This is a genomic window from Actinomyces gaoshouyii, assembly GCF_002072175.1.
GTDB classification, from domain to species: domain Bacteria; phylum Actinomycetota; class Actinomycetes; order Actinomycetales; family Actinomycetaceae; genus Actinomyces; species Actinomyces gaoshouyii.
In genome coordinates this window covers 1-52,727 of sequence record NZ_MVIV01000013.1, presented here as the reverse complement: position 1 = coordinate 52,727, position 52,727 = coordinate 1, and the positions used below count along the sequence as shown (strand labels likewise).

47 protein-coding genes and 3 tRNA genes are annotated in these 52,727 nt (G+C 71.6%); 12 read left to right on the top strand and 38 right to left on the bottom strand.

Annotated elements, in window-relative coordinates:
- Nucleotides 1–116: 116 nt before the first annotated feature.
- The 4 genes from B1H50_RS09265 to B1H50_RS09250 form a co-directional block, all read right to left on the bottom strand.
- The gene (locus tag B1H50_RS09265) at nucleotides 117–1,196 is read right to left on the bottom strand and encodes a sensor histidine kinase (RefSeq protein ID WP_080463490.1); all 1,080 of its coding nucleotides are present in this window, start codon (nucleotides 1,194–1,196) and stop codon (nucleotides 117–119) included.
- A 24-nt stretch (nucleotides 1,197–1,220) separates the two neighbouring features.
- Complete coding sequence (locus tag B1H50_RS09260; RefSeq protein WP_080463489.1) at nucleotides 1,221–1,886, bottom strand: response regulator transcription factor; 666 nt, start codon at nucleotides 1,884–1,886, stop codon at nucleotides 1,221–1,223.
- A gap of 182 nt (nucleotides 1,887–2,068) precedes the next feature.
- On the bottom strand, nucleotides 2,069–3,280 hold the full coding sequence (locus B1H50_RS09255) for an adenylate/guanylate cyclase domain-containing protein (protein WP_080463488.1): 1,212 nt from the start codon (nucleotides 3,278–3,280) through the stop codon (nucleotides 2,069–2,071).
- A gap of 109 nt (nucleotides 3,281–3,389) precedes the next feature.
- Nucleotides 3,390–4,307: a biotin--[acetyl-CoA-carboxylase] ligase gene (locus B1H50_RS09250; protein WP_080463487.1), complete on the bottom strand. Its 918-nt coding sequence runs from the start codon at nucleotides 4,305–4,307 to the stop codon at nucleotides 3,390–3,392.
- Between the two features lie 75 nt (nucleotides 4,308–4,382).
- Here B1H50_RS09250 and B1H50_RS09245 point away from each other — a divergent pair, with 75 nt between their 5' ends.
- The gene (locus B1H50_RS09245) at nucleotides 4,383–5,066 is read left to right on the top strand and encodes a Maf family protein (RefSeq protein WP_080463486.1); all 684 of its coding nucleotides are present in this window, start codon (nucleotides 4,383–4,385) and stop codon (nucleotides 5,064–5,066) included.
- Nucleotides 5,067–5,098: 32 nt separating this feature from the next.
- Here the strand turns inward: B1H50_RS09245 and B1H50_RS09240 are convergent, their stop codons facing one another.
- The 6 genes from B1H50_RS09240 to B1H50_RS09215 form a co-directional block, all read right to left on the bottom strand.
- Nucleotides 5,099–5,683, bottom strand: a complete 585-nt coding sequence (locus B1H50_RS09240; RefSeq protein ID WP_229657862.1) for a MarR family winged helix-turn-helix transcriptional regulator — start codon at nucleotides 5,681–5,683, stop codon at nucleotides 5,099–5,101.
- 157 nt (nucleotides 5,684–5,840) lie between these two features.
- On the bottom strand, nucleotides 5,841–6,638 hold the full coding sequence (locus B1H50_RS09840) for a MaoC/PaaZ C-terminal domain-containing protein (RefSeq protein ID WP_080463485.1): 798 nt from the start codon (nucleotides 6,636–6,638) through the stop codon (nucleotides 5,841–5,843).
- A gap of 26 nt (nucleotides 6,639–6,664) precedes the next feature.
- Complete coding sequence (gene rpmG, locus B1H50_RS09230; protein ID WP_017179009.1) at nucleotides 6,665–6,835, bottom strand: 50S ribosomal protein L33; 171 nt, start codon at nucleotides 6,833–6,835, stop codon at nucleotides 6,665–6,667.
- 60 nt (nucleotides 6,836–6,895) lie between these two features.
- Nucleotides 6,896–6,969, bottom strand: a tRNA-Met gene (locus tag B1H50_RS09225).
- 41 nt (nucleotides 6,970–7,010) lie between these two features.
- Nucleotides 7,011–7,082, bottom strand: a tRNA-Thr gene (locus B1H50_RS09220).
- Between the two features lie 121 nt (nucleotides 7,083–7,203).
- A tRNA-Tyr gene (locus tag B1H50_RS09215) sits at nucleotides 7,204–7,287 on the bottom strand.
- Between the two features lie 235 nt (nucleotides 7,288–7,522).
- On the opposite strand from B1H50_RS09215, the gene B1H50_RS09210 reads away from it, so the two are divergent.
- Nucleotides 7,523–8,020 carry a YajQ family cyclic di-GMP-binding protein gene (locus B1H50_RS09210; RefSeq protein ID WP_080463484.1) on the top strand — a complete coding sequence of 166 codons (498 nt, stop codon included), beginning with the start codon at nucleotides 7,523–7,525 and terminating at the stop codon, nucleotides 8,018–8,020.
- A 96-nt stretch (nucleotides 8,021–8,116) separates the two neighbouring features.
- Here B1H50_RS09210 and htpX read toward each other — a convergent pair whose 3' ends face one another.
- From htpX to B1H50_RS09195, 3 genes are all read right to left on the bottom strand, one after another.
- Nucleotides 8,117–8,992, bottom strand: a complete 876-nt coding sequence (gene htpX / locus B1H50_RS09205) for a zinc metalloprotease HtpX (protein ID WP_080463483.1) — start codon at nucleotides 8,990–8,992, stop codon at nucleotides 8,117–8,119.
- Nucleotides 8,993–9,245: 253 nt separating this feature from the next.
- Nucleotides 9,246–10,727 carry an FAD-dependent oxidoreductase gene (locus tag B1H50_RS09200; RefSeq protein WP_080463482.1) on the bottom strand — a complete coding sequence of 494 codons (1,482 nt, stop codon included), beginning with the start codon at nucleotides 10,725–10,727 and terminating at the stop codon, nucleotides 9,246–9,248.
- Between the two features lie 300 nt (nucleotides 10,728–11,027).
- On the bottom strand, nucleotides 11,028–11,765 hold the full coding sequence (locus tag B1H50_RS09195) for a metal ABC transporter ATP-binding protein (protein ID WP_080463481.1): 738 nt from the start codon (nucleotides 11,763–11,765) through the stop codon (nucleotides 11,028–11,030).
- 14 nt (nucleotides 11,766–11,779) lie between these two features.
- Between B1H50_RS09195 and B1H50_RS09190 the strand changes: the two genes are divergently transcribed.
- From B1H50_RS09190 to B1H50_RS09175, 4 genes are read left to right on the top strand one after another with little or no spacing between them, the layout of a single operon-like run.
- Nucleotides 11,780–12,685, top strand: a complete 906-nt coding sequence (locus B1H50_RS09190) for a metal ABC transporter permease (RefSeq protein ID WP_229657861.1) — start codon at nucleotides 11,780–11,782, stop codon at nucleotides 12,683–12,685.
- The gene (locus B1H50_RS09185) at nucleotides 12,682–13,989 is read left to right on the top strand and encodes a hypothetical protein (RefSeq protein WP_080463479.1); all 1,308 of its coding nucleotides are present in this window, start codon (nucleotides 12,682–12,684) and stop codon (nucleotides 13,987–13,989) included. Before B1H50_RS09190 ends, B1H50_RS09185 begins: the two co-directional genes overlap by 4 nt.
- A complete protein-coding gene (locus B1H50_RS09180) occupies nucleotides 13,986–14,900 on the top strand; it encodes a metal ABC transporter substrate-binding protein (protein WP_080463478.1) in 915 nt (304 codons plus the stop codon). The genes B1H50_RS09185 and B1H50_RS09180 overlap by 4 nt, the downstream gene beginning before the upstream one ends.
- 44 nt (nucleotides 14,901–14,944) lie before the next feature.
- A complete protein-coding gene (locus tag B1H50_RS09175) occupies nucleotides 14,945–16,273 on the top strand; it encodes a hypothetical protein (protein WP_188640676.1) in 1,329 nt (442 codons plus the stop codon).
- A gap of 103 nt (nucleotides 16,274–16,376) precedes the next feature.
- On the opposite strand, the gene B1H50_RS09170 is transcribed toward B1H50_RS09175, so the two are convergent.
- From B1H50_RS09170 to B1H50_RS09095, 16 genes are read right to left on the bottom strand one after another with little or no spacing between them, the layout of a single operon-like run.
- On the bottom strand, nucleotides 16,377–17,483 hold the full coding sequence (locus B1H50_RS09170) for a polyprenyl synthetase family protein (protein WP_095532534.1): 1,107 nt from the start codon (nucleotides 17,481–17,483) through the stop codon (nucleotides 16,377–16,379).
- The gene (gene nuoN / locus B1H50_RS09165; RefSeq protein ID WP_080463476.1) at nucleotides 17,480–19,072 is read right to left on the bottom strand and encodes an NADH-quinone oxidoreductase subunit NuoN; all 1,593 of its coding nucleotides are present in this window, start codon (nucleotides 19,070–19,072) and stop codon (nucleotides 17,480–17,482) included. The genes B1H50_RS09170 and nuoN overlap by 4 nt, the downstream gene beginning before the upstream one ends.
- Nucleotides 19,069–20,619, bottom strand: a complete 1,551-nt coding sequence (locus B1H50_RS09160) for a complex I subunit 4 family protein (RefSeq protein ID WP_080463475.1) — start codon at nucleotides 20,617–20,619, stop codon at nucleotides 19,069–19,071. The genes nuoN and B1H50_RS09160 overlap by 4 nt, the downstream gene beginning before the upstream one ends.
- A 14-nt stretch (nucleotides 20,620–20,633) precedes the next feature.
- The gene (nuoL, locus tag B1H50_RS09155; protein WP_080463492.1) at nucleotides 20,634–22,643 is read right to left on the bottom strand and encodes an NADH-quinone oxidoreductase subunit L; all 2,010 of its coding nucleotides are present in this window, start codon (nucleotides 22,641–22,643) and stop codon (nucleotides 20,634–20,636) included.
- A gap of 20 nt (nucleotides 22,644–22,663) precedes the next feature.
- Nucleotides 22,664–22,963, bottom strand: coding sequence for an NADH-quinone oxidoreductase subunit NuoK (gene nuoK, locus B1H50_RS09150; RefSeq protein WP_080463474.1), 300 nt, complete (start codon nucleotides 22,961–22,963; stop codon nucleotides 22,664–22,666).
- On the bottom strand, nucleotides 22,960–23,940 hold the full coding sequence (locus B1H50_RS09145; RefSeq protein WP_080463473.1) for an NADH-quinone oxidoreductase subunit J: 981 nt from the start codon (nucleotides 23,938–23,940) through the stop codon (nucleotides 22,960–22,962). Before B1H50_RS09145 ends, nuoK begins: the two co-directional genes overlap by 4 nt.
- The gene (nuoI, locus tag B1H50_RS09140) at nucleotides 23,937–24,623 is read right to left on the bottom strand and encodes an NADH-quinone oxidoreductase subunit NuoI (protein WP_080463472.1); all 687 of its coding nucleotides are present in this window, start codon (nucleotides 24,621–24,623) and stop codon (nucleotides 23,937–23,939) included. The genes B1H50_RS09145 and nuoI overlap by 4 nt, the downstream gene beginning before the upstream one ends.
- Nucleotides 24,616–26,034, bottom strand: coding sequence for an NADH-quinone oxidoreductase subunit NuoH (nuoH, locus tag B1H50_RS09135; protein WP_080463471.1), 1,419 nt, complete (start codon nucleotides 26,032–26,034; stop codon nucleotides 24,616–24,618). The genes nuoI and nuoH overlap by 8 nt, the downstream gene beginning before the upstream one ends.
- Nucleotides 26,031–28,784, bottom strand: coding sequence for an NADH-quinone oxidoreductase subunit G (locus B1H50_RS09130; protein WP_095532533.1), 2,754 nt, complete (start codon nucleotides 28,782–28,784; stop codon nucleotides 26,031–26,033). Before B1H50_RS09130 ends, nuoH begins: the two co-directional genes overlap by 4 nt.
- Nucleotides 28,785–28,787: 3 nt before the next feature.
- Entirely contained in the window at nucleotides 28,788–30,140 is a 1,353-nt protein-coding gene (nuoF, locus tag B1H50_RS09125; protein ID WP_080463469.1) for an NADH-quinone oxidoreductase subunit NuoF, read from the bottom strand.
- Nucleotides 30,137–30,874 carry an NADH-quinone oxidoreductase subunit NuoE gene (gene nuoE, locus B1H50_RS09120; RefSeq protein WP_080463468.1) on the bottom strand — a complete coding sequence of 246 codons (738 nt, stop codon included), beginning with the start codon at nucleotides 30,872–30,874 and terminating at the stop codon, nucleotides 30,137–30,139. The genes nuoF and nuoE overlap by 4 nt, the downstream gene beginning before the upstream one ends.
- Entirely contained in the window at nucleotides 30,874–32,262 is a 1,389-nt protein-coding gene (locus B1H50_RS09115; protein ID WP_080463467.1) for an NADH-quinone oxidoreductase subunit D, read from the bottom strand. The genes nuoE and B1H50_RS09115 overlap by 1 nt, the downstream gene beginning before the upstream one ends.
- Complete coding sequence (locus B1H50_RS09110) at nucleotides 32,262–33,041, bottom strand: NADH-quinone oxidoreductase subunit C (protein WP_080463466.1); 780 nt, start codon at nucleotides 33,039–33,041, stop codon at nucleotides 32,262–32,264. The genes B1H50_RS09115 and B1H50_RS09110 overlap by 1 nt, the downstream gene beginning before the upstream one ends.
- Nucleotides 33,038–33,658, bottom strand: a complete 621-nt coding sequence (locus B1H50_RS09105; protein ID WP_080463465.1) for an NADH-quinone oxidoreductase subunit B — start codon at nucleotides 33,656–33,658, stop codon at nucleotides 33,038–33,040. Before B1H50_RS09105 ends, B1H50_RS09110 begins: the two co-directional genes overlap by 4 nt.
- A gap of 31 nt (nucleotides 33,659–33,689) precedes the next feature.
- Complete coding sequence (gene ndhC / locus B1H50_RS09100; protein ID WP_080463464.1) at nucleotides 33,690–34,049, bottom strand: NADH-quinone oxidoreductase subunit A; 360 nt, start codon at nucleotides 34,047–34,049, stop codon at nucleotides 33,690–33,692.
- Nucleotides 34,046–35,377 carry a geranylgeranyl reductase family protein gene (locus tag B1H50_RS09095; protein ID WP_080463463.1) on the bottom strand — a complete coding sequence of 444 codons (1,332 nt, stop codon included), beginning with the start codon at nucleotides 35,375–35,377 and terminating at the stop codon, nucleotides 34,046–34,048. The genes ndhC and B1H50_RS09095 overlap by 4 nt, the downstream gene beginning before the upstream one ends.
- Before the next feature lie 349 nt (nucleotides 35,378–35,726).
- Between B1H50_RS09095 and B1H50_RS09090 the strand changes: the two genes are divergently transcribed.
- Both B1H50_RS09090 and B1H50_RS09085 read left to right on the top strand, forming a co-directional pair.
- Nucleotides 35,727–36,425 (top strand): demethylmenaquinone methyltransferase, encoded by a 699-nt coding sequence (locus B1H50_RS09090; RefSeq protein ID WP_080463462.1) that lies wholly within the window; start codon nucleotides 35,727–35,729, stop codon nucleotides 36,423–36,425.
- Nucleotides 36,422–37,837 (top strand): isochorismate synthase, encoded by a 1,416-nt coding sequence (locus tag B1H50_RS09085; RefSeq protein ID WP_080463461.1) that lies wholly within the window; start codon nucleotides 36,422–36,424, stop codon nucleotides 37,835–37,837. The genes B1H50_RS09090 and B1H50_RS09085 overlap by 4 nt, the downstream gene beginning before the upstream one ends.
- A gap of 27 nt (nucleotides 37,838–37,864) precedes the next feature.
- Here B1H50_RS09085 and B1H50_RS09080 read toward each other — a convergent pair whose 3' ends face one another.
- From B1H50_RS09080 to B1H50_RS09065, 4 genes are all read right to left on the bottom strand, one after another.
- A complete protein-coding gene (locus tag B1H50_RS09080; protein ID WP_080463460.1) occupies nucleotides 37,865–39,256 on the bottom strand; it encodes a S1C family serine protease in 1,392 nt (463 codons plus the stop codon).
- A 244-nt stretch (nucleotides 39,257–39,500) separates the two neighbouring features.
- A complete protein-coding gene (gene menD / locus B1H50_RS09075) occupies nucleotides 39,501–41,306 on the bottom strand; it encodes a 2-succinyl-5-enolpyruvyl-6-hydroxy-3-cyclohexene-1-carboxylic-acid synthase (protein WP_080463459.1) in 1,806 nt (601 codons plus the stop codon).
- A gap of 37 nt (nucleotides 41,307–41,343) precedes the next feature.
- Nucleotides 41,344–42,459, bottom strand: coding sequence for an o-succinylbenzoate synthase (locus B1H50_RS09070; protein ID WP_080463458.1), 1,116 nt, complete (start codon nucleotides 42,457–42,459; stop codon nucleotides 41,344–41,346).
- Between the two features lie 276 nt (nucleotides 42,460–42,735).
- Nucleotides 42,736–44,115 carry an arginine deiminase gene (locus B1H50_RS09065; protein WP_229657860.1) on the bottom strand — a complete coding sequence of 460 codons (1,380 nt, stop codon included), beginning with the start codon at nucleotides 44,113–44,115 and terminating at the stop codon, nucleotides 42,736–42,738.
- Between the two features lie 49 nt (nucleotides 44,116–44,164).
- Between B1H50_RS09065 and B1H50_RS09060 the strand changes: the two genes are divergently transcribed.
- Complete coding sequence (locus B1H50_RS09060; protein WP_080463457.1) at nucleotides 44,165–45,280, top strand: 1,4-dihydroxy-2-naphthoyl-CoA synthase; 1,116 nt, start codon at nucleotides 44,165–44,167, stop codon at nucleotides 45,278–45,280.
- A gap of 38 nt (nucleotides 45,281–45,318) precedes the next feature.
- Complete coding sequence (locus tag B1H50_RS09055; RefSeq protein ID WP_080463456.1) at nucleotides 45,319–45,894, top strand: YagU family protein; 576 nt, start codon at nucleotides 45,319–45,321, stop codon at nucleotides 45,892–45,894.
- Between the two features lie 76 nt (nucleotides 45,895–45,970).
- Here the strand turns inward: B1H50_RS09055 and B1H50_RS09050 are convergent, their stop codons facing one another.
- The 3 genes from B1H50_RS09050 to B1H50_RS09040 all read right to left on the bottom strand — a co-directional run bounded on the left by B1H50_RS09050 (nucleotide 45,971) and on the right by B1H50_RS09040 (nucleotide 49,182).
- On the bottom strand, nucleotides 45,971–46,840 hold the full coding sequence (locus tag B1H50_RS09050; RefSeq protein ID WP_080463455.1) for an anti-sigma factor: 870 nt from the start codon (nucleotides 46,838–46,840) through the stop codon (nucleotides 45,971–45,973).
- A complete protein-coding gene (locus tag B1H50_RS09045) occupies nucleotides 46,837–47,412 on the bottom strand; it encodes a sigma-70 family RNA polymerase sigma factor (protein ID WP_080463454.1) in 576 nt (191 codons plus the stop codon). Before B1H50_RS09045 ends, B1H50_RS09050 begins: the two co-directional genes overlap by 4 nt.
- 75 nt (nucleotides 47,413–47,487) lie before the next feature.
- Nucleotides 47,488–49,182: a cytochrome c biogenesis protein CcdA gene (locus B1H50_RS09040; RefSeq protein WP_080463453.1), complete on the bottom strand. Its 1,695-nt coding sequence runs from the start codon at nucleotides 49,180–49,182 to the stop codon at nucleotides 47,488–47,490.
- A gap of 201 nt (nucleotides 49,183–49,383) precedes the next feature.
- Here B1H50_RS09040 and B1H50_RS09035 point away from each other — a divergent pair, with 201 nt between their 5' ends.
- Nucleotides 49,384–49,593 (top strand): hypothetical protein, encoded by a 210-nt coding sequence (locus B1H50_RS09035; RefSeq protein ID WP_080463452.1) that lies wholly within the window; start codon nucleotides 49,384–49,386, stop codon nucleotides 49,591–49,593.
- A gap of 166 nt (nucleotides 49,594–49,759) precedes the next feature.
- Here B1H50_RS09035 and B1H50_RS09030 read toward each other — a convergent pair whose 3' ends face one another.
- Nucleotides 49,760–50,707 carry a 1,4-dihydroxy-2-naphthoate polyprenyltransferase gene (locus B1H50_RS09030; RefSeq protein ID WP_080463451.1) on the bottom strand — a complete coding sequence of 316 codons (948 nt, stop codon included), beginning with the start codon at nucleotides 50,705–50,707 and terminating at the stop codon, nucleotides 49,760–49,762.
- A 109-nt stretch (nucleotides 50,708–50,816) separates the two neighbouring features.
- Nucleotides 50,817–52,133: an AMP-binding enzyme gene (locus tag B1H50_RS09025; RefSeq protein WP_080463450.1), complete on the bottom strand. Its 1,317-nt coding sequence runs from the start codon at nucleotides 52,131–52,133 to the stop codon at nucleotides 50,817–50,819.
- Between the two features lie 82 nt (nucleotides 52,134–52,215).
- Here B1H50_RS09025 and B1H50_RS09020 point away from each other — a divergent pair, with 82 nt between their 5' ends.
- Nucleotides 52,216–52,599 (top strand): PLD nuclease N-terminal domain-containing protein, encoded by a 384-nt coding sequence (locus B1H50_RS09020; RefSeq protein ID WP_080463449.1) that lies wholly within the window; start codon nucleotides 52,216–52,218, stop codon nucleotides 52,597–52,599.
- Nucleotides 52,600–52,727 lie beyond the last annotated feature (128 nt).

Below are 52,727 nucleotides of genomic sequence, written 5' to 3'. Positions count from 1 at the left end.
GCGAGACCGGTCGAAAATAGGAGCGAGACCGGTCCGAGAACCGGTTTCGCTCCTATTTTCGACCGGTCTCGCTCACGGGGGGGGGGAGGGAGGAGGGTAATCGATGGACAGATGGGTCAGAAGCGGCGGCGGCGGCCGACGTTGACGATCGCCCCTTGCGGGAGGACGGTGTTCGGGTCGAGGGAGCGCGGCACGGCGGCCAGGAGCACTGAGAAGACCGGTGGACGGCGCGCGGTGAGCTCGATGCGGCCCCCGTCGGCCTCCACGAGGTCCTTGGCCAGCGCCAGCCCCACGCCGGTGGAGCCGTGCCCGGACACGGAGCGCTCGAAGATGTGCGGCGCGAGCTCGTCGTCGACCCCCTCGCCCTCGTCGGCGATGTCGATGAAAACGCCGTGCCCGCCGTTGGCGCTGCGCACGGAGACGGTCGTCGTCCCCGCCCCGTAGCGCAGGGAGTTCTCGATGACGGTGGCCAGGACCTGGGCGAGCGAGCCGGGGCTGGCGAGCACCGGCTGATCGACGTCGTCGGTCAGGACCAGCTCGCGCCCGGCCTCGGCGAAGGCCGGCCCCCATTCCTCGCACTGCTGCTCGAAGAGCTCCCCGAGGTGGAGGGCCTCCGTGGTTCCGCCACCGCTGCGGCGCGAGACCTTCAGGAGGTCGTCGACGACGCCTGTCAACCTCTCCACCTGCTCCAGGCAGGCGTGGGCGTCGGCGCGCACCTGCTCGTCGTCGGCGATGAGCTCGATCTCCTCCAAGCGCAGGCTGAGGGAGGTCAGTGGCGTGCGCAGCTGATGGGAGGCGTCGGAGGCGAACTGCCGCTCGGCCGCGAGCCTGCCGGCCACGCGCTCGGCGGAGCGCACGAGCTCGGCCTGGACGAGGTCGATCTCCTCGATCCCGGAGACCCGGATGCGGGGGCGCACCTGCCCGCTGCCCAACTGCTCGGCCTCGGCCGCCAGGTAGATGAGCGGGGCGGAGATGCGCCGCGAGACCTTCGAGGCGACGACGGACGCGGCGGCCAGGGCCACGATCGCCAGGGCGGTGCCCACCGTCACCACGGACAGGACCGTGCGCCAGCGCTCATGATCGTCCGACGCGGACCGCGCGGCGTAGAAGATCGTCGCCGCGCCCAGGGGCACCCCCAGGAGGATGACGGCGACGAGCACCGCCGCCATGGTCATCTGGAGGGTGCGGCGTCGCATCGGATCCCCTGGGCGGAAACGGCCTCAGGCCAGGCGGTAGCCCGCGCCCTCGGCGAGGAGGACGGCGGGGGCGTCGACGTCGTCGCCGAGCTTGCGGCGCAGCCAGGTGGCGTGCATGCCGAGCGTCGACTCCGAGCCGGTGGGGTCCTCGCCCCAGACCTCTCGCAGGATGTCGTCGCTGTCGACGACGGCGCCCGCGCCGCGCACGAGAACTCTCAGGAGCTCGAACTCGCGGACGGTCAGCTGCAGCTCACGACTGCCCACGAAGGCGCGGTGGGCGGCGACGTCCACGCGGATATCCCCGTGGGAGAGCTGGTCGACGGCGGCCTCGCCGGAGGCGCGGCGGACCTGGGCGCGCACGCGGGCGAGGAGCTCGGCGAGCCGGAAGGGCTTGGTGACGTAATCGTCCGCGCCGGCGTCGAGGCCGACGACGTGGTCGGTGTCCTCGCTGCGGGCGGTGAGCATGAGGATGGGGATGGTCAGGCCCTGCGCGCGCACGGTCCGCGCGACGTCGAGACCGTCCATGTCCGGCAGGCCGAGGTCGAGTACGAGGATGTCGGCCTCGCCGATCTCCTCCAGGGCGCCCTTGCCGGTGCCGTGGGCGCGGACCTCGTAGCCCTCGCGGCCGAAGGCGCGGGCGAGGGGCTCGGAGATGGCGGGGTCGTCCTCGACGAGAAGCACGATTGTCACGATCCAGATACTAGCCGAGTTGCCCGGGGGGTGGCAGTGGCTCCGTCGCCATCGTGAGCGGCGCGGGGATGCTCTCGCATGGTTTTCCGCGATATCGCGAGGAAATACCCACCCGAGCAGAACCTGGGGGCGGCCTGATCATCGCCGTCCCGGCCCGCCTAGTCCCGGACGGCCCGCGGCCCTCAGGCGCGCTCGAGCGACCAGGGGGTGACGTTGCCCATGCCCTTGGCAACGACGTCGTGGCACTGGCGCACTCGGTAGCGCAGGGCGACGGGGCTGGCCATGAGGGCGCGGGCAGTGGCCTGGTCCATGCGGATGCCCCCGGGTTCAGCGGTGTCGACCAGTCGGGAGGCGAGATTGACGGGCGGGCCGAAGACGTCGCCGGAGCGGGACACGACGCGGCCCTCGACGAGGCTGGCACGCACGAGGATCTCGTCGAGCTCCGACTGGAGCTCATCGACGAGGGAGGTGACGACATCGGCGGCGATGGTCAGGTCATCGGAGATGTACATGACGGCGTCCCCGATGGTCTTGACGACTCTCGCCCCCCGCGACGTGATGACGTCACGGGCCGTCGTCTCGAAGTCGTCGAGCATGGTGGACAGCTCCATGCGGCTCATCGTCTGGGCGCGCTGGGTGAAGGAGACGATGTCGACGAAGCCCAGGGATCTCACGAGCGGGTAGTAGTCGGGGCCCACGCGCTCGATGCCCCGCCGTGAGATCTCGGCGTCGGTGCGGTCCAGGAGCGAGGCCAGGTGGCGGCGCCACACGTAGATGAGCTGGTCGGTCAGGGGGGCAGTGATCTCGTTGATGTGGTCGAGGACGACGAGCCGGGCGGAGGTGTCGTCCAGGCCGAGGCGTTGGCCGACATCCGCCACGAGGGTCTCGAGCTGCCACAGGACGAGTCGGTCCATCGTGTACGACTGGGCTCGGAGCAGTTCGAGGATCGCCGAGGTCGATAGACCGCCGGGTCCGTCCGGACCGGGGCGGCGGTCCTCCTCGGAGTCGATGAGGTCGGCGATGGCCCGCAAGGCGTCGGCGTCCTGGCGGGTGAAGCGGACCTCGTCGTCATCCACGTCCGCGAAGCCCATGGCTCGCCAGAAGCTGCGTGCGAAGAGCGGGGAGACCTCGGCCGCGCCGGCGAGCCGGAGCAGCGTCAGGTCGGGCTCGCCCCCGAGCAGCAGGCGGGAATGGGCGACGGCCGTCGCGCGATCGGTGGTCGATCCGGCCGCGCCATCGGCAGGCCCCGCGCTCCGTTCATCCCCGTCCCCGGGTACGGGGACGGCCCCCTCCGGCTGATCGGGAAGGGACTCGCCGCCTGTTCGAGGACCGGGAGCGCGGTCCCCCGCCCCGAGCCCTTCTCCGTGCGCCGGCGGCGCCTCTGGCTGATCCATCAGGACAGGGTAGCGCAGATCACAGGATTTTGTCAGAAAGACATCAGATGTCCTGTCATCCTGAGGTGATCATGCGAGAAGGCGCGAGAACGTGCGGCCCGCGTTCAGATCACGTACGCCCGTCGGGCTCTGCGGCTCGAACGCTCGCATCCCCGGCCATGATGAGCCTCTCCGGGCCGCCGCCATCCGGCCGCAGTCGGAGCTCGGGCTCAAGGCCGACGGCCGTCCCGGAGACATCGCCGCCCGGGGTGCTCACGCGGACACGGGCCCCGAGGGTCGCGCAGGCCTCGCGCAGGTCCTGGCCGAGCGTACCGGTGGCGGTCAGCGCCCCATCAGGATCCCCGCCAGCAGCCTCCCACTCCCCCAGGAGCCGGAGCAGGCGCGGGGCGACGGCCTCCAGCACGGCCCCGGGGTCCGACCGGGGCCCGCCGGCGCCCAGGCTCCGCAGCGAGGCGGCCCAGGGCACGGGGAGCGCCTCCGGCGGTTGGCCGACGTTGACTCCGATGCCCAGGATGACGACGGGCGCCTCCTCACGACGGACGGGAGCCCCGGCCCCATCCCCGCCTCCGGGCGCGGGGATGAGCTCGGCGAGGATGCCCGCGATCTTGCGGGCGCGCCCCCAGCCGGGCACCTCGCCGTCAACGCCGACCTTCCCCTCGCCAGAGGGCTCGACGACGACATCGTTGGGCCATTTCGTGCGGGCGCGCCAGGGCAGGCCTTCCAGTGCGGGTGCGAGGGCGTCGCGCACGGCCAGGCCCGCCAGCAGAGGGAGCCAGCCGAGGCGATCGCCGGGTACGAGCGGCCGAAGGACGAAGGAGACGGTCAGGGCGACACCCGGCGGGGTCACCCAGTCGCGTCCGCTCCTGCCCCGCCCGGCGGTCTGGGCGAGGGCCCGCAGCGCGGATCCGTGGGGCCAGCGGTCAGCAGCAGCCGCATCGAGGCGCCCGGCGGGGGCGAGCTCCTGGCGCAGATCATCATTGGTCGAGCCTGTGGCGTCGACGGTCACCAGCCGGGTCGTGGTGCTCATAGGGCGAAGGGTACCCGCAGGCCCCGCAACCCGGGCCTGCCGGTCCCACCGCTGGTCGCTGGGTAGTCTGGGGCGGTGATCATTCTCGCCTCGAAGTCCACGGGCCGTCTGGCCACCCTCCGCGCCGCAGGTATCGAGCCCCGGGTCGAGGTCTCCTCGGTCGACGAGGGCTCGGTCCTCGCCGCTCTCGCCGAGCGGCACGCCGCCACTGGCGAGGAGGCCCCCTCCCCCGCTGAGCAGGTGCTCGCCTTAGCCCGGGCCAAGGCGCTCGACGTCGCCGATGCGCTGAGCGGCGATCCCGCCGACGGCGCAGGCGCAGGACCGGGACCGGCGGGATCCGGTGGGCGGGCCGGGGCGCCCATCGTCGTCGGATGCGACTCGATGCTGGAGATCGACGGCGCCGTCGTCGGCAAGCCCCGCATGCCCGAGGCGGCCCGCGAGCGCTGGCTGGCGATGCGGGGGCGCACGGGCGTACTGCGCACCGGGCACGCCCTGGTGCGCCTGACCGATGGGGCAAGAGCGGAGGGCGTCTCGTCGGCGATCGTCCACTTCGGCGAGCCCAGTGAGGCGGAGATCGACGCCTATATCGCCACCGGGGAGCCGCTGTGGTGCGCCGGGGCCTTCACGATCGACGGGCTGGGCGGCGCCTTCATCGAGGGGATCGAGGGCGACCCGCACGGCGTCGTCGGCATCTCGCTGCCCCTGCTGCGCGGGCTCCTGGCCGAGTTGGGAGTGACCTGGACGGATTTGTGGGGCTGAGCCGCCAGTCGGGGGCAGGGAGGCGGCCGACCTCAGCCGGAGGGGTTGAGTCGGGACATGATCTCGGCGAGCGCCTCCAGGTCCCCCCGCCCGAGGCGGTCGATGACGTGCCTGCGGACGCCGTCGAGGTGCAGGGGCGCCGCTGAGCGCAGAAAGGCGAGGCCGGGGTCGGTGAGCGCGCAATTGACGCCACGCTTGTCGGAGGGGCAGGAGCGCCGCTCCACGAACCCCTCCTTCTCCAGGCGGGTGACCGTGTGGGTGAGGCGGGAGCGGGAGTGCCCGATCATCTCGGCCAGGCTCGACATCCGCAGCTCCTTGCCGGCGGCCTCGTCGAGGCGCACGAGGATCTCGTACTCGTGCAGGGACAGGCCGACGCCCGTCTCGAGCTCGTGGTTGAGCACGCCGGTGACGGCGGTGGCGGTGTGGAGGAAGGCGCGCCAGGCGCGCATCTCGAGGGCATCGAGTCGGGGCGAACCCGCGGTTCCGCAGCCACCGGCCGCCCGTATGGGGGCCTCGTCCGCTGGGCCCTGCCCGCAGGAGGGGACTGTGGGAGCGGGGGTCCGACCGCAGGCGGGTCCATCCTGCTCCGCGAGTGCCTCTCCGTCCTTCCCGGGCATATCGTTCCTCTCCGCGCTGGTCCGAGACGTCGGACAGCGCCGCGCCGATGGTGATGCGGCCTCGCGATAATCGATCGACCTATGAGATGTCGTTAAGTATTGAACAATCGGGACGGGATTACCAGCGACCATGACAGGGCCCGCCTTTTCAACGGCGTCAGCCGAGACCCGTACTCCGGCGCCGCAGCACCCTTCTGGCACCCGCAGCCGACCAGCACGAGCCGTCATCGTCCACGATGAGGCCCGCCCCCGTGGGCCCGACGGCGAGCGCGGCCGGGAAGAGCAGATCGAGTCCCGCGGGTTCGGTGGGGGCAGGCGGAGCCACCCCGAGGCTCAGCGCGGCCAGCAGCAGGCCGTGGGCGACGACGTCAGCATCACCCGTCCCAAGGCCCGCCCGCCGGGCCGCGCCCGGGTGGAGGTGGATGGGGTTGTCATCGCCGGTCGCGCCCGCCCAGACGATCGCATCCTCTGCGCTGAGGTGGAGCCGGCGGCCGACGGCCGTGCCGCCTTCGCCGGCGGTGGCAGTGCCCGTGCTGCTCCGAGGAGCGCTGCGGGGGGCCGGGGAGAGGCGCCGGGCGAGGCCGTGATGGACCTGGAGGAGCGGGGCCCCGGCGAGCGGCGGGAGGCGCGCGGCGGCGTCGACAACCACTTCGGCGGTCACCTCGATGAGCTCCCAGCCCCCTCGGATGGTTCTTCGCGTGCGGGGCGGGGCAGGATGGGCGGCGCCTCCGGGTGCCGGAGTGATGCGGCAGCGCCGGTGGATGAGCCCCTCCCAGGGCACGATCATCCCGCGAATCAGGATCAGGGCGACCAGTGCCGGGGCGATGGCGCCGGCGCCTTGACGGGCGTCTGCCTCGGCGTCATCGACACCGGAGCGGGTCAGGATCCCCTCGATCACCTCCTGGGCATGGCGAAGCCCCACCAGCTCGGGGCTCGTGGGGCTCGACGCGCTCATGCCCGGATCGTATCCGGGCGCGGGGCTCAGCGGGTCTCGCGGTGCTCCGTGTGCTTGCCGCAGCGCGCGCAGAACTTGGAGATCGCGAGGCGATCGGGGGTGTTCCGGCGGTTCTTCTTGGTGATGTAGTTGCGCTCCTTGCACTCCGAGCAAGCCAGAGTGATCTTGGGACGCACGTCAGCGGTCTTGGAGGCCACGTGTCTCTCCTCTGATTGATCCTCGAGCAGCCCGGGGCGGCGATGTGCTCGAACCTTGCGTAGCGGGGGAGGGACTCGAACCCTCGACCTCACGATTATGAGTCGTGCGCTCTAACCAGCTGAGCTACCTCGCCATGTCATGCGGAGGGGGCCGAACCGGCCCCCAACGCATCAGAGCCTCGAACGAGGATTGAACTCGTGACCTCTTCCTTACCAAGGAAGTGCTCTACCACTGAGCTATCGAGGCAACGAGCGGAATCCTAAGCGGAACCGTCATGCCTGGGCAATCCGGCCCCGCGTGGGCTCGCTCACTGCGGACCGCCCCACCGGAGGGGCTCTGATCATCGGGACCGAGGACCCTCCGATCATGGTGGCGGGTGAGGGATTCGAACCCCCGTAGCTTGCGCGGCTGATTTACAGTCAGCTCCCATTGGCCGCTCGGGCAACCCGCCATGCCCCGCGTCACCGAGTCCAGCAGACCCACCGCGCGGTGCCGTGGAAGAATAACAAGCCGACGGCGGAGCGCGCCAATCCCGCCCCTAGGACCCTGCTCACACGACCCTCGAGCCCGAGCAGCGCCGGGGAGGGGCGGCGCGGAGGCGTCGGCCCCCGGCAGTGGGGGCGCCCGACACCCGTGAGCGCTCCGCCCGGATGCCCGTACGCGCCCATCAGTGGAAAGGGAAGGCCATGGCCGCAGACTCCTCCTTCGACATCGTCTCCAAGCTCGACCGCCAGGAGGTCGACAACGCCGTCAATCAGACCGCCAAGGAGATCGCCCAGCGCTACGACTTCCGCGGCGTCGACGCCTCCGTCACCCTGGCCGGCGACGTCATCGCCATGGAGGCCAACTCCGCCGAGCGCGTGCTGGCGATCCTCGACGTGCTGCAGTCCAAGCTGTTCCGGCGGGGCGTGTCCCTCAAGGCCCTCGACCTGGGCGACCGCGAGCCCAAGCCCTCGGGGAAGATCTACCGCTTGGCCTGCCCGCTCAAGGAGGGCATCAGCCAGGAGATCGCCAAGCGGATCACCAAGGCGATCCGGGATGAGGGACCCAAGGGCGTCAAGGCAACGATCCAGGGCGATGAGATCCGAGTGTCCTCCAAGTCCCGCGACGACCTCCAGTCGGTCATCGCTCTGCTCAAGGGCCTCGACGTCGACGCCGCCCTGCAGTTCGTCAACTACCGCTGAGACCGACGGGGCCGCAGCGGCGCCGCCCCGTCGCCCTCATGACACCATGACATCCCCTGAGCAGGCAAGAAATCCCGAGAGCGCCGGGCGAGCCGGTCAGTACCCGGCCATCTGCTCCAGGCGCCGGATGCGGTCGGCCATCGGGGGGTGCGTGGCGAAGAGGTTCTTCACGCGGCCGAAGGGGTTGGCGATCATCATCGAGCTCACCGGTTCCATACGCGGGTCTCGGGCCATGGGGGCAGCCGCGATGCCGCCGTCGAGCTTGCGCAGGGCGCTGGCCAGGGCGAGCGGATCATTGGTGAGGAGCGCTCCGTCATGGTCGGCGTCGTACTCACGGGTGCGCGAGATGGCGAACTGTGTGACGGTGGCGGCCAGTGGGGCGAGGAGCGCGAGCAGGAGGATGGCCAGGCCATTGCTCTCGCGGCGGTCGCGGCCGGCGCCGAACCACAGGGCCATGGAGCCCAGCGAGGAGATGATCCCGGCGATACCCGCGGCGATGGAGCCGGTGAGGATGTCGCGGTTGTAAACGTGGGAGAGCTCGTGGCCCAGCACGCCGCGCAGCTCGCGCTCGTCGAGGAGCTGGAGGATGCCGCGGGTGCAGCACACGGCGGCATTGGCGGGGTTGCGGCCGGTGGCGAAGGCATTGGGGCTCATCGTCGGCGCCATGTAGAGGCGCGGCATGGGCTGGCCCGAGGCCGCCGACAGCTCGGCGACCACCTTGTGCATGACGGGCTCCTGGGCAGCGGTGACCTCGATGGCGCCCATGGAGCGCACGGCGAGCTTATCCGAGTTCCAATAGGTGTACGCGGTCTGGGCCACCCCGATCAGCGGCATGATGAACAGGAAGATCGAGGAGCCGGTTCCCCGGGTGAGCAGGTAGCCGATGAGGATGAGCAGGCCCCACATGCCGCCCAGCAGGGCAGTGGTCTTCAGGCCGTTGTGGTGGTTGGTGCCTTGGTGGATCGCCGACATGGCGCCAGGGTAGCCGAGGAGTCTGTGCGCGCCCTGTGCGCCGTCAGCACCCGGGGTGAGCCTCCCCCGCTGCGCGCTTGGTCCGCAGAAACCGCCCTGCCCTGCTGTTGCGCCCTCATCCTCGCAGTTCGAGGGCGCAACAGCGGGCCGGGACGGCATGCGGAGAACGAGGGCGCAACGGCGGGAGGAGGGGGCGGCGAGGCAGCCCGGGCGGTCTCCAGAACCTCCCGACCTCCCCCTCCCCCACGCTCCTTCAGAGACGGTGGGCGACGCGCTCCGGGACACGGGAGGGGTCGGGGGCGCCGATGAGGTCGGCGGGGATCTCAGTGCCGCGCGAGACCGCGGTCATGGCCTCGCGGGACACCACCTTGACGCACTCACGGGGCCTGGACTCCCCGCTGCTGACCGTCACCTCGCCGTAGGCCTCGCCCAGACCGCGCTCGTAGGCGTCGAGGAGCTCCCAGCCGTCCCAGGTAGTGAAGGGAACGCCGCGCTTGTTGAGCAGGAGCATGACGGCGTCGTGCCCGACCTGATTCTCATCGGCGGTGGTGGCGCGGAGCAGTCCCGCCTGGGCATCGGCCACGAGGTTGGAGATGGTCTCCTGGGCGTCGGACTTGGTCGAGCCGATGAGCCCCACGGGGCCCCGGCGGATCCAGCCGGTGGCATAGATGCCGGTCAGCGGCTCGCCGCCCTCGCCCAGGACCCGCCCACCGGCATTGGGCAGGACGTGGCGCTCGGCATCGAAGGGCAGGCCCTCGATGGGGCTGCCGGCGTAGCCGATCGCCCGGTAGACGGCCTGGACGTCGAAGTCCCGGAACTCCCCCGTGCCCTCCACGCTCCCGTCGCCGGTCAGGCGCGTGCGCTCGACGCGCAGGCCTCTCACATGGCCGTCCTCGTCGGTGAGGACCTCGGTGGGGGCGGAGAACAGGTGGATGTGGATGCGGCGGGAGGCGGTGAGATCCTCCGGCTCGGCCATGGCGTAGCCCTCGAGGGCCTTGACCACCTGGCGCTGCTGGTTGGAGGCGGCGAGCGCCGCCTGCGAGCCCTCGTCGTACTCGAAGTCCTCCTCATCGACGAGGACGTCGACGTCCGGCTGCTTGCCGAGCTCGCGCAGCTCCAGCGGGGTGAACTTGACCTGGGCGGGGCCGCGGCGCCCGAAGACGTGCACGTCGGTGACCGGGGAGCGGCGCAGCTCGGCGGCGACGTTCTCGGGGACCTCGGTGACCATGAGGTCCTCGGCGTGCTTGGCCAGGACGCGGGCGATGTCGAGGCCCACGTTGCCCACGCCGATGACGGCGACCTCCTTGGCACTCAGGTCCCAGGTGCGCGGATGGTCTGGGTGGCCGTCGTACCAGGAGACGAAGTCGGCGCCGCCGTGGCACTCGGGGGCGTCGACCCCGGGGATGCGCAGGGGGGCGTCGGTGTCGGCGCCGGTGGAGAAGATGAGGGCGTCGTAGTGCTCGCGCAGCTCATCGACTGTGATATCGCGGCCGACCTCGACATTCCCGATGAGGCGGATGTCCCCGCGCTGGAGGATCTTGTACAGCGCGACGATGATCTGCTTGATGCGGGGGTGGTCGGGAGCGACGCCGTAGCGCACCAGGCCGTAGGGGGCGGGGAGCCGCTCGAAGAGGTCGATGTTCACATCGAGACCGGACTTGGACAGGATATCCGAGGCGTAGATGCCCGCGGGGCCTGCCCCGATGACGGCGACGGAGAGAGGGCGGGTGCTCACTGGGTCTGGCTCCTGGTGTGAGGGGTAGGCTGGGGCGATCCTGGCTCAGCGTGCCACGGAAGGCTGGGACGACGACAGGCACAGTCTAGATACTTCGGCCCCCCTCACCAGCAATGGCCCAGGTGGTGGACGCCTCTCAGGCGGCCGGGGCGCCGGTTCATCGACGCGCTCCCCGCCGTCGTCGGGGCGATGGGCTCTCGCGGGCGGGCGTCTGCGGGCGGGCGCCCTTCTACGCCGCGACGAGGTGGCGCTGAGCCCGGGAGGGGATCGGCGGCTCAGCGCGCGGGCTCCCGCTCGTCGTCAGACGACGCGGCCGGCCTCGAGGGTGAGGCAGCGGTCGGCGATCCGACGAGCCTGCTCGTCATGACTGACGAGGAGCACGAGCGCGCCCTCCCGGGCGGCCCGGGCCGCGGCGTCGTGGATGATACGGGTGGAGCGGGCATCTGCGGCCGCGGTCGGCTCGTCCATGAGCAGGATGTCGGGCTGACTGACGAGGGCCTGGGCGACGAGGACCCGCTGGCGCTGCCCGCCGGAGACCTCGGAGAGCTGGCGGTCAGCGAGGTCGGCGATGCCCAGGAGTCCCATCACCTCGCTCACGCGCCGCTTGTGGGCGCGGTTCAGGGGGCGCAGGAACCCGGCATCCCCCCAGCAACCCATGGCGACGGCGGCGCGGACCGTCAGCGGCATGCGCTCGGGGATCGGCGGGGCCTGGGGCACGAGGGCGAGCCGCGCGTCGGCGGGGCGACGCTCGATACGACCGCCCGCCAGGGGCAGGATCCCCGCGACGGCGGCCAGGAGGGTGGACTTGCCCGAGCCGTTGGGGCCGAAGAAGCAGACGACCTCGCCCGGGGCCAGGTCCAGGCTCACGCCGTTGATGGCCAGCACCTCGCCCCTGCGCACGACGACGCCGCGCAGGATGAGGCCGCGCGCGACCGCGTCGTCAGGGCGGGGCGCGGCGGTCGGGCCCCGCCCGGAGGGGGCGGGGGCGGGGGCGGCAAGGATGCCGGAGGAGGCCCGCTGGGGAGCATGGAGACGCATGCGACGAGCATAGCGTGACAACCGCGAACGATTATCGTTACTCTTCGTATGTGCACTACCTCCTCGACCCGCTCTCCCTGGGTTTCTTCACCAACGCCCTGACCGGAGGAGTCCTCGCGGCGCTCATCTGCTCGGTGGCGGGCACCTGGGTGGTCATCCGGGGCATGGGATTCCTCGGGGAGGCCATCGGCCACGGGATGCTGCCGGGGGTGGCGATCAGCGCCCTCATCGGACTGCCCACGCAGGCCGGCGCCGCGCTCAGCGCCACCGCCATGGGCGTGCTCGTCACCCTCCTGTCCCGGCGGGCCCGCCTCTCCCAGGACACCGCCATCGGCATCACCTTCGTCCTCATGCTGTCCGTGGGCGTCATCATCGTCTCCCGGTCCCGCTCCTTCGCCACTGATATCACCGCGATCCTCTTCGGCGACATCCTGGGGATCAGGAGCGATGAGATCACCGTGCTCATCGGCACGCTCATCGCTGTCCTCATCGTGGGCGCCGTCATGATCCGGCCCCTGACGGCGCTGTCCCTCGACCCGGGCATCGCGCTGACCCTGGGGATGCGCCCGGCGCTGGCCCAGGCCGGCCTGACCCTGCTCATCATCGCCGCCGTCGTCGCCTCCTACCGGGCGGTGGGCACCCTGCTCGTGGTGGCGCTCCTCGTCGCCCCGCCGGCCACAGCAGCGCTGTGGTCGAAGTCGATCCTCGCGATGACCGCCTGGGCCTCCATCATCTCGAGCTCCTGCGTCGTCGTGGGCCTCTACATCTCCCTGTACGCGGACACGGCCGGCGGCGCCACCATCACCGCCATGGCCGCGGGCGTCTTCCTCCTGGCCTCCGGGGTCGCCGCCCTGACCAGCGCCCGGCGGCGCTCAGGCCGCCCCCTCCCCTGCCCGGCAACCACGAAGGAGCACGTGTGAGACTCCCCCAGCGCATCCGCGCCAGCCGCACCTGCCGCCCCGACCGAGCCAAGCGGACTGGCCGAACCGGCACCGCCGTCGTCGGCGCCTCACTGGCCGCCGCCGCCGTCCTCGGCGCCTGTTCGGGGGGCTCGCCCTCCGATGCCACCGCGAGCGCCACTGCCTCCGCCGCCTCGACGGGGGCCGGCGCGGCCGCCCGGGAGAGCGGCCAGGGTGATGGACACGGCCACGTCGACGGCGCCACGGAGCTCTCCGAGGCGCCCCTGTCCCTGGTGACCGCCTCCTCCGACGGTCGGGTGAGCCTCCTCGACCTCACCGCCGACGGCGCCCCGGCTCCCATCACCTCGTTGCCCGGCCTGACCGCCACCGCGTCGGACTCCCGATTCGTGGCCCTCACCGGGCCCGATGGTGCGCTCAGCCTGGTGGACTCCGGGGTGTGGACCTGGGATCACGGCGACCACCAGCACTACTACCGCGCCGCCGCCCGGGACCTCGGCGCCTTGGGAATGAGCGGTTCGGCCAGCGTGGCCTCGACGAACGCCCGCACCGTCATCGCCTCGGGAACCACCGCCACGGTCCTGGACCGCCAGGCCCTGGGGCAGGGGAGCCAGAGCCCCCTGACCACGGCCAGCATCGACGCCGGCTCCTTCGCCGCCCCGTTGGGCGAGCGGACCGTCCTGGTCTCCGGGGGCCAGGCGAGCATCATCGACGATTCCGGCCAGGCCATCGGCCAGAGCGCCTCCTGCCCCTCGGCCTCCGGTGGCACCCTCACCCGCGCGGGCATCGTCCTGGGCTGCCGGGGCGGCGTCGTCGTCGCGCCGGAGCCCTCCTCCGCAGCGACCGCCGAGCCGCCCTCCCCGGAGTGGGTCCCCCTGCCGGGCGAGGCCGCCGGCGCGAGGATCGTCTCCCTGTCCAACCAGGCCCGGCGCTCCCAGGTGGCGGCCCTGGACGATGCCGGCGGCGCCTGGCTCCTCAGCGTCAGGGACAGGAGTTGGACGCGCGTGTCCTTCGGGGCGCCCGTCGTCGCCGTGTCCGCGATGGACGACACCCGCAAGCGCGTCGTGGGCGTCGACGCCGAGGGCCGGGTGCGCGTGTGGGCCGACGGCGCCGAGGCCACGGTCACCGAGCCCATCGCCGACCCCGCGCTCGCCGCCTCGGCCGGCGTGCGGACCACTCCCAAGCGCGCCTACGTCCCCGGCGCCGACGGCGCCTCCGTCCTGGAGATCGACGCCGCCGACTCCGCCCGCCTCGCCCGAACGCTCCCCGCGGTCGGCATGGTCTCCTTCGAGGTGGTCGGGGCATGAAGCGCCGGGACCTGCTCACCGTCCTCGCGCTGACGCCCCTGGGCGCCGTCGCCGCCTGCGACGGGGCCACGGGCGGCGGCGACAAGCCCTCGATCGTCGTCACCACGAACATCCTGGGCGACGTCGTCACCCAGGTGGTCGGCGATCAGGTGAGCGTCACGACCCTCATGGCGCCCAACGCGGACCCGCACTCCTTCGGCGTCTCGGCCAAGCAGACCCTCACCATGCGCGACGCCGCCCTCCTGGTCACCAATGGCCTGGGCCTGGAGGAGGGGCTGGCCAGCAACATCGAGAGCGCTAAGAGGGATGGCGTCACGCTGCTGAACGCCGGGGAGCAGTTCACTCCCATCGAGTACTCCTCCGATGACGCCTCCGGCCCCGACCCCCATTTCTGGACCGACCCCACGAGGATGATCGACGTCGTCAACGGCCTGGAGGGCGCGCTCGGGAAGGTGCCCGGGATCGACGCCTCCGCCCTGGCCGCCTCCGCTACGGCCTACCGCGACAAGCTCGCCGCGGCCGACGAGAGGATGTCGACCCGATTCAGCACCATCCCCGAGGACAAGCGCGCCCTGGTCACCAACCACCACGTGTTCGGCTACCTGGCGGCCCGCTACGGCTTCCGCCTCATCGGCGCCGTCATCCCCGGCGGCTCCACGCTCGCCGCCCCCAGCGCCTCGGACCTGGAGGAGCTCTCGACGGCGGTGCGCGAGGCCGGCGTGGGCGCGATCTTCGCCGACACCTCCCACTCCGACCAGCTCATCACCGCCCTCAAGGAGTCCACCGGGCAGGACATCCAGGTGGTCGCCCTGTACACCGAGTCCCTCTCCGCCCCCGACGGCGACGCCCCCACCTACCTGGACATGCTCTCCGTCAACACAGACCGCATCACTGCGGCCCTCACCGCGTAAGGGCCGCTCCCAGCCGATGACACGACCCCCAGAAAGGACACTTCATGCCTTCCTCCACCTCGTTGCGCCCGCGCCTGGTCGGCGCCTCGCGGCGCGCCGCCGTCGTCGCCGCCCTGAGCGCCACGGCCCTGGCCCTGGGCGCCTGCGGCTCGGCCTCGAACGACTCCTCGGCCACCACGGCCGCCTCCGCGAGCGCCTCCGGTAAGGCGCACGAGCACCAGCACGGCTCGGACCGCTTCGTCTTCGCCTACGACGGCGGGGTGAAGGTCGTGGACGGCTCCACCCTGGAGGAGGTTGCCGACTTCCCCATGGCCGGCTTCCTGCGCCTCAACCCCTTCGGCGACAACGAGCACGTCCTGATCACCACCGTGTCCGGCTTCCAGGTCCTGTCCACCGGGGCCGGCGGCGGCGAGGCGAAGCTCACCGACCTCGTCTTCCCGGCAAACAAGGGCGGGCACGTGACGCCTCATGGCGACTGGACCGGCCTGTTCGCCGACGGCAGCGGGGAGATCACCTTCGTCAAGACCGACGCTCTGGGGCACGACGCCGATGAGACCGTCACCGCCCTGCCGGAGACGGAGAAGATCGCCTCCGAGGAGGCCCACCACGGCGTGGCCGTCAAGCTCTCCGACGGCACCGTCATCCGCACCCTGGGCAATTCCGAGTCCCGCAGGGGGGCGCTCGCCCAGGACGCCTCCGGCACGGAGCTCGCCCGAAACGAGGAGTGCCCCGGGGTCCACGGCGAGGGCGTTATGAAGGATGAGGCCGCCATGCTCGGCTGCGAGAACGGCGTCCTGCTGTACAAGGGCGGCGCCTTCACCAAGATCGCCAGCCCCGACGCCGACTACGGGCGCGTGGGCAACTCCTACGTCACCGGCTCCTCCCCCATCGCGGTCACCGACTACAAGGACGACCGCGACGCCGAGGGCGTCAACCTGCACCGCGTCGGCCTGCTCGACTCCGCCGCCGGCTCCTTCACCGTCATCGACATGCCCGCCGGCGCCGAGTACACGTGGCGCGGCATCAAACGCGACGGTGAGGACAACGCCTGGGTGCTCGGCACCGACGGGGCCCTGCACAAGCTCGACGTCGCCTCGGGGTCATTCACCGACTCGGTCCCCGTGATCGCCGCCTGGGAGCCGCCGGCCAAGTGGCAGGACGCCCACCCGGCGCTCCAGATCTCCGGCTCGACCGCCTGGGTGACCGAGCCGGCCACCAACAGCGTCCACAAGGTGGACCTCACCAACGGGGAAAAAACCTCCAAGGCCTACTCGGCGACCCCCAACGAGGTCGCCTTCGCCAAGCACACGCACGCCGATGGCTCCGAGCACCACGACGAGGAGCACGAGCACACGGCTGAGGCCGCGCACTGAGCCCATTGAAGCGGCGGGCCCCACGGCGCAGAGCCGCGGGGCCCGCCTCGCGCGCGGCAGAGGGGGCGGCGGGCCCGCCGGTCCTCCGCGCGGAGGACCGGCCTCAGGCGGCGCGGTCGACGAGCTGGTGGGCGAAGTCCTCGAGCAGCCCCCGCACCACCCGGGCGCGCTCGCGGGCGTCGGCCAGGGCCGTCCTCAGATCGTCTCCGACCACGCCGCCTGAGGCCAGGCGCTCGCGGGTCGCGGTGAGGACGGCCTCCTCCAGGCCCTCCAGACCGGCGATGGCGTCGTCGGCCCAGGATGTCGCCATCCGCCGGGTGCGCTGAAGAACGGGGTGGGCGCGCAGGCGCGCGACGACCCCGGCGAGGACCGCGCGATCGCGCAGGTCCGCGGAGGACAGGTCGGAGAGGATCGACTGGCCCGCGGCGTCGAGCTCCCCCGCGGCCAGGGCGGTGCGAAGCAGGAGGACGGGCATGGTGTCCACGCCCTCGAGCAGGTCCGTTCCGGGGGTCTTACCGGTGGTCTCGGAGTCGGAGGCCAGGTCGATGACGTCGTCGGCGAGCTGGAAGGCGATGCCGATCCGCTCGCCGAATTCCTCGACGATGGCCTCGACCTCGGCGCCCGCGCCGGTGAGCATCGCGCCGTAGCGGGCGGAGACGGCGATGAGGGAGCCGGTCTTGTCCGCGAGCACCTGGATGTAGTGGTCCACCGGGTCGGTGCCCGCGGGGCGGCCGAGGGTCTCGTGGAGCTGGCCGGTGCACAGGCGCTCGAAGGTTCGCGCGTGGGCGAGGGTCGCCTCAGGGCCGAGAGCGGCGATGAGCTGGGAGGAGCGGGCCACGAGGATGTCGCCCGCGAGGATGGCCGCCGAGTTCCCCCAGACTGTCTGGGCGCTGGGGGCGCCGCGGCGCAGCGGGGCATCGTCCATGACGTCGTCGTGGTAGAGCGTGGCGATATGGGTGAGCTCCACGGCCACGCTCGCGTCCCTCACCGCCTCACCGGTGGCGCGCTCGGGGTCGCCGAGCTGGGCGGTCAGGAGCACGAGGGTGGGGCGCAGGCGCTTGCCACCGGCCCTGGCCAGGTGGGAGGTGGGAGGGTTGATGGTCTCGTCGGCGTTGCTGACGATCGCCATGAGCCGCTCCTCCACGGCGTCGAGGGCGGGGGCCATGCGGCCCTCGAGTTCCGGGGCGCTCAGTGGCAACGGTGTGGTCACGGGATGAGCATAGCCGCGTCGCCGAGCACCGTGAGCGCGGCCTGGGGCAGGACGCCCAGGGCGATCGTGGCCAGGACGGCGAAGGTGAGCGCGGCCGCGGCCGTGCCCTGGGAGTCGACGACGGTGACGCCCTCGCCCTCGGGGGCGCGGAAGTACATGAGCACGACGAGCCTGAGGTAGAAGAAGGCCGTGGCCGCCGAGCTCGCGACCGCGATGACGACGAGCCAGGTCGCCCCGCCGTCGATACCGGCGACGAAGAGCTGGAATTTCGCGATGAAACCACCGGTGAGCGGGATGCCCGCGAAGGACAGCAGGAAGAATGTCATGGCAGCGGCGAGCCAGGGGCTGCGGCGGGCAAGGCCCCGGTAGTCGTCCAGGCCGGTGGCCTCGGCGCCAGCTCCCCCGCCGTGGGACTCGCGCACGAGGGAGACGACGCCGAAGGCGCCGACCGTGGCGATGCCGTAGGCCAGGGAGTAGAAGAGGATCGCGGTGATCGCGCGCTGGTTGTAGGCGATGATGCCGATGAGCATGTAGCCGGCGTGGGCGATCGCGGAATAGGCGAGCATGCGCTTGACGTCGCGCTGGACGATGCCGACGACGGTGCCCACCACCATGGTGAGGATGGCGATGGTCCATAGGACGGGGGCGAGGTCCCAGCTCAGCCCCCCGCCGACCATGTAGAAGAACCGCACGAGGGCGAGGAAGGCAGTGGCCTTGACCCCGGCTGCCATGAAGCCGGTCACCGGGGTGGGGGCGCCCTGGTAGACGTCCGGGCTCCAAGCGTGGAAGGGCGCGGCGGCGATCTTGAACAGGAGGCCCACGAGCACGAGGGCGACGCCGGCGAGCACGAGCCAGTCGACACCCGCGATGGCGCCGTCCACGGCCGAGGCGACCCCCGGCTGAATCCGGTTCCCGTTCTGGAGGTCGTTGTAGAGCACGGAGCCGGAGGCGCCGTACAGGAGGGCGGAGCCCATGAGGAGGAAGGCCGATGCGAAGGCGCCCAGGACGAAGTACTTCATGGCGGCCTCCTGGCTGAGCAGGCGGCGGTGGCGGGCCATGGCGGCCATGACGTATAGCGGCAGTGAGACGAGCTCGAGCATGACGAACAGGGAGATGAGATCGCTGACCACCGGGAAGAGCATCATGCCGGCCAGCGAGAACAGCGTGAGGGGGAAGGCCTCGGTGGCGACCCAGCCGGCGTGGATGGACTCGCTCTCCTCGGCGCTGCCGGGGCGGTCGGCGGCCTGCGCGGCGAACGCGGAGTCGCCGATCTCGGTGCGGTCCGAGATCACGAGGATGGACAGCAGGCCGATGATGAGCAGGACGCCCTGGGCGGCGATGCCGAAGTTGTCCTCGTTGAAGCCGACAACGGGGTAACCGGGCGCCCTGCCGTCGACGACGACGCTCCAGCGCCACACGATGGCGACGATCGCGCCGAGGATGGCCAGCACGGCCAGCATCGTCTGGGCGAGGTGCCGGGCGCGGCGCGGCATGAAGGCCTCGATGAGCACGCCGAGGATAGCGGCTCCCAGGATGATGAGGACCGGGACGAGGCCGGCCCACTGGATGGACGGGGCGGTGAAGCTCACTTGCTGCTCCCTTCCGTGACGGGGGCCATGGCGGCGGGCTGAGAACCCGCCCCGGTCATGGTGGCGGCGGTCTGGGCCCCGACGCCGTCGAGGATGCCGGTCAGGACGGCGGGCGCCAGGCCGAGGACCAGCATGGCGACGAGGATGGGGGCGACGACGACGCGCTCACGGCCGTCGAGGTCCTGGCTGCCGACGCGCTCCGGGGCCGGTGCCCCGGTGAAGACCCTCTGGTAGGGCAGGAGCATGTAGACGGCGGCGATGATGACGCCCAGGAGTGCGAGAAGCCCGTAGACGGGCTCGGCCGAGAAGCTGCCGGTGAGGACCATCCACTCGGGGATGAAGCCGGACAGGCCCGGCAGGGCGATGGACGCCAGGCCGGAGAAGAGGAAGGTCCCGGCGACGAGCGGCATGACGCGAGCAATGCCGCCGAGCTCGCTGATGCGCACGGTCCCGGTGCGCCGGGCCATGAAACCGGTGATGAGGTAGAGGCCGGCGATCGACAGCCCGTGGGCGACCATGTAGACCATGGCGCCGACGGCGGCGATCTGGTTGCCGATGAAGATCCCCAGCACCATGAAGCCGAAGTGGCTGATGGAGGTGTAGGAGATGAGCCGGTAGAGGTGGTCCTGGCCGATGGCGGCGAGCCCGCCGTAGATGATGCCGACGATCGCCAGGGGCAGGACGACCGGCGCCGCCCAGCGGGAGGCCTCGGGGAAGAGCGGCAGGACGATGGCGATCATCCCGTAGGTGCCGATCTTGTCCAGGATGCCGATGAGCAGCACTGAGGTGCCCGGGGTGGCCTGCTCGGCGGTGTCGGGCAGCCAGGTGTGCAGAGGCACCATCGGGGCCTTGATGGCGAGGGCGATGAGGAAGGTGACGAAGATGCCCCGGGTCGCGTCCGTGGAGGAGGTGAGCCCCTGGGACAGGTTCTCGATGAGGTAGTTCCCCTCGCCGCCGGAGCCGTACACGGCCAGCGCGACGACGCCGATGAGCATGACGAGGCCGCCGGCCAGGGAGTAGAGGAGGAACTTGATGGCGGCGCGGTGCCGGTCTGGCCCCCCGTAGCGGCCGATGAGGAAGTAGACGGGGATGAGCATCGCCTCGAAGACGAGATAGAAGAGGAGGACGTCGCGCGCGCTGAAGATGACGATGATGAAGGCCTCGAGGGCCAGGATGAGCCCGGCGAAGCCGGCCTGGCGGTCCGCGGGGATCTCGCCCCAGGAGGCCAGGATCACGATGGGCACGAGGAAGACGGCCAGCAGGAGCATCGCCAGGCCGAGGCCGGTGACGCCCAGCGCCCAGGAGGCGCCCATGGCCGGGATCCACTGGCGGGTCTCGGCGAGCTGGTAGGCGGTCCCCGCGCGAGGGTCGAAGAGGATGGCGGCCCAGATGCCCAGGCCGAGCTCGACGAGCGCGATGACCAGGCCGAGGCCGCGCGCCTGGCCCCGCAGGGCGGGAATGGCCAGGAGCAGCGCCCCGATGAGGGGGACCAGCACCATGAGGGAGAGCACCGGGTAGGGGCCCGTGGCGACGGTGAGTGTCTGCATGTGGCGGTGTCCTCTCAGAACCTGGTGGCCAGGACGGCGATGAGGGCCAGGACGGTGCCGGCGGCCATGTAGCCGGCGTAGGAGCGCACGTACCCGGACTCGGTGCGGCCCACGAGCCGGCCGAGCGCCGCGGTGCCGCTGGCCAGGCCCTCGACGGCGCCGTCGACGACGTAGCGGTCCGAGGCGGTGGCGGCCAGGACGAGGCCCTGACCGGGCCGCATGGCGATGGCCTCGTTGATCGCGTCCTGGTGCATGTCCTTGCGCGCCGCCTCGACGAGCGCGTTGGAGGGCTGGACGACGGTGGCCACGGGGCGGGCAGCGTACATGAGCCATGCGGCGAGCGCGCCCACGATGACCAGGGCCAGCGTGGCGCCCATGATGACGGTCGCGGGCAGCACCGGCTCGCCATGCTCGGCATGGCCGGTGACCGGCTCGAGCCAGGTGACGAAGATGTCCCCGGTCGCCAGGGCGCCGCCCAGGCCCATGGAGAATACGGACAGGATGAGCAGCGGGAGGGTCATCATCCATCCCGACTCGTGCGGGTGGACGGGGCCCTCGATGTCCTTCTCGGTGGTCCAGCGGGCCTTGCCGTGGAAGATCATGAAGAAGAGGCGGGACATGTAGAAGGCCGTGATGCCGGCGCCCACGAGAGCGATGGAGCCCAGGATCCAGGGCTTGGCGCCCTCGCCGATGAAGGCGGCCTCGATGATCTTGTCCTTGGACCAGAAGCCGCTGAAGGGCGGGATGCCGAGGATCGCGAGCCAGCCGATGCCCATCGTGGCCCAGGTGATCGTCATGGCGGTGCGCAGCGCCCCGAAGCGGCGCATGTCGACCTGGTCGCCCATGGCGTGCATGACGGAGCCGGCCCCCAGGAATAGCTGGGCCTTGAAGAAGCCATGGGTGAGAAGGTGGAGGATCGCGAAGGCGTAGCCGATGGGGCCCAGGCCCGCGCCGAGCATCATGTAGCCGATCTGGCTCATGGTGGAGGCGGCGAGCACCTTCTTCATGTCGTCCTTGGCGCAGCCGATGATCGCGCCGAGAAGGAGGGTGATGGCGCCGACGATCGCGACGGCCGTCTGCGCGGCCGGCGCGCCCTGGAAGATGGCGCCCGAGCGCACCATGAGGTAGACGCCGGCGGTGACCATCGTGGCGGCGTGGATGAGCGCGGACACCGGCGTCGGGCCGGCCATGGCGTCGCCCAGCCAGGCCTGCAGCGGGAACTGGGCGGACTTGCCGCAGGCGGCCACGAGGAGGAACAAGCCCATGGCCGTCAGCCAGCCGGTGGTGAGCCCGCCGCTGGCGGCGGCCGGCAGGACGGCGTCGAAGGCCACGGAGTGGACCTGGGAGACCATCGTCATCATGGCCGCGAGGAGGCCCATGTCCCCCACGCGGTTCATGATGAAGGCCTTCTTGGCCGCGGTGGCATTCTCCATACTCTTGTCGCGCGCGGCGCGCGGGTCGTCGGCGTCGGCGGTGTTCCAGAAGCCGATGAGGAGGTAGGAGGCCAGGCCCACGCCCTCCCAGCCGACGAACAGGGTGATGTAGGAGTCGCCGAGCACGAGGGTGAGCATCGCGGCGATGAAGAGGTTGAGGTAGGCGAAGAAGCGGCGGCGATCGCGGTCGTGGCTCATGTAGGCCACCGAGTACAGGTGGATGAGGGAGCCGACGAAGGTGACCAGGCCGACGAAGGTGAGGGACAGCGGGTCGATGCGCAGGCCGACGTCGATGCGCAGGCTTCCGGCGCTGAACCAGTGCCAGAGCTTGGCGCTCATGATCCGCTGGCCCTCGGCCATGCCCGCAACCTGGGCGATGATCGTCAGTCCCAGGACGGCGGTGAAGACGGCGGCCGCCAGGCCCAGCCAGTGGCCCCAGGAGTTGGAGCGGCGGCCGGCGACCAGCAGGATCGCGGCACTGGCGGCGGGCACCGCGATGAGGAGCCAGGCCAGCGCGGCGGCGCCGGTGGCGGCGTGGGTGGCGTGCCCGGCGGAGACGGCGGGTGCCAGTGCGAGGGGAAGTGCGCCCATCATGCTCACGTCAGCCCCCTTCAGTTCTTGAGCAGGTTGATGTCGTCGACCGACACTCCCCTGCGGGTTCGGAAGATGGACACGACGATGCTCAGCCCCACGACGACCTCGGCGGCGGCCACGACGATGACGAAGAAGGCGAAGATCTGCCCCGTCAGGTTGCCGTGGACGCGTGAGAAGGTGACGAGCACGAGGTTGACGGCGTTGAGCATGAGCTCGACGCCCATGAGCTCGATGATCGCGTTGCGGCGCAGCAGCACGGTGAGCGCGCCGAGGGAGAACAGGATGATCGCCAGGATGATGTAGAGGCCGATGCTCACTTGTCCTCCTCCTTCGCCTCGGTCCGGCTGGGATCCGCGGCCGTGGCCTCGGGAGGGGCCGGGGCGGCCATGGGCTGGATGACCGCCGGGGCGGCGGCGCCGGGCATGGAGGCCATGCCGGATTGGGCGATGCGCGCCCCGGTGCGGGCGCTGATCCGGCCGGCCCGGGCGGCGGCCGCGGTCTCGGGCGAGACCTCGGCCAGCTCGTAGCCGAGCTCCCGGGCGCGCAGGACGCGGGGGATGGACTCCTCGACGGCGGTGCCATCGGCGTCCAGGGCGGGGGCGGCGGCGGAGTTGGTGGCGGCGTAGACGCCGGGCATGGGCCGCTGGCCGGGGTGAGTGCCCTTGATGGCGTAGTCGCGCAGCTTCTCCTGGGCGATCCTCGCCTGGGAGCGCTTGGGGCGGATGCGCTGGCGGTGCGTGAGGGTCAGCGCGCCCAGGGCCGCCACGATGAGGAGCATCGCGGTGAGCTCCATGGTGACCACGTGATGGCTGAACAGGGCGGTGGCGAGCTCGGCCGGATCGGCGGCGGAGCCGGAGTCGAGGCCGGCGGGGCGGGGCAGGGAGGTCTGCCAGACCGTCACGCCGAGGGCGCCGGCGAGAGCCGCCCCGATGAGGGCGATGAGCGGGACCTGGGACCTGGAGGAGGTGGCGCCCACGGGCTCCTCGCCGCCGACTCCGACGAGCATGATGACGAATAGGACGAGGGTCATGATGGCGCCGGTGTAGACCACCACCTGGGTGACGCCCAGGAAGGGGGCCTCGTTGGCGATGTAGAGGATCGCCAGGCCGATCATGATGACGATCATGTTGACCGCGGCCGCGACGGCGTGCTTGGCGGTGAGCAGGCCGACGCCGCAGGCGATGGTCACGAGGGCGACGACGCCGAAGAGGATCGTCTCGCCGAGGGTCACCGTCCCGGTGCCGCTGAGGGCCGCGGGCGCGGGCGCCAGCGGGAGGATGATGGGTGAGCTCATCGCACGGCCTCCTTCGGCCTGGCGGGGGCCGTCACGACCTTCGCGGTGGCGAGGGTCGGGTCCTCGGGTCGGTGGGCGCGCACCCAGTCGGCCTGCGCCTGGGTCGGCCCGGTGACGGCGCCGCGGTAGTAGTCGCCGTCCTCGGTGCCCTCGGCCATGGGGTGCGGGGCGTCCAGGGCGCCGTCCGGGACAGGGGCGAGGAGGTCGGTCTTCTCGTAGATGAGGCCGGTGCGGGTGGGGCCGACCAGCTCCTCGATCTCGTGGGTCATCGTCAGCGCCCGGGTGGGGCAGGCCTCGATGCACATGCCGCAGAAGATGCAGCGCAGGTAGTTGATCTGGTAGACGCGGCCGTAGCGCTCGCCGGGCGAGTACTGGGCGCCGGGGGTGTTGTCCGCGGCCTCGACGTAGATGGCGTCGGCAGGGCAGGCCCAGGCGCACAGCTCGCAGCCGATGCACTTCTCCAGGCCGTCGTCGTAGCGGTTGAGCTGGTGGCGGCCGTGGTAGCGCGGCATGAGGTTGGCCGGCTCGAAGGGGTACTGCTCGGTGACCGTGGGCCGGAACATCGAGGAGATGGTGACCCCGTACCCGGCCACGGGCGCGAAGGTCCGGGCCAAGGGGCCGGGGGCGTCGCGCAGCCACCGGTCGTGCTCGGAAGCGCGCGGGTTGGGAGTCTGGTCAGTCATCGGTCCCCTCCTGGGAGGTCGCGGCGGACTGGGTGCCGGCGGGGCCTGCCGCGGCGCCCGCTGGGGCGAGGGCGGCGGCCACTGCCGCGCGGCGGGCCCTGGGCGTGATCGGCAGGCTCTGGCCGGGCATCGGCGGGACGGGGTAGCCGCCCGCGTAGGCGTCGAATTCCTCGCCGGGAGCCACGAGCTCGCCGGTGCCCTGGCCCGCGCGGGAAGCGGAGCCGGTCTCCTCATCGCCGGCGGGCAGGATGAGCAGGATGAGCATGGCCAGCAGGAAGACGACGGCCAGGACCATGAGCAGGCCCCGGGTGGAGCCGCCGGAGAAGGCGCGGTAGCCCTGGACGACGGCCACCAGCGCGAACCAGCCCAGGGAGACCGGGATGAGGAACTTCCAGCCGAGCTTCATGAAGTGGTCGTAGCGGATGCGCACGAGGGTCCCGCGGGTCCAGATCATGAAGAACATGACGGTCCAGACCTTGGCGATGAACCAGAGCATCGGCCACCAGCCCTTGTCCGAGCCGGCCCACAGCCATCCGAAGCCGGAGTGCCAGCCGCCCAGGAACAGAGTGACGCACACGGCGGAGACGTTGAACATGTTGATGTACTCGCCCAGGAAATACCAGGCGAACTTCATGGAGGAGTACTCCACCATGTGGCCGGCGACGAGCTCGCCCTCGGCCTCGGGCAGGTCGAAGGGCAGGCGATTGACCTCACCGACCATGGAGACGACGTAGATGAGGAAGCTGGGGATCATGGCGATGCCCCACCACATCCTGTCCTGCGCGGCGACGATCCCGGAGGTGGACATCGTGGCCGAGGCGAGGAACACCGTCAGGATCGACAGGCTCATGCTCAATTCGTAGGAGATGACCTGAGCGGCGCTGCGCACGGCGCCCAGCAGCGGGTAGGTGGAGTGGGTCGACCAGCCGCCCAGGATGATGCCGTAGACGCCGAAGGAGGTGACGGCGAGGATGTAGAGGATCGCCACCGGGAAGTCGGCCATCTGCAGGGGCGTGCGGTGCCCGAGGATAGAGACCTCGGGCCCGAAGGGGATGACCGCGTACACCATGAAAGCCGTGAAGGCTGTGAGGATCGGCGCCGCCAGGTAGAGGAGCTTCTCAGCGCCGCCGAGCCAGAAGTCCTCCTTGAGGATCAGCTTGGTGGCGTCGGCGATGGCCTGGAAGAGGCCGAAAGGGCCGTTGACGTTGGGGCCGGGACGGGTCTGCATGCGGGCCAGCCCGCGGCGCTCCACCCATAGGACCATGATGACGGACAGGATGAGGAAGGCCAGGAGGAAGACGGCCTTGAGCAGCGTGAGCCACCAGGTCTCCCCGCTGAAGTCGGCCTTGACTCCCCCACTCGTGGCGACGGGCAGCGCCGCCGGGGCGAGGATGAGTGACGCGGTGCTCATCGGATCACCTCCGCAGTGGACGTGTTTGGCTGGGCGGCGCTGCCGGAGGGCCCGGTCGCACCGCTGATGGGGAGCGACACGCGCACGGGCGAGCCGTGGTGCGCGCCGAGGCTCTGCCGCACGGTCGAACCGGCGGAGCACTCGGGGAGCCAGACGACGCCGTCTCCGACTCCCCCGATGACCGCAGGCAGGCGGATGGCGCCCGTGTCGGTGGACACCTCGACCGTCTGGCCACCGACGACGCCCAGCCGAGCGGCGAGGTCGGCGCCGAGGCGGGCGACGGGCCGCAGGGCCGTGGCGGCGAGGAAGGCCTCGCCGTCCTGGAGGCGTCCAGCATCGAGCATCGGCTTGTGAGTGGCCAGCACTGCGGACAGGCCGGAGGGGGACGACGACGGCGTGAGGGGCCCGGCAGCCGGCTGCGCGGCGGGGGCCTCGCTGAAGGTGACGGCGGGGCGGGCCCCGGCCCACAGACCCAGGCCGGCGAGCTCGTCGTGGAGGGTCTCGAGGCTGTCCACGCCCAGGTCCGCACCCATCTCCGCAGCGAGCATGCCCAGGACCTGGCGGTCGGTGCGGGTGCGCGAGACGTGGGCCTGCCCGAAGGGGCGCACGCGCCCCTCCCAGTTGACGAAGGTGCCGTTCTTCTCCACGGGCGGCGCCACGGGGAGGACGACGTCTGCGTGCTCGGAGGCCTCGGAGCGGCGCACCTCCAGCTGCACGGTGAAGGCGGAGGCGGCCAGGGCGGCACGGGCCAGGCCCGGGTCGGGGAAGTCGCGCAGGTCGACGCCGCCGATGACGAGCCCGCCCAGCGCGCCGTCGGTCAGGGCGGTGAGGATGGCGGTGGTGTCGCGGCCGGGGGCCTCGGGAAGAGGCCGGGCGTTCTCACCGGTGGCGGGGATTCCCCAGGCGGCGGCGACCTGCTCGCGGGCGGTGGCGTCGGCGACGGGCCGCCCGCCGGGAAGGAGGAAGGGCAGGGCGCCGGCCTCGATGCCCCCGCGCTCGCCGGCGCGGCGCGGCACCCAGGCCAGGCGCGCCCCGGTGGCCGTGGCCAGGGTGTCGATGGTGGTGAGCAGGCCGGGGACGGCGGCTGCGCGCTCGCCGACGAGGATCGTGGCGCCGTCGGCCTTGAGGGCCTCGACGAGCGCCGGATGCGTCTGGGACAGGAGGGCGACGGCACGGGCCTCCTCGCCGGGGACGACGAGGATGGACTCGGCGCTCATCTTGGCCTGGCCGGGGGTGAGCACGCTGGTGAGGGAGGCGACCCTCACGCCGCCGGCGCGCACGCCCTTGCGCAGGCGCAGGAAGAGCGAACCGCACTCGTCCTCGGGCTCCAAGCCGACCAGGAGGACCTGGCCGGCGGTTTCGAGGCTGGTGTAGGTGACGGCGCTCAGGCCCGTGCCGGCCACGCGGGCGGCGAGGAAGGTGTCCTCCTCTGCGCTGTGGTCGCGCACGCGCTGGTCGATGTCATTGGTGCCCAGCACGGTCCGGGCGAAGCGGGACCAGGCACAGGCGTCCTCCAGCGTGAGGCGCGCGCCGGGCAGGAGCCCGACCCCGCCGTCGTCGGCGGCGCGGGCCAGTCCGCGGGCGGCCACGTCGAGGGCGTCGGACCAGGAGGTGGGGACCAGCTCGCCCGCCTCGTCGCGCACGAGCGGCGTGGTCAGGCGGTCGGGGGCGGTGGCCCAGGCGAAGGCGAAGCGGTCCTTGTCGGTGATCCACTCCTCGTTGACCTCGGGGTCATCGCCGGCCAGGCGGCGCAGGACGGTGCCGCGGCGCATGTCGACGCGGATGGCGGAGCCGGAGGCGTCGTGCTCGGTGACCGAGGGGGTGGAGACGAGGTCCACGGGGCGGGCGCGGAAGCGGTAGCGCGCGGAGGTGAGGGCGCCCACCGGGCAGATCTGGATGATGTTGCCCGAGAAGTAGGAGGCGAAGGGGCGCCCGGAGACGTCGAGGTCGCCGCGGCCGGGGTCGATCGGCCCGGGGGCCAGGCCGTCGGCGGCGCCGGGATCGCCGGAGGGGCCCACGAGGCCCTCGGCGGGGGTGAGGCCGTGCGCGCCGCGGATCGGCTGGGCCTCGGGGGCGGAGGGTGCGTCCGGATCGAGGAAGTCGAGGACGGTGGAGTCGAAGCGGCCGATCTGCTCGGAGTAGAGGCCCCCGCTGTGCCCATCGGCGGCGGGGTGGCCGCCGCCGCGCCCCTGGAGGGCGATGAAGGGGTCGCCGGCGATCTGGTCGGCGAAGCGCACGCAGCGCTGGCACAGGATGCAGCGATCGCGGTCGAGCAGGACGTTGCTGGTCAGGCGCAGGGGCTTGGGGAAGGTGCGCTTGACGTCGGTGAAGCGGGTAACGGACTGACCGCCGGTGCCCATGAGCTCCAGGGCCTGGTTCTGCAGGGGGCACTCCCCGGCCTTGTCGCAGATGGGGCAGTCCAGGGGGTGGTTGATGAGGAGGAACTCCATGGTGCCGGCCTGGGCCTTGGCCGCCACCGCGCTGGTGGCCTGGGTGGAGATCTCCATGCCCTCGGTGGCGGTCATGGCGCAGGAGGGCTGGGGCTTGGGCATGGGCCGCACGTTGCCCTCGCGGTCCGGCATGGCGACCTCGACGAGGCACTGGCGGCAGTTGGCCGAGGGCCCGAGCAGGGGGTGGTCGCAGAAGCGCGGGATGCGCACGCCGATCCGCTCCGCGGCGCGGATGAGCAGCGTTCCCTTGGCGACCTCGACGGGGACGCCGTCGATCGTGATGTTGACCATCTCAGTCATGACTCACCTGGCGCTTTCGAGGATGGAGGAGGCGCGGTAGGGGAAGAGCTCGCGGGCGGGCGTGGTGTAGCCGGCCTCGAACTCGCCGCGGAACCGCTTGATGCCGGACAGGACCGGGGTGGCCGCGGCGTCGCCGAGGGCGCAGAAGGAGCGCCCGGCGATATTGCCGGCGATGTCCTCGAGCTTCTCGACATCGCCGGGCAGGCCCTTGCCGGCCTCGAGGCGCAGCATGATCTGGCGCATCCAGTAGGTGCCCTCGCGGCAAGGGGTGCACTTGCCGCAGGACTCGTGCTGGTAGAACTCCGTCCACCGGGCGACGACGCGCACCACGGAGACGGTGTCGTCGAAGACCTGGAGGGCGCGGGTCCCGAGCATCGAGCCGGCACCGGCGACCGATTCGTAGTCGAGGGGGACATCGAGCTCGTCGGGGGTGAAGATCGGGGTGGAGGAGCCGCCGGGCACCCAGAACTTGAGGCTGTGGCCGGGGCGGATACCGCCGGCGAGCTCGATGAGCCGGCGCATGGTGATACCGAAGGGGGCCTCGAACTGGCCGGGGCTGGCCACATGCCCGGACAGGGAGAAGATGCCGTGTCCCTTGGAGCGCTCGGTGCCCATGGCGTTGTACCAGTCGGGGCCCTTGGCCAGGATCGCGGGCACGGAGGCGATGGTCTCCACGTTGTTGATGACCGTGGGCCGCCCGTACAGACCGGCGACGGCGGGGAAGGGCGGCTTGAGGCGGGGGTGGCCGCGGCGGCCCTCGAGGGAGTCGAGCAGCGCCGTCTCCTCTCCGCAGATGTAGGCGCCGGCGCCGGCGTGGGCGACGATCCGCAGCGGCTGGGCGCCGTCGAGCCCGAATCCGGTGGAGAGCAGGCCGGCATCGGTGGCCTCGCGCACGGCGGCCAGCAGTCGCCGGTAGACGTGGGCGACCTCGCCGCGCAGGTAGATGAAGGCGAGGTCACCGCCGATGGCGCGCGAGGTGATGGCGACCCCCTCGATGAGGGCCTGGGGGTTGGCCAGGATGGTGGGGATGTCCTTGCAGGTGCCGGGCTCGGACTCATCGGCGTTGACGACGAGGTAGCGGGGCTGGCCGTCCATGGGGGGCAGGAAGGACCACTTCAGGCCCGTGGGGAATCCGGCGCCGCCGCGGCCGCGCAGGTTGGATCCCTTGACCAGGCCGACGAGTTCCTCGGGGCTCATGGCCTTGGCGCGGGCCAGGCCCTCGTAGCCGCCCACGGAGCGGTAGTGCTCCAGGGTCCAGGAGCGGTCCTCGCCCCAGTGCTCGGTGAGGACGGGGGTGAGGGTGCCCGGTGCGGTGAAGGCGGGGCCGGCGGGCTGGGCGTCGGCGGTGGTGCTCACTTCGTGTCCTCCTTCGGGCTGGTCCAGCCATTGGCCGCGGCGATGCGCCGGCCGAGCAGGCTGGGCTCGCCGGCCGAGGGGCCCTCGTCGGCGTGACCGTCCTCGAATCCGGCCAGGACGCGCTCGTTGGCGCGGAAGGTCGGCAGGGTGTCCGGCCCGCGGGTGGGGCGCGCGCCCTCGCCGCTCTCCAGCGCGTCGATGAGGGCGACGGCGGAGGCGGGCGTCTGGTTGTCGAAGAACTCCCAGTTGACCATGACGATCGGGGCGTAGTCGCAGCCGGCGTTGCACTCGATGCGCTCCAGGCTGATGCGGCCGTCCTCGGAGGTCTCGTCGGAGCCGAGCCCGGTGCGCGCGGACACCGCCTCCCAGATCTCGTCCCCGCCCATGACGGCGCACAGGGCATTGGTGCACACGCCCACGTGGTACTCACCGGCGGGGTGGCGGCGGAACTGGCTGTAGAAGGTGGCCACGGCGCTCACCTCGGAGCGGGTGAGGCCGAGCTCCTCGGCGCACAGGGCGATGCCCGCGGGCGAGACGTAGCCGTCGACGCTCTGGATGAGGTGGAGCATGGGGATGAGCGCGCTGCGCTGGTGCTCGGCGGGGTAGCGGCCCTTGATGACCTCGATGTCGGCGAGCAGCCGGGCGGCGGTGGCCTCGTCCCAGGCGGCGGTGAGGGCTGCGGGGATGGCGGCCTGGTCGGCCGCGGGCGCCGTGGTGGTCGGGTTCGTGCTCATCAGCGGTCCACGCCTCCCAGGACGGGGTCGATCGAGGCCAGAGTGGGCACGAGGTCGGCGATCATGCCGCCCTCGGCCATGAGGGCCAGGGACTGCAGGTTGGAGTAGGAGGGGTCGCGGAAGTGGACCCGGTAGGGACGGGTGCCGCCGTCGGAGACGGCGTGGATGCCCAGGAAGCCCTTGGCGTGCTCCACCTGCTGGAAGACCTGGCCCGCGGGGACGCGGAAACCCTGGGTGACCAGTTTGAAGTGGTGGATGAGGGATTCCATGGAGCTGCCCATGATCTCGCGGACGTGCTCGAAGGACTGGCCCTGGCCGTCGGTGGCGATGGCCATGCGGGCGGGCCAGGCGATGGTGGGGTCGGCCACCATGGCGGTGTTCGAGGGGTGATTGCCGCGCGCGGCAATGGCGTCGAGGCGCTCCAGGCACTGCGAGACGATCTTGAGGGACTGGTAGCACTCGTCGACGCGCAGGCGCAGGCGGTTGTAGCAGTCGGAGCGCTCGTAGGTGGGGACCTCGAAGTCGTAGGTCTCGTAGCCGCAGTAGGGGTTGGTCCTGCGCAGGTCGAGGGGGTAGCCGGTGGCGCGCAGGCAGGGGCCGGTCAGCCCCATCGCCATCGCGCCGGCCAGGGAGATCTCGCCCACTCCGATGAACCGGGACTTCAGGATCGGGTTCTCCATGAGGAAGAGCTCGAGCTCGTGGATGTCCTTCTTCATATCCGGCATGACCGAGCGCACGAAGTCCGTCAGGCCCTCGGGCAGGTCCTGGGCAAGCCCGCCGGGGCGCACGTAGGCGTGGTTCATGCGCAGGCCGGAAACCATCTCGAAGACGCGAAGGATGTTCTCGCGGCAGCGGAAGGCGATGGTCATGAGCGTGGTGCCGCCCATCTCGTTGCCGCCGGTGCCCACGGCCACGACGTGCGAGGCGATGCGGTTGAGCTCCATGAGCAGGACCCGGGTAACGGTGGCCTTCTCGGGGATGTCGTCGGTGATGCCCAGAAGCCTCTCGACGGCGAGGGCGTAGCCGACCTCCTGGAAGAAGGGGGCGACGTAGTCCATGCGGGTCACGAAGGTCTCGCCCTGCACCCAGGTGCGGTACTCCATGTTCTTCTCAATGCCCGTGTGGAGGTAGCCGGTGCCCACGCGGACCTCGGTGACGGTCTCGCCATCGATCTCCAGGACGAGGCGGAGCACGCCGTGGGTGGAAGGGTGGACGGGCCCCATGTTGACCACGATCCGGTCGTGCTTGAGGCGGTCGGCCTCGTCACGGGCGGCGATCCGGGCGACGACGTCGTCCCAGTCGCCCCCGGACAGCGTGTACTGCGGGGCGCCGTCGGCGAGGTCGTCGGTGGCGGGACCGGCGGCGGCGAAGGCTGCGGTGGTGCTCATCAGCGGTACGACCTCCGGGTGTCGGCGGGCGGGGTGGTGGCGCCCTTGTACTCGACGGGGATGCCGCCGAGCGGGTAGTCCTTGCGCTGGGGGTGCCCGACCCAGTCGTCGGGCATGGCCGAGCGGGTCAGGTGCGGGTGCCCATCGAAGACGATGCCCATGAGGTCCCATGCCTCGCGCTCATGCCAGTCGTCACCGGGGTAGAGGGAGACGATGGAGGGCACATGGGGGTCGGACTCGGGGCAGGCGACTTCCAGGCGGATCATGCGCGCGCCGTGGGTCAGGCTCATGAACTGGAAGCAGGCGTGGAGCTCGCGCCCGGCCAGCTGGGGATAGTGGACGCCGCTCACGCCCAGGCACAGCTCGAAGCGCAGGTCCTGGTCGTCCCTCAGGGGGGCGACGACGTCGAGCAGGTGCTCACGGGCGATGAACAGGGTGAGCTCGCCGTGCTCGACGACGACCTTCTCAATGGCGGCGGCCGGGTCGACGCCTGAGGCGCGCAGGTCCTCGACGAGGGCGTCGACGGCGTCGTCGAACCAACCGCCGTAGGGGCGGGTGGCGGCGGGCGCCAGGGTGACGGCGGACCGGGTGAGGCCGTAACCGGTGGTGTCACCGGCATCGGCGGCGCCGAACTGCCCGCTGTGGTGGGAGATGACCTCGACTCGCAGCTCGGGGCGCACTGGGGTGCCGGCAATCTCGGGAACGGCCGGGCCCGCGGGGGCGGGGGCCTGGAGCTCCTCGGCGGGGGCGCCGTCCTTTGGCGCGGTGGTGTCACTCATGCGAGCTGGCCCTTCATCTCGGACACGGGGGTGGCGGCGAGGGCGGCGGCCTCGACGGCGCGCGCGATGTCCTCGCGGTGCTTGAGCATGGGCTTGACCTCGATCTGACGGGTGAGCTCGAGCATGGCGTTGATGAGCATCTCGGGGCGGGGCGGACAGCCGGGCAGGTAGATGTCGACCGGGACGACGTGGTCGCAGCCCTGGACAATGGCGTAGTTGTTGAAGATGCCGCCGGAGGAGGCGCAGGCGCCCATGGAGATGACCCACTTGGGCTCGGGCATCGAGTCGTAGACGTTGCGGATGATGGGGGCCATCTTGTGGGAGAGGCGGCCCGAGACGATCATGACGTCGGCGTGGCGGGGCGAGGCGCGGAAGACCTCCCAACCGAAGCGGGCCATGTCGAAGCGGGGTGTGCCGGTGGCCATCATCTCGATGGCGCAGCAGGCCAGGCCCATGGTGACGGGCCACAGGGAGCGGGCCTGCCCCAGGTCGGCGAGCTTCTCGACACTGGTGAGCAGGAAGCCGGGGCCCTCGACCGACTCGATGGCCCGGGCCGTCAGATCATCCCGCTTGGAGGGGATGGAGTTCATCTTGTCGCGGTAGGAGTCCATATTCATCGCTGCGCGCCTCTCTTCCGTCGTGTCCCGCTCAGTCCCAGTCCAGACCGCCGCGGCGCCACTCCAGGATGTAGGGCACCGTGATGAGGGCGATGAAGACGAGCGCGGCGGACAGCCCGAAGAACCCGAGCCGGGCGAAGGCGGTGGCCCATGGGTAGAGGAAGACGACCTCGACGTCGAAGATGATGAAGGTCATGCCCACGAGGTAGAAGGAGACGGGGAAGCGCCCGGTCTCGGTGTTGACGGGGGTGGGGTCGATCCCGCACTCGTAGTTGGCGACCTTGACCCTGTTGGTCCGGTTCGGGCTGATGATCGCCGACAGCGCCAGCCCACCCAGCGCGACGACGAGCGCCACCCCGGCCATGATGAGCAGTGAGACGTACGGATTCATGCTGCTGGCACCATCCTTGTCAGGAGCTGGATGAAATGGTCGACGGCGTCACCGCCGCGGCGCTCCCACCCATCGGACAGGAGCTTGGTGACGAGCCTCATGAGGCGCCTGCGGGGAAGCCCGTAGCGGGTGCAGATCCGCATGACCTCGGGGTGCTCGATGAGGGCGACGAAGAGGCGCCCGAGCGTGTAGTAGCCGCCCATCTCCGCGCTCAGGGCGGCCGGGTACTGGGCGAGCGCCTGCTCGCGGCCGGCCCGGGTGGAGCGCACGGCGGCCTGGGCGGCGGCCTGGGCGGCGAGGCGCCCGGACATGAGCGCCTGGGCGATTCCCTCGCCGTTGAAGGGGGAGACCATGCCGCCGGCGTCGCCGAGGAGCATGAGGCCATCGGCGTAGTGGGGCTTGCGGTTGAAGGCCATGGGCAGGGCGGCGGAGGCGAGGCGCCCGGTCTGGTTGTCCTGGGTGAAGCCCCACTGCGCCGGGCAGTTCGCGATCCAGCGGGCGAAGGCTCCGCGGTAGTCGATGCGGGTGGTGGCGGCCCGGGACGAGACCGAGCCGAGCCCGACGTTGACAATGCCGTCACCCACGGGCCAGATCCAGCCGTAGCCGGGCAGGAGGTCGGACTCGCCGGGCTTGCCGTCCCACAGCTCGAGCTGGGACTCCATCCACTCGTCATCACCGCGCGGAGAGCGGAAGTAGGCGCGCACGGCCACGCCCAGGGGCCTGCGCTCGTTCTTGGCGCGGCCCACGGCCGTGGCCAGGCGCGCGGAGACACCGCCGGCGTCGATGACGAGGGGGGCGCTCAGGCGCGAGGGGGCCTCGATTCCGGGCGCCTCGACGCGGGCGGTGGGCTTGGCGTCGACCCCGACGACGCGCCCGGAGGGGGTCAGGACCGGACCGGTGACGGTCACTCCGGTCAGGAGGCGGGCGCCGGCGCGCTGGGCGTGGGCGGCGAGGTCGGCATCGAGCTGGGCGCGGGGGCGGGCCATCCCGTAGGAGGGGAAGGAGGCCTGCTCGGGCCAGGGGAAGGTGAGGCGATGCCCGCCGCCGATGACGCGCAGGCCGACGTTGCGCTGCCAGCCGGTGGTGTCCACGGCCATGGAGGCGAGTTCGCGCACGGCGGAGGGGGTGAGGCCGTCGCCGCAGACCTTGTCCCGGCCGAGCTCGCCCTTCTCCACGAGCAGCACGTCCAGGCCGAGGGTGGCGAGGTGGTAAGCGGCCGATGAGCCGGCCGGGCCGGCGCCCACGACGACGGCGTCGGCGTTCAGATCACTCCCGCGCGAGGGCTGCCGCGCCGCCGGGGCGCTGCGGCTCGTGGGGGCGATCGTCATCGGCCAGTCTCCTTCGGGGATCTCGCGCCATGGCCCTGACGGGGAGTCCGCGGCACTGGCGGCGCGCGGGCAGAGGGTCATGTGACCCATCCGGCACGGCGGGCCTGGGAAGACTCTACCGAGATGACGGCGCGGTCTCGGCCCTCGACCATCCCAAGGATGCCACCTGCGGAATCGCAACGATTCGAGCACTTTCCTGTGACTGGCGACAAGTGATCAGACAAGCGAATTACGTCCGCCGCTCGTATCCAAATGCCGCTTTTCCTAGGACCAGGGTCCCCCATGGCGTCCCCGCTCGCGCCGGCCGGCGCGAGCGGGGACGCCGGCGACTTCCTGGAATGATGGGGCCATGAGCCGAGCCTCCCTCTCCAAGGACCCCCGCGAGGTCGCGGGCATGTTCGACGCGGTCGCGCACCGCTACGACCTCACCAATGACGTCATGAGCCTGTGGCAGGTGCGCATGTGGCGACGGGTCACCCGGGCCGCCGTCGCCGCCCGCCCCGGGACGCGGATCCTCGACCTCGCCGCCGGCACCGGCACCTCGGCCGCGGAGTACGCGGCCGAGGGGGCCGACGTCATCGCCTGTGACTTCTCCCCCGGGATGGTCGCCGAGGGGAGGCGCCGTCACCCAGGCATCGAATTCGTCGAGGGCGACGCGATGGACCTGCCCTTCGCCGACGGATCCTTCGACGTCGTCACGATCTCCTACGGGCTGCGCAACGTGCAGGACACCTCTACGGCCCTGCGCGAGATGGCGCGCGTGACCCGGCCGGGCGGGCGCCTGGTCATCGCCGAGTTCTCCTCGCCCGCCCGGCGGGCCTTCCGCACGGCCTACCGCTTCTACCTCGGCACGGCGCTGCCGGCCCTGGCCCGCCTCGTCTCGTCAAACACCGAGGCCTACGACTACCTGGGCGAGTCGATCCTCGCCTGGCCCGACCAGCGCGCCCTGGCGGCGCTCATGCAGGAGGCCGGGTGGCGCGGCGTGGGCTACAAGAATCTGTCGGGCGGGATTGTCGCCGTCCACCGGGCCACCAAGCCGCGGCCGTGAGCGGTGCCGCGCCCTCCCGGCGCCCCGGGGCGCCGCGGCCGCTGGTCCTCACCGCCGCCGAGGCGGCCGCGCGGCCCCCGCGCCTGTCGTTCCTGACCACCGCGCTGCCGCCCGGCGCCCTCAACGGCACGCCGCTGCTCGACCTGCTCACCGGGCGCGACGACGTCGTTTCCTGGGTTCACGAGGGACGGGGCCTCGTGGGACTCGGCCGGGCGCTGGTCCTGGGCGCGCGGGGGGCGGGACGCATCGAGGAGCTGCGCCGCGCCTGGCGGGCGACGGTCTACGCCTCCTGGTGGCGCGATCCATTGGTCCGTCCGGGCACAGGTCCGGTAGCGGCGGGGACGATCGCGTTCTCGGACCGCTCGGCGGCCGATTCCGTGCTGCTCGTGCCGGAGGTGATCGTGGGTGCCGATGAGAGCGGGGCCTGGATGACGACTGCGGTCGGCGCCCCGGGAGGCGGCGCGGACGGGGGCGGCGGAGAGCCCGCGGAGCACCCCGACCATGGCGCGCTCCTCGCGGACCTGCTGGAGGCGGCATCGGCGGCCCCCGCTGCGAGCAGTCGCGGGAGCGCCGTCGCCCAGGACTCCCTGGACGACGCGAGCTGGCGCGCGGCCGTGGCCGCCACCTGCGAGCGCATGCGCGCCGGCGAGGCCCAGAAGGTCGTCCTGGCCAGGGATGTGCTGGTCACTCCCGGTGAGCCCCTTCCCACGGGGACGATCCTGGGGAGGCTGGGGCGGACGTACCCGTCGTGCTGGACCTTCGCCGTCGATGGGATGGTCGGGGCCTCGCCGGAGATGCTGCTGCGCCTGGCCGGCCGGAGGCTGACGAGCCGGGTGCTGGCGGGCACGGCTCGGCGTCATCCGGGCGACACCCCGCGGCGCACCGCCGAGCTGGCCGCCTGGCTGGAGGGCTCGGCGAAGAACAACCGGGAGCACGCCCTGGCGCGGGCCTCGGCGATCGAGGCGCTCATGCCACTGTGCTCGGTGGTGGAGGCGCCCGAGCGCTTCCTCCTGGAGCTGCCCAATGTCCTGCACCTGGCCAGCGATATCACCGGGGTCGTCGCGGGCAACGCGGGAGCCCTGTCCCTCGTGGGGGCCCTGCACCCCACCGCCGCGGTCTGCGGGACGCCGCGCGAGGCGGCGGGCCGGATCATCGAGGAGGTCGAGGGCATGGACCGCGGGCGCTACGCGGGGCCGGTGGGCTGGGTGGACTGGCACGGCGAGGGCGAGTGGTGCATCGCGCTGCGCAGTGGCTCCATCGCCGCGCCCGGCGGACCGGTGAGGGTCTTCGGGGGCGGCGGGATCATGCCGGACTCCGATCCCGACGATGAGCTCGCCGAGACCCGCGCGAAGATGCGTCCCATGCTCGGCGCCCTCGGCGCGCTCCCTATACCCGAGACCGGTCGAGAATAGGAACGAGACCGGTCTCGGCGACGAGGGTCAGGAAGTCTTCTCGGCGAGAGTGACCTCGATCTGCTGTGACTTGCCGCTGCGGACGACCGTGAGCGTCACCTTGTCCCCCGCCGAGTACTGGCGCACGAAGCCGGTGAGCGCCGCGGCCCTGCTAGTGACCTTGTTGTTGATCCCCGTAATAACATCGCCCTGTTCAAGGCCGGCGTTGGCGGCGGGGGAACCCTGCTCGACGCTTCCGACTTTCGCGCCGGTGCGCAGGACGCCGCCGGCCTCGGCACTGCCGTCGCCGATGCTCACCCCCAGATAGGCGTGCGAGGCGCTCCCGCTGCTGATGAGCTGGTCGGCGACCTTCTGAGCGAGCTTGACCGGGATAGCGAAGCCGATGCCGATCGACCCGGCCTTCTCGCCCGCGGAGCCGGAACCCCCCGTCGAGGCGATCGAGCTGGTGATGCCGATGACCTTGCCGCTGCCGTCGAACAGCGGCCCGCCGGAATTGCCGGGGTTGATCGCGGCATCGATCTGGATGGCGTTGGTGTAGACCTGCGACGTGGGCTTCTGATCCATATCGAGCAGGCCGCCGAGGCCTCCCTGCTGCGGGGCCTGCTGGGGCTGGTCGAAGTTCCCGAAGGAGTCGCCGGTGTCCTCCTGGGTGGTGACCACAGGGCGGTCGAGCGCCGAGATGATACCGGTGGTCACCGTGGAGGACAGGCCCAGCGGATTGCCAATCGCCATAACGCCCTGGCCGGTCACGAGGGAGTCCGAGTCACCGATCTGCGCCACGGTGAGGTCGCTCGGCGCGTCCTTGATCTTGATGACGGCCAGATCGGTACTGGCGTCAGTGCCGGCGATGTCGGCACCGTAGATGCGCCCGTCGGCAAGGGTCACCATGATCTTCGAGGCGCCCGCGACCACATGCTGGTTCGTGAGGATGTGCCCCTGGGAGTCGTAGATGACACCGGAGCCGACGGCGCCGCTCTCCCCCACGGACACCGTGATGGAGACGACCGAGTTCGACACGGCGGCGGTGACGGCCTGCCAATCGGGGATCGTCCCCTGGGAGGTGACTGTCTGCGTGGTGGAGCCGGTCGCCACGGGGATGGGGCCGTTCGAGGAGAGGGCGCCGTCGGCGCCGTAGCGGACGGCGGCGAAGGTGCCGCCGGAGGCGAGCAGGGCCGCGGCGGCGGTCATGCCGACCATGGCCCCCCAACCGGGCCCGCGCCGCTCTTTCGTCGGGGTCGCCGGAGAGACGGGGAACGCGCCGTCAGCAGCGCCCGTGGCCATGGGCGCCCCGAAAGCATCGGCAGTGGCATCGGAGCCCGGGCGGGAGTCCTGCTCGAAGTTATAGCCGGCGGGGGCGGTTGGGCCCGCGGCCCCGCCCTGGACGTGGGACTGGCCGTTCGACTCGTCGTAAGTGCTCATGCTCTCCTCCTCGGGGCTCGTCCCCATTCATCTGTGCCGGCTGCCGGACAAGCCGACAGGGCCGTGCCGCTCCTCATTCCCGCTCCTTGCGGTCGGCCCGTGCGATGAGCTCCCCGAGCGGAACCCAGCGGCGGTCGCCTGGTAGGCCGTAGCATCATATGTCATCGCATCGAGGGGTCCGGCGATCGAGGCGTCGATCGGTGCAGCAGCGGCGTTCAACGGCCATCGGGCGCAGCAGCGCCCCTCAGCGCTCATCAACAGGAGGGCACGGGACCCTGACCACGCTCGATCCGCGCACGGGCTGAGCCATGACGCGCTCGAGCGAATCCCGGTCGGGGGCCTCGATCACATCCACGCCCAACCCTCGGGCGATATTGGCCACATCCGCGCGCTGCGGGGTGGAGAACAGGCGGCTGAATCGCTTCGGCCCCGGCACCCCCGCGTACTCCAGACCCTTGAAGATGGAGCCACCGGCGTCATCGAGGACGATGACCTGGAGGTCGGGCTCGCACTCGAGCTCGCCATGGCCGAGCGACATGGCGTCGTGGAGGAAGGCCAGGTCGCCCATGAGCGCGCGCACCGGCCTTCCCGAGGCGAGCGCGAGGCCGCCGGCGGTGGCGATCGTCCCGTCAATACCGGCCAGGCCCCGGTTGGCGACGGCGGTCGGCGCGGGCGCGCCCACGGGCGCGAGCCGGTCGAGGCGGCGGATCGTCATCGATGAGCCGACGACGAGCAGAGGGGCATCGGCACCCGCATGATCGAGGGTGCAGGACTCCCAGACGGTGAGGGCGGCTTCGTCCGCGGTGAGCATCGCCCCTCGGGGATCACCGGGGGCGGCGACGGCGCCCCCCCATGGTCCAGAGGGCGGGCTGAGGGCCGCGACGGCACTCGTCCAGTCAGCCGCCCAGGATGGCCCTGCCCGGTCGAGGAGGCCCGCGATCCGCGCCGCCTGATCCTCCAGGCCGTCGGGGGTGCCGGCGGGCTCAACGGCGATAACTCGCCGCGCGGTCCCGGCGACGTCGGTGATCCTGGCCCGATCCGCCAGGATGCTGATCCGCACATCGTCGCGGGCGAGGAGGGCGCTGACGGGGCGGCTGAGGCTGGGGTGACCGACGACGAGGAGGCTGCGCGCCCGCCGCGCCAGATCGCGCCCGCCGCGAGTGGCGAGCAGCTCCGCGTAGCGGGACTGGGCGGTGGCACCGTGGCGGGCGCCTGAAGTCGGTTCGGCGAGGAGCGGCCACCCGAGGCGCTCGGCCACTCGGACGGCGAGGGCGCCGAGAGCGGGGTCCGGGCAGTCGCCCGCGATGATGAGACCTGGGGCGCCTCCCCCCTCGTCCACGACGTTGGCTGGCGCGCCAGGAGCCTCCCAGACGAGCCGGGGCGCGGGGGCGGCGGGCTCCTTCGCGGGGCCTGCGTATGCGGCACGCGGGCGCGACTCCCCCAGGATGGTCCCGTCGCCCGGCGTGAGCGGCGGGCGGAATCGGGCGTTGATGTGGGCGGGGCCCGGGTCGCGGGTCAGCGTCCCGGCGGCGGCGAGAACGGCCCTGCGGACCTGCCCGGTGATGGCCGCCCGCCCGGCCTCCTCACCCAGTCCGGCCGGGCCGGGGGCCGTGAGATCGGCGGGGATATCGGCGGTCGCGCGCGGGGCGAGCGCGAAGATGCCCGCCTGCGCGGTGGTCTGGTTGGCGCCGGTGCCCACAAGTTCGTGTGGGCGGTCGGTGGAGATGACGACCAGCGGGATGCCGGCGGCATCGGCCTCCGCGAGTGCCGGGTGGAGGTTGGCCACTGCGGTGCCGGAGGTGGTCACGACGGCGGCGGGGGCGCGCCGGCCCTCCAGGAGGGCCGCGCGGCTCATGCCCAGGGCGGTGAAGCCGGCACTGCGCTCGTCCAGGACGACCCGCAGGCCCAGGAGCCCGGCGGCCTCCGCCTCGGCCAGGGCGTAGGCCATGGGGGCGGATCGCGATCCGGGACTGAGGACCGCCCAGCGGACACCCGTGGCCACCAGGGCCTCCACGATAGCGGCGGCAGCGGTGAGTGAGGGGGGCTGCATCGGTCCTCGGCTTCGTCGTGAGCGCCGTCGGCGCCGGTCAGATCGGGAGGCCCCCGACGGCGCTCGAGGCGTCGCGCGCCTCCCGCTCCCGCCGGGCGGCCAGGGCCCCGAGCATATGGGTGAAACGGGACTGCCACTGGGAGACGGTCTTCTCGCCGGCGAGCACGGCTCCGAGGATCGCGTTGGACAGGTGGGGCGCGCGCACCGCGAGGGATCCGCCCACGGGGACGGCGGAGGGCACGGCGACGTCGCGCGAGAGCAGGCGGATCGTGCCCAGCCCGCAGGCGCGCCCGAGCACGGGCAGCGCCGCGGCCAGCCGGGCGCCCTCGGATAGGCCGATGGTCGTGTCCAGGGAGGAGGAGACGACGGCGGGCAGCCCGAGCCGCTCGGCCATCGCGAGGGCGCGGGTGACCCCGCCCAGGGGGGCGACCTTGAGGATCGCCAGGTCGGCTGCCCGCAGGCGGGCAACGGCGAGGGGGTCCGGGGACAGGCGGATGGACTCGTCGGCGGCGATCGGCACGATGAGGCGCTTGCGCAGCGCGGCGAGGTCGTGGACGTCGGCGCAGGGCTGCTCCACGTACTCCAGGCCCCCCGCGGCGCGGTCGAGGATGGGGATGTGGCGAGCGGCGGCGTCGAGGTCCCAGCAGCCGTTGGCATCGATGCGGATGCGGCCCTCGGGACCGAGGGCGTCCCGAACGGCCTCGAGCCTCTTGATGTCCTTGCGCATGGAGTCGCGCCGCCCGGCCACCTTGACCTTGGCGGTGCGGCAGCCCGAGGCGGACACCATCTCACGGGCCCGCTTCTCCCCCACCTCGGGGACGGTCACGTTGACGGGGATGTGGGTGCGCACGACGGGGTGCTGGGGGGCGGGGGCCCCTCCGGGCCCGATACCGGTGGAGGTCTCGAGGGCCGCGGCGAGCCACGGCGCGGAGGCGTCGGCGTCGTAGTCCCAGAAGGGGGCAGCCTCGCCCCAGCCCGCGGGGCCGTGGAGGAGGACACCGTCACGACGCGTCAGACCGCGGAAGCGGTTGGTCAGGGCGATATCCCAGACGACGATCCTGTCGATGTCAGCCAGGAGGCCGGTGCGGTCCTTCTGCCGGAGAGCCCCCAGGTCGAGCTCTCCGCGGATCCGCGCATGGGAAATGGGAGTCACGCCCCCAGGATAGCCAGAGCTCAGCGTTCCCAAGCTCGCCCTCCTTGCGGGAACAGGGAGGCGCAGGTCATGGAGGGCACTGCGGTGTTGCGCACCGGACCGGCTCCAGCCGGGAGCCCCACCCCCGTGCGGAGCGCGGGAACCCATGGCCTCCTTACTGCCGCTGCTGGCCGATTCCCGCAGTCCGGGCCCGGTGCCGTTGTCACCGACTGGTGCGAGCAGGACGTACCAGTCGGTGCGAACGGCGCCGCTCAGCGCGGAAGGCGCACCGCCCCATCACACGGCATCGCGGGTGAGAGGGCAGGTCATGCAGTGTCCGCCGCCGCGGCCCCGGACGAGTTCGACACCGGGGGTCTCGATCACCTCGACGCCCGCGGCGCGCAGGGCCTCATTGGCCCGCCGGTTGTGGGCATAGCCGATGACGAGGTTCGGGGCGAGGGCGACGACGTTGCAGGAGTCGCGCGCCAGCTCGCGCAGCGCCTCCGCCTCGTCGGTCATATCAGGGCTGATGATGCGGAAGGAGTCGATGCCGGCCGCCCGGGCCAGGACCTGATCCATCTCGGATCCATCGTGAATGGTGACCCTGAGCGCGGGCGTCGAGGAGCCGTGGGCAGGGCCGGGCTCGATCTCCACGGTGGTGACGTCATCGAAGCCCGCGAAACGCAGGTAGGTGTCCGGGGCGACCATCGACATGAGAGTGTCCAGATGCATGACGGCGTCGAGCTCGGTGTAGAAGGCGCGGTCGGGCATGTGGACGCCGATGACACGATCCGCGATGCCGTCGGCGAAGAGCCTGGAGGCCAGGCGCTCGACGCCCGCGGCGGTGGATCGGTGGGAGAGCCCCACGACGAGCGTCCGATTGCCCATCACCTGGATGTCACCGCCCTCGACAGTGGCGCGCGTGGCATGGTGCGGGGCGCCCCAGAGGGCCGCCCGGCCGGCGATGACCGGGTGGTAGCGGTACACCGCCTCGTAGTTGGCGGTCTCACGACGACGGGGGGCCAGGGCCATCGGGTTGAGGTGGCAGGCGCCGTACATCCACGAGGAGGCGTCGCGTGTGAACAGGTGGTTGGGCAGGGGGGTGATGACGAACTGCCCCTCGAGGGTGGACAGGAAGGTGGTGGCGAACAGGGTCCGGGCATCGGAGGCGTCGAGGCGGTCGCGCAGCTCTGCGCGGGTGAGGCCCGCGAGGAGGATCTCGGCGAGCTCGGCGTCGGGCAGGCCGGAGAGGCAGGCGGTGAGCACCTCGGAGGTGGACAGACCGACCGCCTCGGGGCCGACGGCCTGCTCCAGGACGAGGGCCCGGGCCTCGGGCACGGCGAGGGACTCGGCGAGCAGGTCGCGGAAGTCGTGGACGATGACGCCGTGCTCCCGCAGGATCGCGGTGAGGGCGTCATGCTCGGCCTGGGCGAGCTCGATGTCGAGGGCGTCGTCGAACAGGAGACTGTTCGCGTTGATGGGCGTCAGGCGGGAGGCCTCTGCGCCAGGCCGGTGGACGATCACCTCGCGCAGCCGACCGACCTCGGAGTCGACCCGCCCCCCGCCCTGGTTGGCGGGGATGGTCTGGCGACGGTGGGCGGGACCCGCCGCGGACGCACTCGCGAGCGGGGTACCCGGGGTCGCGTGAGGCGCGGCACCGGCCTGGGACTCTTTCATGACCCCAGCGTAACGGTGCCCCGCTCGGCACTCGCCTACCCTGATGCCCATGACCGCCGTATCGCCCTCACCGGACCCGTCAGCCTCCTCGGCGCCGTCGGCCTCCGGCGCGCCCGCCCCCGTCCATCACACGCCCCGCCGCGTCTCGGAGATCTTCGATCCCCTGCGCTGGCGAGAGGTCGAGGGCTTCGGCGCGAGCGAACTCACCGACGTCACCTACCACCGCGGCTGCGAGCGGGACGCCGACGGCGCCTGGCTGCGGGATCTTCCCGTGGTGCGGGTGGCGATCGACCGCCCCGAGGTGCGCAACGCCTTCCGGCCCCGCACCGTCGACGAGCTCGCCGCAGCGCTCGACCACGCGCGCATGAGCGGCGATGTCGGCGCCGTCATCCTCACAGGCAACGGCCCCTCCCCGCGCGACGGCGGCTGGGCCTTCTCCTCGGGCGGGGATCAGCGCATCCGGGGCCGCGACGGCTACCTCTACGAGACCGATGACGGCACCGCCCACGCCAGTGGCGCCGCCGCGGCCTCCCAGGGCCCATCGCCGTCGGGGGCCTATTCCCATGAGGCCGATGTGGCGGCGGCTCGGGCCCACGCGGACACGGCCCGGGCGGGGCGCCTGCATATCCTCGAGGTCCAGAGGCTCATCCGCATGATGCCCAAGGTCGTCATCGCCGCGGTGAGCGGCTGGGCCGCCGGCGGCGGGCACTCGCTCAACGTCGTATGCGACCTGTCGCTGGCCTCCCTCGAGCACGCGCGCTTCAAGCAGACCGATGCGAACGTGGGCTCCTTCGACGCCGGCTACGGCTCGGCGCTGCTGGCCCGCCAGTGCGGGGACAAGCGCGCCCGGGAGATCTTCTTCCTCGCCCGCGCCTATGACGCCCGCGACGCCGAGCGCTGGGGCGTGGTCAATGAGGCAGTGCCCCATGCCGAGCTGGAGGAGCGGGCGCTGGAGTACGCGGCCATCGTGACCTCGAAGTCGCCCCAGGCGATCCGCATGCTCAAGTACGCCTTCAACATGGCTGACGACGGCCTGGCCGGCCAGCAGGTCTTCGCCGGGGAGGCCACCCGCTTGGCCTACATGACCGATGAGGCCGTCGAGGGGCGGGATGCCTTCCTGGCGCGCCGCGAGCCGGACTGGTCCCCCTTCCCGTACTACTTCTAGGTAGATTCCGATCACACATCAACCAAGGAGATCTCCCCATGTCATCACTGCTCACAAGGACCGATCCGGCCCGTCGCCGCATCGGCACGGCGAGCATCGTCGGCCTCATCGGCGGCTTCTTCTCCGCCATTGTGAAATTCGGCTGGGAGGTGCCCTTCCCTCCCCGTACCCCGGGAATTCGCTCGGAGACCAATCCCCCGCAGTCGATGCTGGAGTGGTTCGGCATGTCCCATGACACCTCGCACGCCACAGTGACCTTCAATAACAACCCGGCGCCGATCATGTCCTTCATCGTGCATTTCGGCTTCGCGATCGTGTTCGCGCTCATCTACTGCGTCATCGCCGAGTACTACCCCGGCATCAAGCTCTGGCAGGGCGCCGCCTTCGGCATCCTCGTGTACGTGGGCGCGCACGTCGTCGTCATGCCGCTGCTGGGCTGGGCGCCGAGCCCCTTCCCCTGGGTCGCCGGCGCGCAGACCTGGTCCGAGCACTTCTCGGAGTTCTTCGGGCACATCATCTGGCTGTGGAGCATCGAGGTGGTGCGCCGTGATATCCGCAACCGGATCACGCATGAGCCCGATGCCGAGGCGCCCCTGACCGAGGGCGCCCGTTGATACTCCCCCTCGCATGGGCGCGGCCCCGGTACCGGATCGGTACCGGGGCCGCGCCAGTGCTCGCGCCAGGCGCCTCTCAGGCGCGGCCGGTGGCGGACGACGACGGCGAGGAGGCCGGGCCGCTCGTCCCGGAGGACGCTCCTGCCCCATCGCCGCCCTGCCCGCCGACGGCGAGGACCACGAGCGGCGTCGCCGTCGGCTGGGAGGAGCCCCCAGCGGGCTCGGCCGTGATGAGAATGCGCTGCCCGGGCCTCGGCGTCATGGGGAGGAGGGTGAAGGTGGTGCCCTCATCGGGGGAGTAGGCGCCCAGCGAGGTGATGCCCGAGGAGGGGTCCTCCAGCCATATCTGCAAAGTGGTCCCGCCGGCGGGGGCGGGCATCGCCGCCGGGAGTGACAGGGCCGTCATGGACATGCCCTCGCTCCAGGTCAGCGTGGCCACATGCCCGTCGGGCATGGTGTCGGTGACGCGCCGGACGTCCTGGGCCTCGTTGAGGTGGGCGTAGTCGACCATCGGGGTCACGTGTTCCATGGCGGTGTCATGGCCGCCGTCGTAGCCCGACTCGTAGCCGCTGCCGTACCCAGCGCCAAAGCCCGCGGCTATGAGCACAAGGGCGGCTGCCGCCTGAGTCATGTAGCGCCAGGCGCGGCGGCGGCGCAGGGCGATGACGGGGGCGAGCGCCTCGACACCGTCGGCACCGGGACCGGGACCGGGGGAGGCGCCCGCACACCCCATTTCCGGGTGGGCACCGGGCGCCTGGGCGGACCCCTCCTGCTCGATGCCCTTGATCTGCTCCAGGAGCTCCGCGCGCATCCCGGCGGGCGGCTCGACGGGGGCCAGCGATGCGCCGAGGAGGGCGGCGGTCTCACCATCGAGGAGCGCGCGGAACTCCTCATCATCGGCATCAGGTCGTCCTACCGCGCTCATGTCCTCTCCTTCCCTGCTCATCGTGGTTCTCCTAGGTGTGTTCTCATCTTGGCCATCCCATCCCGGATGCGGCTCTTGACTGTGCCCAGCGGCACACCCATCCGCTTGGCGATCTCGGTGTGGGTGAGGCCCGTGAAGTAGGCCAGGGCGATCGTCGTGCGGTGGGGCTCCCCGACGGTGTCAAGGGCCTCGCGGACCCTTCCGGCCTCGATCCGCTCCTCGACCTCGGCGAGCGTGACATCGGCATCGGGCAGGTAGGCCTGCCAGGCATCCTCGCGATCCCTCGCGGCCTGGGCCGAGCGGACCCGGTCGATGGCCCGATGACGGGCCATGGTGACAAGCCAGGCCCTTGCCGTCCCCCTCGAGGGATCGAAGGAGGGCGCTCGGCGCCAGGCCTCGAGCATGACCTCCTGGAGGACCTCCTCGCTCTGCGCGCGGTCGATGACGATGCGCATGATGAGGGCGAGGAGGCGCCCCGCCCAGGCGTCGTACAACTCGGCGAAGGCCTGCTCTTCCCCCTGGGCAACACGTGCCAGGAGGGCGTCGACCTCGTCCCCGCGCTCAGTGTGCCGATGCTTTTCCACACTGCGCATCGTACGGGCCCGGCGGGGCGCCTCCTCATCGCTGCCCCTCCTCTCTCTCCTATTCGCAGCCGGGGACTGCACCCCTCACCCGAAGGTGAAGGAGTACAGGGAGACCCCCGGGTCAACCGTGAGCTCCAGCCGCCCCGATGAGGGCTCGGCCATGCTCACAAGCTCATTGGCGTTGGGCGTTCCGGAGATACGGATCGTCTTCTCCTCACCGCCGTCGTTCCTCCAGGTGATACTGCCCTCTCCGGAGGCCACGAGGTAGACGTGCGCGCCCTTCCAGGATAGGCGAAGGCCTCCTGGGGCGCCGTCGGGGGTGATCTTCTGGCCCTCGACCACCCAGGAGCCGTCCAGGGAGAAGGTGCCGTCCTTCTGCTCGGCCGGGAAGGCGAAGGACGCTGCGCCCGGCTTGAGGGCCCCTCCGGCGAAGTACCGGGCCCGGTCCGAGCCGAGGTAGGTCTCGGGGCTGCGCGCCGTGGAGACATCGGGGGTGTTGTCCGCCGCGGTGAAGATGGGCTCGGGGAGCTGGACGGAGGGGTTGGCCTGCCTGAGCAGCTCGCGGACGAGCCTTTCGGTGGTCTCCTCACCGCCCTCGCCGAACTTCACATGACGCAGCTGCCCGGTGGCGTCCACGAGATAGTGGGCCGGCCAGTAGTGGTTGTCGAACGCGGTCCAGGTGGCCAGGTCGGAGTCGACGGCGACAGGGTAGGTGATCCCGAGTTTCCGGGCTCCTTGACGAACGTTGTCGACCTCCTTCTCGAAGGCGTACTCCGGGGAGTGGATGCCCACGACCTGTAGGCCGAAGTCCTTGTAGGTCTCGTAGAGCCGCTCGATGCCGGGGATGGAGCGCTGGCAATTGATGCAGGAGTAGGCCCAGAAGTCGTAGAGGTGCACCTTGCCCTCGCGGTCGGCGGCGGTCAGGGCCTGCTCGCCGGGGGTGTTCAACCAGGCCCTGATGCCGGTGAGCTCCGGGACAGTGCCGCAGTTCGCCAGGTGATCGGCGCCGTCGACGCAGCCCCCTCGGCCCTGGGCGACCTGGCGGGTGGAGTTGAGGGCCTTATCCGTCTTGGCCTGGAAGGAGGCGGTGTAGTCCGGCAGGGAGCGCTGGACGACGGCGGGCAGGTCGGTCACCAGGGCGACGGCCAGGAAGATCATCATGGCACCCGCGGCGATGCGCACGCCTTTCTGGCGCGTGCGGAAGGCCTTGAGGCGCTCGGTGATGCCGCGGCCGGCCAGGGCGAAGAAGAGCAGGGGGAGGGCCGTGCCCAGGCCGAAGGAGACGGCGAGGGCGACCGTGTCGGCGCCGATCCTGCCGGTGGAGCCCGCCACGGAGACGGCGGCGAGCACGGGGCCGGCGCAGGGCACGTAGGCGGTTCCCAGGACGAGTCCGAGGAGGAATCCGTTCGTGGGGCGCTTGCCGCCCCCCAGGCTCTGGAAGTGCGCGAAGGGGCGCTCGATGATCTCCATGACCTTCGGGATGATCATGGCGACGCCGATGAGGGCGAGGAGCACTACACCGGCCCAGCGCAGCGTGTCCTGCGGGAGGCCCAGCAGGTTGAGCAGCGTGGAGCCGATGAGGGTGAAGGTGGTGAAGCTCAGAACGAGGCCGCCGACGACGAGGTAGGGGTGCAGGCGCGAGGGGGCCTTCCCACCCTCGTCCTTGGCGCCCTGAGCGCCGCCGGACAGGAGGATGACGGGCAGGACCGGCAGGATGCAGGGCGATATGCCCGTGATGAGGCCTCCGAAGAAGCCGATGAGGACAAGACTGATGAGCATCTGGGCTCCTACCATGTCGATGCGGTTGATTCATCCCCTGTTCGGGGCCGGGCGGTCGGCGGATCTGTGGAATGACGATGAAGTCGACATGACGAGCATCACATCTGCCGATCCGATCCGGCAGCGCCCCGACCCCGAACGAGGGATGACGGCTCGCCACGAGGCGAACCCAACCTTGAATCTTCGTAGAGGAGAACACTCATGCACATTCGCACCGCTCTCGCGGCCGGCCTCATCGCCGTTTCCGCCGTTGGCATCGCCGCCTGCGGCTCGTCCAGCGACTCGAAGAACACCAAGCCCGCCGCGACCGCCAGTGCCGACAAGATGAGTGACGGCAAGATGTCCGACGGCAAGATGTCCGACGGAAAAGACAAGATGAGTGACGGCAAGATGTCGGACGCGACGAAGTGACCCCCGCGATGAACGCGGAGTAGAGGCCCCCTCGGCGCTGCCCCTGAGTTGGGGAGAGGGCCGCGCCGAGGGCTCACTTACCTCACGGGCGGCCGACCGCATCACGATGCGGTCGGCCGCCTTCCTCCATGTGAAAAGGGATAAGGGCGCCGTCGTATACGGAGCCTCACGTCCCCACGATGAGGAAGGCCAGCCCGATGACAATGCCGTAGACGAGCTCGTACTGGCCCGCGGCGCGCAGGGCGCCGATGAGCTCACCCCCGGTGGCCCCGGCGCTCACAGCGGTCGTGGCGCGCCAGGAGAAGGGGAACACGACGACGAGGGGGCAGACGACATCGATGATGGCCATGGCGTCCCAGGCGCCGCCGACGGCGATATGCGCCCAGGCGAGCGATCCGCCGGCGATGAAGACCGGCATGAACACCATGACCATGTACGCGCTGCGGGCGCGGGAATCACCGAGGCGCACGGCCAGCGTCCTCTTCCCATGGGCGGGATCGGTGTTGATGTCGCGAAGGTTGTTGACCATGAGCAGGGAGCAGGCGATGAGACCGATTCCGCAGGCGGCGAGCCAGAGCCATCCGGGCACGGCCCCGCCCTGGACATAGGCGGTGCCGCAGGTGGCCACGATCCCGAAGAAGATGAAGACGAAGACCTCTCCCAGGCCGGCGTACCCGTAGGGGCGGGGGCCGCCGGTGTAGAACCAGGCGGCGGCCACGGCGGTGACGCCGATGCCGATGAGCCACCACTGCCCCGTCAGGACCACCAGGGCGAGTCCGAGAGCCGCGGCGATCCCGAAGCAGACGAAGGCGGCGAGCTTGACGGTGCGGGGCGGCACCCGCCCCGAGGCGGTCAGCCTCGGCGGCCCGGTGCGCTGATCATCCGTGCCGCGCACGCCGTCGGAGTAGTCATTGGCGAGGTTGCAGCCGATCTGGAGAGCGAGGGCGACGCCCGCTGCGAGCAGTGTGCGCAGCAGGGAGCCGGTGCCCAACGAGGTGGCGGCGCCGGCGCCCAGGAGAACGGGGGCAACGGCAGCTGGCAGGGTGCGCAGGCGCACGATCTCCGCCCAATTGGTGGCGCGGACGGGCGATGCCTGGTGGGCTGGTCTGCTCATGGGGTCCTCTCGGGGGGATGCGCCTAAGAGCCTATCGCGGGCGGCCGTCTACCCCCACGGCGGGCGGGCCGCGCGGGAGTGCCCGCCTCAGGGCCCCTGCGGATCGGGATCAGTCGCCTGGCCGGGAGGCCCCCGGCCGGCTGGGGCCGGCCAGGAGGGCGGCGACGGCGCGCCGGTCGGGCTTGCCGGGACCGCGCCGGGGCAGCTCGGGCACGACGACGACGCGCTTGGGGGCCCTGGCGCCCGGCAGGGCGGCGCGCGCGGCGGAGCGCAGGGCCTCGGCATCCAGCGCTCCGCCCCCTGTGGGCGCAGGCATGACGGCGGCCGCCACGGCGCTCCCCCACCGGGCATCGGGGATCCCGACGACGCAGGCCTCCCCGACCCCCGGCAGGCGCAGGAGAGCGGCCTCGACCTCGCGGGGGTCCACCTTGATGCCGCCACTGATGATGACGTCGTCGAGGCGCCCGAGGACTGAGAGGCGACCGTGCCCGTCGAGGCGCCCGCGATCGGAGGTGAGCAGGAGGGGCCGCCCGTCACGGGCGGTGAAGCGCGAAGAGGGCTCCTTGGCCCCGGACTCGATGGGAAGCTCGCGGTGGGCGTATCCGAGGGCGAGAACGGGGCCGGCCAGGGCGATGCGCCCCGCGCCGGTGGCGTCGGGGTCCTCGATGGTGGCGGTGACGCCGTCGAGGGGGGCGCCGTCGTAGACGCAGCCGCCACCGGTCTCGCTCATCCCGTAGGTGGTGACGACAGGAATGCCGGCGCCGCGGGCCCGGGCGAGCAGGGCGGCGCTGGCGGCGGCCCCGCCGAGGAGGACGGCACTGGCTCGGGCCAGGGCGCGGGAGCAGTCGGGATCCGCCAGGGCGCGCAGGAGCTGAGTGGGCACGAGGGAGAGGTAGACAGGGCCGCCGCTGGAGGCGAGGGCGCGGGCGAGTCCGTCAGTGAGCGCGCCGGTCGTGAACCCGCCGGTGGCGTTGACGACGATGGGCTCGGTCCCGGCCACGATCGAGCGCACGAGGACTTGGAGCCCGGCGACGTGGTGCGCGGGGAGGGCGAGGATCCAGGTGCCGGGCCCGGCCAGGCGCGCGTGGGTGGCACGGGCTGAGGCGGTCAGCGCGGTGGCGCTCATGGCGATGAGGGAGCCGGTGCCCGTGGTGGAGCCGGAGGTGCGCAGGAGGACATCGGCGCGGGAGGCGGGACCGGCCGGGTCGAGACGGCGTGCGAGATCGGCGCAGACGCGGGCCTCATCCTCATGCGGGGAGATGGGGACGAGTAATGGGCGGGCGGCGCCGGGCCCTGGAGCAGTCGCGCAGGAGGCGGGACGGGAGGTTTCCAGGGCGAGCAGAGGGACCAGGGCGGCCCGGAGCCCGGCGACGGCGTCCGGGTCGGTGCCGCCGCGCAGGAGGAGGGGGGCCGGGCGCGCGCTCACGGAGGCATCCTCGCACCGCTCGCCCCGCCGCGCCGCCCGGACTCGGCCTGCCCGCGGTCGACGACTCGGATATGGTGGAGGTGTGCGCGCCGTTCTCATCGTCCTCCTGTTCGCCCTGGCGATCTACGCGGTGCTGGACTGCGCCCGCACACCGGGCGAGGACATGCCCGCGCGGCTCCCGAAGCCCATGTGGCTCCTCATCATCTTGGCTCTCACCGGCGTGGGGCCGATCGCGTGGATCATCACCTCGCGGGTGAAGGCCGCTGAGGAGCGTGGGGGTGTCGTCGAGCCCAACCTATGGTCCTCGCGCGAGGGCGTGGAGTTCCGCCGTCCTGAGAGGCCACGGCCTCTGGGCCCGGATGACGATCCGGAGTTCCTGCGAAACCTGGAGCGGGACATCCGCCGGCGCCGCCGCGATGAGGGTGAGGGCGATGACGCCTCCCCCTCTTCCTCCAGCACCCCATAACCCCTCCCTATACCCGAGGTCGGTTGTTGTTGGGGGTGGGGTTGGTTGTTGTTGGGGTGGGTTAGTGGTTGTGGTGGTGTTGGGTGTCGTTGGTGAGGTAGGGGGTGAGGCGGTGGATGGTTAGGGGT

What these genes read in the sequence shown, in the direction of transcription:
- B1H50_RS09195 (WP_080463481.1), bottom strand. Translation starts at nt 11,765, where the DNA reads ATGCGTCTCCATGCTCCCCAGCGGGCCTCCTCCGGCATCCTTGCCGCC.
- B1H50_RS09130 (WP_095532533.1), bottom strand. Translation starts at nt 28,784, where the DNA reads ATGACTGAGATGGTCAACATCACGATCGACGGCGTCCCCGTCGAGGTC.
- B1H50_RS09050 (WP_080463455.1), bottom strand. Translation starts at nt 46,840, where the DNA reads ATGAGCAGGGAAGGAGAGGACATGAGCGCGGTAGGACGACCTGATGCC.
- B1H50_RS09180 (WP_080463478.1), top strand. Translation starts at nt 13,986, where the DNA reads ATGAAGCGCCGGGACCTGCTCACCGTCCTCGCGCTGACGCCCCTGGGC.
- B1H50_RS09250 (WP_080463487.1), bottom strand. Translation starts at nt 4,307, where the DNA reads ATGAGCACCACGACCCGGCTGGTGACCGTCGACGCCACAGGCTCGACC.
- B1H50_RS09175 (WP_188640676.1), top strand. Translation starts at nt 14,945, where the DNA reads ATGCCTTCCTCCACCTCGTTGCGCCCGCGCCTGGTCGGCGCCTCGCGG.
- B1H50_RS09115 (WP_080463467.1), bottom strand. Translation starts at nt 32,262, where the DNA reads ATGAGCACCACCGCAGCCTTCGCCGCCGCCGGTCCCGCCACCGACGAC.
- nuoL (WP_080463492.1), bottom strand. Translation starts at nt 22,643, where the DNA reads ATGGGCGCACTTCCCCTCGCACTGGCACCCGCCGTCTCCGCCGGGCAC.
- B1H50_RS09095 (WP_080463463.1), bottom strand. Translation starts at nt 35,377, where the DNA reads ATGACGATCGCCCCCACGAGCCGCAGCGCCCCGGCGGCGCGGCAGCCC.
- B1H50_RS09060 (WP_080463457.1), top strand. Translation starts at nt 44,165, where the DNA reads ATGACCGCCGTATCGCCCTCACCGGACCCGTCAGCCTCCTCGGCGCCG.
- menD (WP_080463459.1), bottom strand. Translation starts at nt 41,306, where the DNA reads ATGCAGCCCCCCTCACTCACCGCTGCCGCCGCTATCGTGGAGGCCCTG.
- B1H50_RS09055 (WP_080463456.1), top strand. Translation starts at nt 45,319, where the DNA reads ATGTCATCACTGCTCACAAGGACCGATCCGGCCCGTCGCCGCATCGGC.
- B1H50_RS09210 (WP_080463484.1), top strand. Translation starts at nt 7,523, where the DNA reads ATGGCCGCAGACTCCTCCTTCGACATCGTCTCCAAGCTCGACCGCCAG.
- B1H50_RS09065 (WP_229657860.1), bottom strand. Translation starts at nt 44,115, where the DNA reads ATGAAAGAGTCCCAGGCCGGTGCCGCGCCTCACGCGACCCCGGGTACC.
- B1H50_RS09255 (WP_080463488.1), bottom strand. Translation starts at nt 3,280, where the DNA reads ATGGATCAGCCAGAGGCGCCGCCGGCGCACGGAGAAGGGCTCGGGGCG.
- B1H50_RS09090 (WP_080463462.1), top strand. Translation starts at nt 35,727, where the DNA reads ATGAGCCGAGCCTCCCTCTCCAAGGACCCCCGCGAGGTCGCGGGCATG.
- B1H50_RS09240 (WP_229657862.1), bottom strand. Translation starts at nt 5,683, where the DNA reads ATGCCCGGGAAGGACGGAGAGGCACTCGCGGAGCAGGATGGACCCGCC.
- B1H50_RS09035 (WP_080463452.1), top strand. Translation starts at nt 49,384, where the DNA reads ATGCACATTCGCACCGCTCTCGCGGCCGGCCTCATCGCCGTTTCCGCC.
- nuoE (WP_080463468.1), bottom strand. Translation starts at nt 30,874, where the DNA reads ATGAGCACGAACCCGACCACCACGGCGCCCGCGGCCGACCAGGCCGCC.
- B1H50_RS09080 (WP_080463460.1), bottom strand. Translation starts at nt 39,256, where the DNA reads ATGAGCACTTACGACGAGTCGAACGGCCAGTCCCACGTCCAGGGCGGG.
- B1H50_RS09105 (WP_080463465.1), bottom strand. Translation starts at nt 33,658, where the DNA reads ATGAATATGGACTCCTACCGCGACAAGATGAACTCCATCCCCTCCAAG.
- B1H50_RS09110 (WP_080463466.1), bottom strand. Translation starts at nt 33,041, where the DNA reads ATGAGTGACACCACCGCGCCAAAGGACGGCGCCCCCGCCGAGGAGCTC.
- B1H50_RS09030 (WP_080463451.1), bottom strand. Translation starts at nt 50,707, where the DNA reads ATGAGCAGACCAGCCCACCAGGCATCGCCCGTCCGCGCCACCAATTGG.
- htpX (WP_080463483.1), bottom strand. Translation starts at nt 8,992, where the DNA reads ATGTCGGCGATCCACCAAGGCACCAACCACCACAACGGCCTGAAGACC.
- B1H50_RS09145 (WP_080463473.1), bottom strand. Translation starts at nt 23,940, where the DNA reads ATGAGCTCACCCATCATCCTCCCGCTGGCGCCCGCGCCCGCGGCCCTC.
- B1H50_RS09265 (WP_080463490.1), bottom strand. Translation starts at nt 1,196, where the DNA reads ATGCGACGCCGCACCCTCCAGATGACCATGGCGGCGGTGCTCGTCGCC.
- B1H50_RS09045 (WP_080463454.1), bottom strand. Translation starts at nt 47,412, where the DNA reads ATGCGCAGTGTGGAAAAGCATCGGCACACTGAGCGCGGGGACGAGGTC.
- B1H50_RS09040 (WP_080463453.1), bottom strand. Translation starts at nt 49,182, where the DNA reads ATGCTCATCAGTCTTGTCCTCATCGGCTTCTTCGGAGGCCTCATCACG.
- ndhC (WP_080463464.1), bottom strand. Translation starts at nt 34,049, where the DNA reads ATGAATCCGTACGTCTCACTGCTCATCATGGCCGGGGTGGCGCTCGTC.
- nuoH (WP_080463471.1), bottom strand. Translation starts at nt 26,034, where the DNA reads ATGAGCACCGCGTCACTCATCCTCGCCCCGGCGGCGCTGCCCGTCGCC.
- B1H50_RS09160 (WP_080463475.1), bottom strand. Translation starts at nt 20,619, where the DNA reads ATGCAGACACTCACCGTCGCCACGGGCCCCTACCCGGTGCTCTCCCTC.
- B1H50_RS09840 (WP_080463485.1), bottom strand. Translation starts at nt 6,638, where the DNA reads ATGAGCGCGTCGAGCCCCACGAGCCCCGAGCTGGTGGGGCTTCGCCAT.
- nuoI (WP_080463472.1), bottom strand. Translation starts at nt 24,623, where the DNA reads ATGACTGACCAGACTCCCAACCCGCGCGCTTCCGAGCACGACCGGTGG.